The organism is Nosocomiicoccus ampullae, from assembly GCF_001696685.1.
Lineage (GTDB): Bacteria > Bacillota > Bacilli > Staphylococcales > Salinicoccaceae > Nosocomiicoccus > Nosocomiicoccus ampullae_A.
This window is the reverse complement of sequence record NZ_MBFG01000011.1, coordinates 1-57,671: the sequence shown is the minus strand read 5'-3', so window position 1 is coordinate 57,671 and position 57,671 is coordinate 1. Positions and strand designations below refer to the sequence as shown.

The window sequence follows — 57,671 nt, the reverse complement described above, 5'->3', positions numbered from 1 at the left end:
AAACGCGGGTATAGAGTTCTTCAAGGTGACGCACCGATTAAAGAAACTCTTGCTGCAGCGATGTTGCAACTCGCTAACTATACTGGTGAAAACCCGTTAGTTGATCCATTTTCTGGATCTGGAACAATCGCGATTGAAGCGGCGATGATCGCTAAAAACATTGCACCTGGTTCAAATCGAACATTTGACGCAGAAAAATGGGACATTATCCCTGAAGAATTATGGTCAGATATAAGAAATCAATGTGAAAATGACGCTCTTTACGATAAAGATGTCGAAATATATGCGAGTGATATCGACGAACGAATGATTGAAGTATCAAAGCAAAATGCAGATGAAGTCGGATTGTTAGAAGAAATACAATTCAGCGTAAAAGATGTCCATGATATTGACCATTTAAAAAATCATACACAAATCGTCACAAACCCTCCTTACGGTGAACGTATCGGAGAGGCTAAAGCAGTCGAAGATATGTACCGCAAAATCGGACAATTAATGGAGCAAAATGATACGTTAAACGTTTATTTAATGACGTCTAATAAAGAATTTGAAATCATTATTGGAAAACGTGCAACACATAGAAGGAAATTATTTAACGGCTATATTGAAACAACTTATTATCAGTACTGGGGTAAAAAGTAATGGTAAACGATGATACTTTAAATATTTTATATAAGATTCGAAAAGAAATTAGTAAATCTAACAACAAACAACTTTTGTCAGAAATCGATTATACGATTAAAAAAGTTTATGATGACTTATTTGTCGTGTCGTTTATCGGACATTTCTCTGCCGGGAAATCGAGTTTAATTAACTATTTATTAGAAGATGAAGTGTTGCCTTCTTCTCCGATTCCTACGACGAGTAAAACAGTGCAAATAGAAATCTGCGATGAGACACGTGCGCGTGTCTATATTGATAAAAATCACTACGTTAAACTTAATGACTTAAGCGAAGTAAAACAAATTAACAAAAAAGACGTTGAGATTGAATACGTTAAAATTATGCATGATAGTAAAAAATACAATGATACGTTCGTGTTTCAAGATACTCCAGGAGTGGATTCAAAAACATCAGCACACGAAGAAAGTACGCATAAATTTTTACTCAACTCAGACTATGTATTTTTTACAGTAGAGTATAACCATGTCGAAAGTGAATCAAATTTATCATTTTTAGAAGAAATCGCATCTTATAATATTCCGTTTTCTTTAATCGTCAACCAAATCGATAAACACGACGATAGTGAATTATCATATGATACGTTCATTAATCGCTTAAAGTCGACATTATCAAACCATCATATTCATCCAGAACATATATTTACTACGTCGATTTACGGCACACCATACCGTCAAAACGATCAATTAGAATCATTTTTAAAAGAATTAGACGATTCAAGAGCGTCGTTTAAAAAGCTGTATCATGAACGAATCATTCAAAATATCGAGCAAAAGCATATCGAATATTTAGATGATCAGTTAAATAGTTTAGACGTAGATTCAGAAATAGATTCAGATCTAAAAACACATATCCATTATTTACTAGAAGAAAAACAAGCACACGATGCGTCACATATTAAAAGTGATATTCATAAATTAACTGAATACGTCGATGCGCATGCGAAAGATATTGTAAGTAATAGTTACTTATTCCCACATGACGTAAAGGATAGTATACGAGAGTTCTTCAAAATCAGTACTGGGGACGTACAAGTAAAAGGCTTATTTGGGAAAAAGAAAAAGTTACAAGCGATGAAAGAAGATCAAGTAAAGATTGTGCATCAACTGATGCAAGACGTTATTGATCGTCAAATTAATACGCAAATCAATGACTTGTTTTTAGAGCTTAAAATCTCTTCAAACGAATACTTTAAATATGAGTATCACCACGCTTTACTTACAGATTATGAAATCGTTGAAAGTAATGAGAAGGTTTTAGATGTCTATTTAGGAGAATTAAAACAAATGATTTCTAAAGAAGTAAGAAATCTCCTTAAAGTATTTATAAAACAATTAGATATTAAAGTTCATGATGTTAAAGCAGATGATACGGTAGACGAAGAATTAAATCGTTACAAAAAAGCACTTCAACTCGCTGAGTTAAAATCTGTATTTTTATCTGGTAGCTACAAACATTTATATACGCATGTCGAAGATGAATTAAAAGCATTAAATGAGAACATTGAATTGTCACTCGATACGATAAAAGATTTAACAGAGAAAAAAGAAGACGTTGTGAGTTATGACTTTAAATCAACAGCATTAGATACAGAAAAATTTTATAGCATTACCGATTTAATCAAAGAGTCAAATAACTATCGACATATTTATAAATTATTAACGAATAAACTTAACCGTTTAAAGCATAACGAAGCGAATATCAGTGTATTCGGTGGATTTAGCGCAGGGAAAAGCACTTTTATCAACGCTTTATTAAAAGAAAAACTTCTTACGACAAGCCCTAATCCAACAACCGCTTCAATTACTGAGATTAGTAACAGCGATAAAAGTTATATTCAATATAAATCTGAGGAATCAATCGTTGAATTGTTAGAATCCGTAACTGGAAAGAGCAATTTATCGTTAGATGACCAGGTCAAACATTTAAATAAAATGGATGTGCCGAAATTATTTGTACCACTTAAAAATGGTGTGAATGAAAATTTAGAGACGTATCGACCACTATTCGGTCAAAAGATCGAAACGACTCGAGAAGACATTGATTATAAAACGAGTGAAGACAGACATGCGATATTTATCGATAAAGCGTTTATTGGCCATCATGCACCGTTATTAAATCAATTTACGATTATCGACTCACCAGGTATTAACTCGATAAACGAACGTCATACACAAGAAACTCACCAAATAATTGCAAATAGTGACTTAATCATTTACGTATCGTATTTCAACCATGTGTTTACACAGTCTGATGCGCAGTTTTTAAAGTATATTCAATCGATTAAAGGAAAAGAGTTTCCGTTATCGGTCGTTATTAACGCTGTTGACTTAGCAAAAAATGATAAAGAAATTGAAGACGTTGAAGCGTATATGCATCAGTCACTAAACCAATTAAAAATTCAACATCAGATTTATGGTGTTTCAAGTAAATCTGCATTAGAACATGAAGATGCATCATTTGAAGCGGTGAAATTAGCATTTTTAAAAGATGCAAAAAATAAATCAAAAGAATTACTTGCACTATCTCTTGATGAAAACATTAAGCAGTTTATCGAATTACTTAAATCAAATATTAAACAATTCAATGAAGGTGAGTCGTATATAAACACTCTTAAAGAAAACCGTCAAAATACGTCTCATTTGTTAAATGACTTTACAGCACATACGGTCAAAAATGAAACAGTGAATGAAATCGAAAATTTATTTGCATTCATACGAAAGCAACTAGAGCTTAAATTGTATGATTATCTATCATCTAATATTTCGATGAACGACGTTTCTAAAAAAATGTTAAGTGCAAATCGTCAGTTAATTAAAAACGATATTGAGCAGTATGTAACGATTGAAAGTAATACAATTATCAACAACGTGTATAGATTTATCGATGATTTAGTAAATCAACATATCAATGATTTTAATGTTAAACTGAGAGCAAGCAACGTTGTAGACACGCTACAATATCCAAAAGTAGAACAGCATCAAGTAAAAGTTTCAGTAAATGACACACAGGTGAACGCGGAATTAAAACGCTTCGAAAAATCTGTTAAAACGCATAAACAACTGAGAGAGCAATTATTAGAAGTGAGTAAAACGATTGTAGATTCTATTCAATTAGACGCACTAAAAGATAACGTCATTCAAAATGCGACGTATTATTTTAATGATATCGATCATAAGTTGTTAGAAGATAAAACTAGAGTATTACAGATGTTAAATACACCAATCGAAGCACCAGATGAAGTAATGTACAAAGAAAGTATCGATTTATTAAACGAAATACATTCAATTGTAGGTGAAGAAAATGACAATCATTAATGAAAAAGAGCTACTAGAATTAGACCCTTCCACATTATTACTTGTCGACACGAGAAACGTTATGGGGAACGAAGAGAAGACAAAAGAATTAGTACTTAATGATCCGGTTGAGAATACGATTCACATTCAAGAGAATCCATTTATCGTTGAAGCGGATGGCCATAACAATGGGAGAAGCCCTATACCAACAGCAGGTGTCGTGAAAGGATTATATGATGCATTAAGTCAACCAGGTAAAGAAATTGTATTGTTTGCGAACGACAACAGTTTCTTTCATACACGTTTATATGTTGTTTTTAAACTATATGGCTATGAAACGACGCTATATATCGGTAGTTTAGGTGTGCTAAAAGAAGTTGCGAAAAAAGTTGAATATAATGACGTAACACTACCAACTGTATTTGAAGATGTTGATCAATTACCTGATGAATCTTTATATGCGACGTTTGAAAATGTTAAAAACAGCATAAAAGATCCGAAGCATTTATTAATAGATGTACGTGAACGTTCGCGTTATCTCGGTGAGGGAGATAACATGGATAGTAAAAGTGGTCATATTCCGACAGCCGTTAACATTCCAAATACGACACTATTTAAAAACGGTACGATGTCGTTAGACGTCTTACATGATGAATTAAAAGACATTAAAAAGTTTGATTCAGTGACTGTCTCTTGTGGGTCAGGAATGAGTGCAACACCGATGTTTACGTTTTTACATGAAAATGGCATTCCCGTAAAATTATATGGTGGTAGTTTTTCTGAGTGGATTCGTGAAGATGAACCGATTGTCACGAAAGAAACGACGCTAAAGGAACGTGTATTAAATATTGAGTAAATTATTAATTGTCGACGGAATGGCTCTGTTATTCCGTCACTTCTTTGCAACAAGTTTTAGTAATCAATTTTTTTATAACAGCTTAGATCTACCAACAAATGGTGTACAAGGGACAATTCGTCATATTTATAAAGCAATTGAGATCATTCAACCTGAAAAAGTAATCATTACGTGGGATATGGGGAGTGAGACAGTTCGAACAGAATGGTATGAAAATTATAAATCTAATCGACCAGCACCACCAGAAGAACTCGTTCCTCAATTTGATTTAGTGAAAGATGTACTTGCCGAGCTTGATTTTTATCAAGTTGGGTTAAAAGGGTATGAAGCGGACGACCTCATCGGAACGATTACAAATCATTATGATGATACGGTGATTATTTCTGGAGATAAAGACCTTTTACAAGTCATTAATGACGATAACGAGTTATGGCTAACGAAAAAAGGATATACAGAATACGATATATATAATCTAAACCGTTTTACTGAAGAATTTTCAATTACACCACATCAATTTATCGATGTAAAAGCGTTAATGGGAGATAGCGGTGACGGATACTTTGGAGTCACCGGAATTGGTGAAAAGACCGCGTTAAAACTCATCCAAAAACACCAGTCCTTAGACCATTTACTAGAAAATTTAGACACCTTAACAAAACGTCAAAAAGAAAACATTTTAAAAGACTACGACCATTTAATACTCAGCCGACGACTCGCTGAAATTATTACGGATGTTCCGATAAATGTTAACGATGTGATTCAGTATAGTGATTATACATTTAATCTTGACCGTACGTTACAAGTGCTTGATAAATACGATTTAACAATCGCAAAACGATATGTAGAAGGGTTAGATTTATAATGGCAACGGTACACATCGATGCAGCAACGCGTCAACATCCGCACATTTCTGTTGGTGCAGTGATCATCAAAGATGAAACTACACACGAATTTACATCAGTGTTTCATCATATAGATAACAATGAAGCAGAGTGGGCGACGTTAATCTTTGCTCTTGAAAAGTGTATTGAATTGAATATTAAACAAGCAATAATTTATACCGATTCACAAATTGTCGTCGATTCAATTGAAAAACGTTTCGCAAAAGATCCGCGCTTTAAACAATATTTAACAACATACGTCAATTACGAGACTAAATTTAATTTATTATTAGTTTCTTTTATCACACGTGAGCACAATAAACACGCAGATCATCTCGCTAAAACAGAGTTATATAAATATTTAAACAAATAAAATTAAAAAATATCTCTCAAAATAGTATAATGTCTGTAATACGTAAAATAAGGAGAAAGTATATGAATATTATCAAAATCGAACCAACACCAAACCCAAATACGATGAAAGTTGTTTTAGATGAGCAAAAGCCAGATATGAAATCTTCAACACATAGAGAAGTAAGTCCAGAAAATCCGGACTTCATCAACCGTGTACTTGAAATCGATGAAGTGACTAGCGTATTTTACGCTCTAGATTTCATATCTGTAGATAAAGATCCACGTGCAGAGTGGGACGTTGTTATTCCTAAAATTGAAGCTCAATTTGAAGGACAAGATACAAAAAAGTAATTGCGCACGTCGACGAACACTTTGGCGAAGTAAAAGTGGAATTACTAACATTTAAAGAAATTCCTTATCAAATTAAACTTAATGATGGCGAAGTGAGAGAAGCGTTAAACAATGACTTTTTAAACGCTGTAGAAGCTGCCACACTTCCTGAAGAAAATATTATATTTAGTAGAAAATGGGAGTCTATCGGATACTATTATGGTGAGCTTAATGACGTTCTAACTGAAGTAAAAGAAGAAATCGGTGCCCTTTATACAAAAGAGCGTTTAACTCATCTTGTAAAGGCTGCTAAAGAAAATAAACAACCAGAACCAAAACGCTATTTTAAAATTGATTTAGATACTTTCGAGCAAGAAAAAGATTGGAAGAAGAGACTCTATTATTTAAATCACTTTGATACACCGAATGAAGGCGATTATGAATTATTAACGTTTGCGTTAAACGATTCAAAAGTACAAATTCGTCGTATGGCAGTTTCACTTCTAGCAATGATTGAAAAAGAGGAAACTTTAAATTATTTAAAGCAGGCGCTTCAAGATAAATCCGTTACTGTTCGTAGAACAGCAGGAGATGCATACAGTGATCTTGGTCTTAAGTCTGGTTTAAAAGATATGTATCCGTTACTTGATGATAAAAGTCCAATCGTTCGTTGGCGTGCAGCGATGTTTGTATATGAAGTCGGTGACGATTCTAGTCTTCCATTTTTATATCAATATAGAGATGATTCGTCATACGAATGTAAATTGCAAAAAGAACTTGCGATTTCAAGAATTGAAGAAGGCGAAAGAGCACTTGGAAGTGTCTGGAAACAAATGGAAAAGAGGAATCAATAATGAATCCATATGAAGCATATATGAATGAACTTGTTGATGCTTATAGAAAAGACCTAACAAAATACAATTTTGAAGAATTCACAACTAAAGAAGCGGTCAAAGACTTTATGGACAATGTAAATGACGATGAAACGACTTTCGTTGTTATCAATAGTATGTGTGGATGTGCAGCAGGACTGGCACGACCAGCAGCACGTACAGTCGCATTACAAAACCCAAATACACCAGATCATTTAGTGACTGTTTTTGCAGGACAAGATAAAGAAGCAACTGAAGAAATGAGAACGTATATTGGTCAGGAACCTTCGAGCCCATCAATGGCATTATTTAAAGGTAAAGAGTTAAAATACTTCTTACCGAGAATGTTTATTGAGGGCAGAGAAATTGAAGATATTATGATGGATTTAAAAGACGTCTTTGACGAGTATTGTCAATAAAAAAAGGAAAGCACTGATTATGCTTTCCTTTTTAGTCTATTAATTAGTATTATTCAAAAATACACATCGAAATCATGTAAAGTGAAAGTAATACTAATCCAGTAAACATTACTGCTTCCATCCGGAACACTCCTTCGCTTGAAGTATATATGATTACTTATATTATATTAAAAATACCGAGTAAAAGAAAGGAAGATTTTTATGAATACTTTTGATCAAGCGTATCATAACTTATTACAACATGTACTAGATACAGGAACGACTAAAGATGACCGCACAGGAACGGGTACAATTTCAACTTTCGGATATCAAATGCGTTTTGACTTAAGTAAAGGTTTCCCATTATTAACGACAAAACGTACATCGTTTAAACTGATTGCGACAGAACTCATTTGGTTTATGCGTGGAGATACGAATATCAAGTATTTACTTCAGTACAACAACAACATTTGGAACGAATGGGCATTTAAACGTTATGTAGAATCTGATGATTATCACGGTGAAGATATGACAGATTTTGGCCGACGTGCGTTGAAAGACGAAGCGTTTAACGAAGTATATCAACAAGAAATGGAAAAATATAAAGAACGCATTTTAACAGATGATACATTCGCTAAAAAGTATGGTGAACTCGGAAATGTATATGGTAAACAGTGGAGAGATTGGATCGGACCAAATGGAGAGTCTGTCGACCAACTACAGAACTTAATCGATTCGATTAAAAATACTCCATATTCTAGACGACATATCGTCTCAGCATGGAATCCTGCAGAAATTGAAACGATGGCATTACCGCCATGTCATACGCTGTTTCAGTTTTACGTAAACGATGGTAAGTTAAGTCTACAACTTTACCAAAGAAGCGCGGACGTATTTTTAGGTGTTCCATTTAACATCGCGTCATACAGTCTATTATTGCTACTCGTCGCAAGAGAAACAGGACTAGAAGTCGGTGAGTTCATTCATACTTTTGGTGATGTTCATATTTATCAAAATCATATCGAAGCAGTTGAGACTCAACTCTCTAGAGACGGATTCGACGCACCAACTGTTAAAATAAATACAGATAAGTCAATGTTCGATCTAGAATACGAAGACTTTGAGCTCGTCGATTACAAAAGCCATAAAAGCATTAAAGCACCAATTGCGGTCTAAAGGAGATAAATAATGTTATCGTTAATAGTAGCATATGCAAATCAAAACGTTATCGGATTTAAAGGCGATATGCCGTGGCGCTTGCCACATGATTTAAAACGTTTAAAAGAAATTACAACAGGACATACAATCGTAATGGGAAGAACGACTTATGAGTCACTTGGGAGACCACTACCAAATAGAAAAAACGTCGTCTTAACGAGTCAAGATATAGATGATGACGGTATTGAGATTATTCGTAGTCTCGATGAAATCAAATCTTTAGACGGTAAAGTATTTGTATTCGGTGGAAGCAAATTATACGATGCAATGATTGATGAAGTAGAAGAGATGTACGTCACTGAAATTTATGAATCGTTCGTTGGAGATACGTTCTTCCCAGAATATGACAAAAATGATTTTGAATTAGTATCAAGAGAAGATTATGACGTTTCAGAAGAAGTAAATTATCCGTACGCATATTTACATTACGTAAAGAAGGATTCTTATGAATAATATTTGGAAAGTTTTATTTATAATATTATTTTCCATTAACGCTATAGTTATTGGGACAATTGGTTATAAGGTCATAACGTTACCAGATTATGACCAATTAAGTGAGCCTAGCACACAGTCAAAAGATTCGAACTTACAAGTCGTTGCGAACAACGAAACAATTGAAAAAATTATCAATGACAACATAGACGATAATATGTACGTCAATGTTTCAACAAGTGGCATCGAAATTGAAACGTTATATTCTGTTTTAAACATCGATGTTCCAGTAAATGTTTCAATTGAACCACTTGTAAAAGACGATCAGATTATTTTACAATTAAAAGATATTGATATCGCAAGATTTTCAGTCAGCTTAGATTTAATATATGATACACTTAAAAACCATGTAACATTAGATAATGGCATGGAATTTAGTGATGATGCACCAGAGATTATTATCGATTCAAAAGTTTTTAAACAACAACTTGAATACGACGTTACTATCGATGAAATTGATTATAAAAATGATAAGTGGTATTTTTCAGTTGATGGATTATTTTAGAGGAGTGATATGATGGCAAAAGCGACATTAGCAGGTGGTTGTTTTTGGTGTTTAGTTAAACCATTCGACCAATACGATGGTGTAAATTCAGTAACAAGTGGCTACTCAAACGGCCACAAAGAAAATCCGACATATGAAGAGGTTGGATCTGGTACAACAGGTCATACAGAAGCGGTACAAATTGATTTTGATCCAGATGTTATTTCATACCGTGAAATTTTAGAAGTGTTCTTTAAAACATTTGACCCAACAGATAATGATGGACAATTCGGTGACCGTGGATCGATGTATATGCCTGCTGTCTTTTATCATGATGACACTCAAAAAGAAGAAGCAGAGAAATATATCGATGAATTAAACGATTCAAAAGTATTTAACGATCCTGTGATTACACCTGTGTTACCGTATAAGAACTTTTATGCAGCAGAAGATTATCATCAAGATTTTTATAAGAAAAACAGTGCACATTATAATGCGTTTTATAAAGGTTCTGGTCGTAAAGGGTTTATTGAGAAACATTGGAGTGAAAACTAATGAAAAAAGACATTTCTGAACTCACTGAAATGGAATATCACGTCATGAAAGAAAATGGTACTGAACCACCGTTTCAAAATGAGTATGATCAGCACACTGAAGCGGGTATATACGTCGATAAATTATCCGGTCAAGCATTGTTTAGTTCGACGGATAAATATGATGCTGGATGTGGTTGGCCATCATTTACACGTACAATCGATGAATCTGTCTCTGAACATTTTGATGATTCATTTGGAATGCGTCGTATTGAAGTACGTAGCGATACGTCTGATTCACATTTAGGTCATGTATTTAATGATGGCCCTGTCGAATCAGGGGGAATGAGATATTGTATTAACTCTGCTGCATTAACTTTTATTCCAAAAGAAGAGTTAAAAGATACAGATTACGAAAAGTATTTAACATTGTTTGAGTGATACTATGAAAAGTTATTCTTTTTATCAGTTTATGAAAACAAAAGTCGGTGAAAAGAGTGAAAGCGGAGTGTTCGCTACACACGTAGTGAATGATTTAGATTTCCCCAAATTTTCTACTGACTATAATAATATTTCAGACTATCTAGAAAAAACACCATACGACGGTGCGTCATTACACACGTTTGATACTTTATTTGAAGAATATGAAAATTGGTTAAAATATTAGGAGGATGAACATGAGCATTCATATTGGTGCAAAACAAGGCGACATTGCAGAAACTATTTTACTACCAGGAGATCCGTTACGTGCAAAATACATTGCAGAAACATTTTTAGAAGATGTTACACAATTTAATGAAGTAAGAAACATGTTCGGTTTTACTGGAACATATAAAGGAAAAAGAATTTCTGTTATGGGTACAGGAATGGGAATTCCTTCTATCTCTATTTATGTCCATGAGTTAATGCGTGATTACGGAGTTAAAAACTTAATTCGTGTTGGTACTTGTGGTGCGATTAAAGAAGATATTAATGTACGTGATTTAATTATCGCTCAAAGTGCATCGACTGATTCTAGTCAAAACACGAAATTATTTAATAATATCAGTTATGCACCGACTTCAGACTTTGAATTACTCGCGTCCGCTTACAATGAAGCAACGAAACGCGGAACGAACGCGATTGTCGGTAACGTATTTACAGCTGATTCATTTTACGATGAAAAAGGAAACATCGAACAACTTGCAGAATACGGTGTACTTGCGTTAGAGATGGAGTCAAGCGCATTATTTACAATTGCTAAAAAATATAACGCAAGAGCGCTGAGTATTTTAACAGTATCTGACCACGTAATAACAGGTGAGGAAACTTCAGCAATGGAAAGACAGACGACATTTAATGAGATGATTGAAATTGCATTAGATGCTGCTCTTCCATTTGCAGAATCATTGTAATATTAGAAATTAGGTGAAACTGTGAACAACGAAATACCAAAAAGTAGTCATCGTTTAAAAGTCAGTTTAAATATATTCTGGTTTATCGTCATCATACTAACGACGATTTTTCTCTCTGTATTAATTACCGCACTAAGTTTAGGTGGAAAAACGGAACGCGCAGTAAACGTCGGAACTGATACGAGACAAGAGTTCGTTAAATTATATAACGTGTACGACACTCTATCTTCAGAATATTATACAGACGTTGACAAAAAACATTTAATTGAATCTTCGATTAAAGGTATGGTGAATGGTTTAAACGATCCATATAGTGAATACATGCAAGCAGACGAAACAGCTGATTTTGAAGAATCAATTACCGGCGAATTTTACGGTATTGGTGCTGAAATTATGCAAGATGATCAAAACGTTATCGTCTCAAGTCCAATGAAAGGCTCGCCAGCGGAAAAAGCAGGCGTTCAGCCTGGAGATAAAATACTCGCAATTGACGGAGAGTCAATTAAAGGTTGGTCTTCACACGAAGCTGTTCAACTTATTCGTGGTGAAGAGGGTACGGATGTCACGTTAACGATTCAAAGAGGTTCTGACAAACCATTTGACCTCGTTATTACTCGTGAAAAAATTCATATCGATAGTGTAACTTCAGAAATAAAAGATGATACTTCACATATTAGTATAAATCGATTCCAACAAGACACTGCGAAAGAATTAAAGCTTGCACTTGAGGATGCTAAAGAGAAAAAAGTTAAAGACGTCGTACTAGATTTTCGTTCAAACCCAGGTGGTCTATTAAACGAAGCTGTTGAGATGATTAATTTCTTCGTAGATAAAGGCGAACTCGTCTTATATCTCGAGCATAAAAATGGTGACCGTGAAGAGATATATGCTGAAAATGATCGATTAGTAAAAGAAGATGACTTTGACAACATCTATATTTTACTTAATGAAGGTTCAGCAAGTGCGAGTGAAGTATTTGCTGGAGCGATGCGAGATTTAACGAAAGCTGAAATCGTCGGTACGAAATCATTTGGTAAAGGTATCGTACAAAGAACGAGTGAATTCAAAGATCAATCATTAGTTAAATATACGAACACGAAATGGTTAACACCAAATGGCGACTGGATTCACGAAAAAGGTATCGAACCTGACTTTGTAATTAACAATCCAGATTTCTATCGAGTGAAGTTCTTAGATAGAGAAGATGCCTATATTGAAACACAAGAGAACGATGATATTATTACGATTAAAGTGATGTTAGAAGCGTTAGGTTATAACATAGAAACAATGGATAACGTCTTTGACGCTAATTTAACAGACGCTGTTAAAAATTATCAAAAAGACAATAACTTAGATGAAAATGGTATCGTTACAGGGGATACGACAGCTCAATTAATGAAAGATATTCGTGAGCACATCCAAGATAATGACACTCAATACGATTATCTATTAGATTATATTAAAGGCGAAAAGTCTAAAGAAGATATTACAAAAGAAATGAAAGAAGAGTCTAAGTACATTCCTGTCGATGATTCTCGTAAACGTTCAAATCAAGAGGATGAATAATTCATATAAACACCGTGCATATGCATGGTGTTTATCATTATTTAAAGAAAGAGGATACATATGAAATTAAATGATGATGTAGTCGTATTAACAGGTGGAGGAACAATCGGTCACGTCATGTTAAATACGTTAATCGCACCAGAACTGTTAAATGATAACGTAAAGCCATATTATATCGGATCTAAAACAGGTATTGAAAAAGAAATTATCGAAAAATCCGGTATCGAATACTACAGCATTTCAAGTGGTAAGTTACGACGCTATTTATCATTTGAAAATATTAAAGATGTATTTAAGGTGACAAAAGGCATTTTTGATGCGAGACGTATATTAAAAAAGTTACAACCGAAATTCGTCTTTTCAAAAGGTGGTTTTGTGTCAGTACCAGTTGTACTCGCAGCAAAAAGTTTGAATATACCCGTCTATATTCATGAGTCAGATATTTCTCCAGGACTAGCGAATAAAATTGCTGGTAAATTTGCTAAAAAGATATTTGTCACTTTCGAAAAGACGTTAAACTTTGTCGATTCAAATAAATCTGAGTATGTAGGACCTGTCATTCGTGAAGAATTGCTACATGGTAGTAAAGAGATTGCAGAGAACATTACTGGACTAGATCCGAATCAACCGACAATTATGTTTATCGGAGGGAGTTTAGGGGCAAAATCTATAAACGATTTAGTGCATAACCATTTAGATACTTTTGTAGACCAATACCAAGTCATTCATATAACAGGGCCAGATAATATGCGTGAAGATATTAGTCATCCTAACTATCGTCAATACGAATTCGTACAACATGAACTCGCACATTTCTATAAAATTTCTGACGTCGTGATTTCACGTAGTGGAGCAAACGTTATATACGAATTACTACTCCTTAAGCAACCGATGCTTTTAATCCCATTACCGTTATCTCAAAGCCGCGGAGATCAAATCGAAAACGCTGAGTACTTTAAAAGTAAAGGTTATGCTGAAACTCTTGAAGATGAATCCATAACTCCAAAACGAATCATTGACAATATTATGAAAATCGAAAATAATAAACTAAAATACATTAAAAATATGGAGACATTTACAGCGGGGATGACACCAAAACGCTTAACAGAACATCTACTTAAGGAGGAGTAAATATGAGTCGTGCCAAGAAAATATCACTGTTTATCGTATTTACTCTAATATTTGGTGTGATTGCAGTGTTTCACGAATCACGTGTCGGTCGTTTTATCGACCGCGAAGTGTATGAGTTTATCTATGCGTCAGAAAGTTTTTTAACAACTGCATTATTTTTAGGGGTCACTCAACTCGGTGAAGTCATCTCAATGATTATTCTCTCAATCATTGTCATTGCGATTTTACTGTTATACAGAATGAACATTCACGCATTGTTTTTGGTCGTCTCAATGTTAATGTCTAGCATTTTAATTCCTGTTCTGAAACATTCATTCGACAGAGAGCGTCCGGCGTTTTTACGCTTAATTGAAATTGGTGGATTTAGTTTTCCAAGTGGACACAGTCTCGGTTCGACCATATTTTTCGGAAGTTTGATGGTGTTAATAAAACATACGAATTTAAATCATAAAGCTGTACTGTATGCACTTTGTGCTGTCGCAATTTTACTTATTTGCTCGTCACGCGTATATCTCGGCGTCCATTTTCCAACAGACGTTCTCGCAGGCATGGCAATCGGAGCAGCGACAGTTTCTTTAGTATCATGGATATTCCATGGAAAATTTAAAGATATAAAATAATTCATGAAGTAGGTGGATCTATTGATTACTCATTTATATGAATCAATCACTCTTGAGAATGACAGAATTAAATTAATTCCGATGCAGTTGTCCCACGCAAAAGATTTACAAAAGGTAAACCATGAAAGTATATGGACGTATATGTTATATCAAGCTATCACTGAAGAGCAGATGACTGAATGGGTCTCAAGTGCAATAGATTCACGCAATAACATGCAGGCAATTCCGTTTGTCGTCATTTTAAAATCAACAGATGAAGTGCTCGGTAGTACAAGAATTCAGCATATCGACTATGAACGACAAAGTTGTGAAATTGGTGCCAGTTGGTTTGGAACGAGTGCACAACGTACTTTTGTCAACTCTGACTCAAAGTTTTTACTGCTCGAATTTTGTTTTGAAGTAATGGGTATGATGCGTGTTCAAATTCGTGCTGATGAAAGAAATGTGCGTTCAAATAAAGCAATCGAGAGACTCGGATTTACAAAAGAAGGAGTCTTAAGAAAAGAACGTGCACTCCATGGCATACCTAGAAACTTAGTCGTATACTCAATAATTGATGATGAATGGCCAGAAGTGAAAAAGAACTTAATCATACGACAACAAAGCTATAGTAATGATACTCCAGGTAAAGTTTCTGGTGTGTAATAGAACTCCGGTTAAAGTTTTTGCTTTAATCGGAGTATTTTTTATGATAATTTTAGAGATAATATTCAAAATGATATAGTTAACTTGAGGTGAGACGATGCCAAACATTTTAGTTGTCGAAGATGAACAAAATTTAGCACGTTTTCTAGAGCTTGAACTCACTTATGAAGGCTATGACGTAGAAGTAACGTTCGACGGATTAAGTGGGCTAGAACATGCTTTAGACAAAGATTACGACTGTATATTACTCGATTTAATGTTGCCAGAGTTAAACGGATTAGAAGTATGTCGTAAAATTAGAAAAGAAAAAGACACACCAATTATTATGATTACAGCAAAAGATACAACATATGAAAAGGTAATTGGCTTAGATTATGGCGCAGACGATTATATCGTTAAACCATTTGAAATTGAAGAGCTACTCGCACGCATTCGCGTCATTATGAGACGCAGAAAAGTACACGAGTCGAATATATTAGAATCAAACGGTATAACAATTGATTTATCAGCATATAAAGTACTCGTCAATGAAACAGAACTAGACTTAACAAAAACAGAATTCGAATTATTACGATTACTCATTGAAAACGAGAATATTGTATTAAAACGTGAGACGATTCTAGATCAAATTTGGGGATACGATAACGAAGTTGAAACGAACGTCGTTGACGTTTACATTCGTTATTTACGAAATAAGCTCAAACAATATGACCTCGATAAAATTATCGAAACTGTTCGGGGTGTTGGGTATGTGATTCGAGAATGAAAACCTCTCTAAGATCAAGGTGGATGCGGTTAGCAATTTTGATAATCACGGGTTCTTTTATTATGTTCAGTACGTTCTTAATTTATGCAACGAGTATATATTTAAAAGATTTACAGTACCGTGCAGCTGATAGAAGCGCCTCTGAATTATATTCTTTGTATTCAACGACACCGATCAACGCGATTACTGAACGCGAAATTTATACGAGTCTTTATGATAATCAAAAATTTGTACTCTTTACGATGAGCGGTGAAGAAGTGTACCGTTGGCCGAGTAAGGATCAGTCTTATAATGTACCACGTGAACAAATTATTAACCCGGATTTTTATCCGATGGAAATCAATGACAAAAAATATATCGTAAAAACTGTCATGATAGAATCAGAATATTGGAATGGATATATTGCAATCATTCACCCGATGCAAGAGTATTATACAATTTTACAAATGATAATTATTATCGCAACGATTATCGCATTTATGTCGATATCCGTGACATCTGTCATTAGTTACTTTATTTCTGGACAAATGGTACGTCCAATATACCGATTTACAAAGCAACTTCAGTACGTTGAAAATAACGGGTTTTCTGAACGTCTCGATTTACGAACGAATTTATCAGAAATTGATTACATGGTTGTTTCATTTAACAAAATGATGGATACACTTGAAGAGTCATTTAATCAGCAAAAGCAATTTGTAGAAGATGCATCACATGAACTACGTACGCCTCTACAGATCGTTCAAGGGCATTTAAATTTAATAAACCGATGGGGTAAAAATGATAAAGCGGTACTTGAAGAGTCACTTCAAATTTCTATCGATGAGATGGGGCGTATTACTAAATTAATTGAAGAATTGTTAGAGTTAACAAAAAATGAAAACAAACAAAAACTCGTCCTTGAGCCAATTGATTTAAACAATGAAATTTTAAGTCGCGTCAATGCGATGAGGCAACTTCATCCGTCTTATACATTTACTACTGATTTAAAAGATGATTTATATTACGCTATAAGTCAGCATCAGTTTGAACAAATACTCGTTATCTTCCTAGATAATGCCGTAAAATACGATAATAAAAATAAATCAATTCATATCGTATCTAAACAAATGAGTAATAAAATTAAAATTGAAATATCTGACAAAGGAGTCGGGATTCCTAAAGAAGAGGTCAATAAAGTCTTCGACCGTTTTTATAGAGTCGATAAATCAAGAAGTCGTGAACTCGGTGGTAATGGACTTGGATTATCGATTGCTAAAAAAATTATTGAAGCAAACGGTGGAAACGTGTATATCACAAGTAAAATTAATGAAGGAACGACAATTCATATTGAATTTCCTTTAAAGTAAAATTATATCGCTTAAGACAGGTCATTTACTTTAAAGGATAGCTTTAAAATGGTAAACTTATAGCGAGTAACAAATACACAGAAGAGGTGTCTTATATGAAAGAGAAGGCGTATGATCACGCGCCTGTTAGTTTCGGAACAAACCTTGGGTTAATCTTAGAATACTACGATATGTATTTAGAGGACCCGAATAGTGTTTCTGAGGAGATGCAAATTTTATTTGAGTCAATTTTAAACAATGATACTCAATTTAGCGCTCCGAGAACAGGTAGCTCAAGTAGCAAATTAGAGAACATTATTAAGTGGGTAACTGATATTCGTACTTACGGTCATTTAGTGGCTGACGTTTATCCGGTGTATCCTCCTGAAATTAAAAACAAACCTGATTTCAGTTTTGAAAGTTATGGATTTACTGAAGAGGATCTTAAAAACGTTTCTGTTGAAACGATTAGTCCATATTTAGTAGATACTTTTGATAATGCACTCGATGCGATTCATCATTTAAAAGATACGTATACTTCACCATTATCCTTTGAATTCTCACACATTAACAACGAAGAAGAAAGAGAATGGTTCAAAAAGTATACAGAAACAAAAGGGCAACCGAATTATGATAACGATCAAAAAATAGCACTATTTAAAGAATTATCAAAAGTTGAAGGTTTCGAAAAATATTTACAAAAAAACTTCGTAGGAGCAAAACGTTTCTCTATTGAAGGTGTAGACTCTTTAGTACCGATGTTAAATCATCTACTTAAGAAAATGGCCGAAGATAAATTACAACACCTTCAAATTGGGATGGCACACCGTGGACGCCTAAACGTCTTAACTCATGTATTACAAAAACCATACGAAATGATGTTAAGTGAATTCATGTCAACGGACGCTATGAAATTCTTACCAACTGATGAATCTCTAGCAATTACTAACGGTTGGATGGGAGACGTTAAATATCACCTCGGTGGGGTTAAAACATTAAATGATAACGATCTTGAGCAAACAGTTACACTTGCTAATAATCCGTCTCACTTAGAAATCGTTGGACCTGTCGTACAAGGTAAAACACGTGCAGCACAAGAACAAAACGATGTAGCCGGCGAAAGTGTACAAGACAAAAATGCATCATTTGCAGTAGTTGTTCATGGAGACGCTGCGTTTCCAGCTCAAGGTGTAAACCCTGAAGCAATGAACATGAGTGACCTAAATGGTTACACTGTCGGTGGTTCTATTCACATCATTACGAATAACCGTATCGGATTCACAACAGAAGAATGGGACGGTCGTTCAACGCTTTACTCAAGTGATATCGCAAAAGGATTTGATATCCCTGTATTACACGTTAACAACGACAAACCAGAATATGTATTAAAAGCAATTGAACTAGCATTTGAATACCGTCAAACATTCAACCGTGATATCGTTATCGACCTCATCGGATACCGTCGAATGGGGCATAACGAAATGGATGAACCAATGACAACGAACCCAATGCTTTACAATGAAATTAAAAACTATCCAACAATTGAACACTTATATGGTGATCAATTAGTTGAGGAATCAGTAATTTCTAAAGACCAAAAATCAGAAATTATTGATAATGTTGAAAAAGAAATTCGTTCAGCACACGATAAAATCGATAAAAACGATACGATTGTAAGTGGTGAAATCGAACATCCTGAATTCGTGTTCGGTAAACAGAAAAACGAAGCTGACGAAACGATTACGAAAGAACGTTTAGAAAAAATTACTGAAGAATTATTAACTTATAACGGTGATTTTGAGGTATTCAAACGACTTTCTAAAGTTTTAGAAAGAAGAAAGTTAGCATTTGAAGATGACTCAGCTGGTATCGACTGGGGTCACGCTGAAGCACTTGCGTTTGCTACATTACTTCAAGACGGTACACCAATTCGCTTTACAGGTGAAGATGCAGAACGTGGTACGTTCGCACACCGTAACGCTGTGTTACATGATCCTGAAAGCGGAGAAAAATATACACCGTTAAAAAATATTAGTGACGCGAAAGCATCATTTGATATTTATAACTCACCGTTATCAGAACTTGCAGCATTAGCATATGAATATGGTTATAACGTTCAAAATAAAGACGTCTTAACAATTTGGGAAGCACAATACGGTGACTTCGTAAACATGGCACAGCCAATCATTGATACGTTTATTTCTGCAGCGCATTCTAAATGGGGAGAAACGACAGGCTTAACGATGTTACTTCCTCATGCACAAGAAGGACAAGGTCCTGAACACTCAAGTGCAAGAATTGAAAGATTCTTACAGTTATGTGCAGAAAACAACATGATCGTGGCGAACTTATCATCAAGTGCGAACTACTTCCATCTATTAAGACGACAAGCACAAAACTTAAACACTGATTTAATGCGTCCATTAGTACTTACTTCACCGAAAAGTTTACTAAGAAACCAAACAGCATCTAGACCAGTTTCAGAGTTTGTAAATGGTACATTTAAAGAAATCATTTATAATAACGAAAAGCCTAAATCAGTTAAAACGGTTTTAATCGCTAGTGGTAAAGTAGCAGTTGAACTAGAAGAAAATCTTAAAAAAGAAGAAGACACTTCTAAGTTATTAATTAAATTAGAGCAACTATATCCATTCCCAGAGAAAGAAATTAAAGAAGTTCTAAGTACTCTACCAAAATTAGAAGAAGTTAGATTTGTACAAGAGGAGCCTAAAAACCAAGGTTCATATCGTTTCGTAGAACCGTACTTACGCGATCTACTCGATGACAAAATCGCTTTAAGCTATGTTGGAAGAAACGAAAGTGCATCTCCTGCAGAAGGAAACGCAGGTATTTATAAATTAATTCAAGATAGAATCATTAAAGAAGCATTGAAATAAGAGGAGAAGATAGAGAATGAGTGAAATTATCGTTCCAGAGCTCGCAGAATCGATTACAGAAGGTACGATTGCGACTTGGTTTAAAAAAGTTGGAGACAGTGTTGAAAAAGGGGAAGCTGTTTTAGAACTTGAAACTGACAAAGTCAACGTTGAAATTGTCAGTGAAGAAGATGGTGTAATTTCTGAAGTGAAAGCTGAAGAAGGAGACACTGTTGAAGTCGGACAAGTTGTTGCTGTAGTTGGTGAAGGCAGTGGTGCACCTAAAAGAGAAGAGACTAAAGCAGAAGAAGCTAAAGAAGAGAAAAAAGAAGAAGTTAAAGAAGAAACAGTAGTTGAATCTAAAGAAGATTCACAAATCGTTGCAACGCCTTCAGCGCGTAAATTAGCACGTGAAAAAGGCATCGACTTAGCTGACATTAACGCTGCAGATCCAAGAGGTCTAGTACGTTCACATGACGTTAATAATCATGTCAACGCGCCTAAAGAAGCACCTAAGGCAGAACAAGCAAAACCAGAAGTTAAAGAACAAGCTACTTTTGAAAAACCTGTAGTGCGTGAACAGATGTCACGTCGTCGTCAAACGATTGCAAATCGTCTATTAGAAGTTTCTCAATCTACAGCAATGTTAACGACGTTTAACGAAATCGACATGTCTGCTGTTATGGATTTACGTAAACGTAAAAAAGATCAGTTTATGGAAAGAAATGACGGAACGAAACTTGGCTTCATGTCATTCTTTACAAAAGCTGTAGTCGCTGCACTTAAAAAATATCCAGCAGTTAACGCTGAAATCGACGGTAAAGATTTAGTTTACAAACAGTTCTATGATATTGCGATTGCAGTATCAACTGATGAGGGACTACTTGTACCAGTAATTAGAGATTGTGACCGTAAAAACTTTGCTGAAATTGAAAATGATATTATCGATGTTGCGACACGTGCACGCGATAAGAAATTAACGCTTGATGAAATGACAGGTGGATCATTCACAATTACAAATGGTGGAGTATTCGGTTCATTAATGTCTACGCCGATTATTAACGGCACTCAAGCTGCAATCTTAGGTATGCACACGATTCAACAACGTCCAGTAGCAGTAGATGGTAAAGTAGAAATTCGTCCAATGATGTATGTCGCATTAAGTTACGACCACCGTATCATTGATGGTGCTGAGTCTGTTGGATTCTTAAAAACAATTAAAGAATTAATTGAAAACCCTGAAGACTTACTATTAGAAGGTTAATAGAAGAGGTGCAATATGCACCTCTTTCTTTTTAAGGAGAGAATATATGTTACACGAAACTTGGAAAGATAATCATATTAAAGATGTCAAAGTCGTTCATACAGATGCAAAAAAGTTTAAAGTATCTGATATGTTAACAGTTGGTAAAACGTATAAAGTCGTTAATGAAACTGAAGAATATTTGTTTGTCATCGATAATTCTAATAAAGTCGGCGGCTATTATAAAGAATATTTTGAAGAAGTTTAAGATGTGCGTTAAGCACATCTTAATTTTTTAAAAAAAGTTTTCTGATAATTCGAAAAACATATAGACATAATGAATTAAGTCATGTAATATGTTGTTTATGCAAAAAGATAAATTAATTTTTTGGAGGTTTAGAAATGAATACTAAATATGTATTTGTCGTAGGATTCATGCTGTTCGCGATGTTCTTCGGGGCCGGAAACTTAATTTTCCCACCGTCAATCGGACATGAAAGCGGCGATCACTTTTGGATTGGAACATTAGGATTTGTAATTACTGGAGTAGGGTTACCACTCATTGCAGTCATTGCAGGTGCCATTTCAAAAGGTGGGTACGATGAGTCACTTAATCATATAAGTAAGTGGTTCTCAGTCGTATTTATGGTCGCTATCTTTTTAACAATTGGACCATTCTTTGCGATTCCGAGAACGGCAACAACTGCGTATGAAATGTCAGTATTACCATACTTAAGTGGTACAAGCTCATTAAGTTTACTCATCTTCTCGGTGTTATATTTTGTTATTGTTTTCTTAATTGTTTTAAAGCCAGGATATCTGGTAGATACTATTGGTAAGGCATTAACACCTATTTTATTAATTACTATTATTTTATTAGTCGTTATGGGTATTGTGAGCTACTTAGGTTTAACGCCAAATCCAACGGCTGGTGCATTTTTAGAAAAGAACGCCTTTTCAGTAGGATTTACAGAAGGTTATTTAACGATGGATGCAATTGCAGCACTTGTATTTAGTTTAATCGTTATAAATGCAATACGTGGACTCGGATTCACAGATAAAAAAGATTTACTTAATGGAACAATTAAATCTGCACTCATTGCCGCATCATTACTTGGAGTGATTTATGTATCACTCGCATGGATTGGTAACAGAGTTGCTTTACCTGGAGCATTACCTGAAGGTCAAAACTTAGGAACTTATATTTTAACGTTTGTAGCTGAAGATGTTCTTGGAGGATTTGGAGTATTTATACTAGCAACGATTGTATTCCTTGCTTGTTTAACAACTTGTGTCGGATTAATCGTAGCAGTTGCAGAGTATTTCAATAAATTAATCCCTAAATTAAGTTATAAAGCATGGGCAGCAATTTGGACACTCGTATCATTAGTACTTGCTAACCAAGGTTTAAGTACAATTATCCAAGGGTCAGTTCCAGTACTTATGATCTTATATCCAATCGCAATGACTGTCGTAGCGTTAGTAATTATCACGTATTTTGTACCATCACCAAAGCTTTCAATGCAAGTTCCAGTATACCTAATTTCGGTTGTTTCAATTCTTGCAGTCGTGTATCGATCAGAATATTTTGGAGTAGCAGCATTAGAAAAGCTACCGCTTCAAGTATTAGAAAGTTTACCATTATTCTCTACACAGTTTGAATGGATTCCATTATTAGTTATCGGTTATATCATCGGATATATACTCGGTTCAAAACAAGAAAAAATTGTATATGAATAGAAAAAAGGAAAGGAGGGGACTCCTTTCCTTTTATTTGTATCTATCTTTTATATCTAATAGGCGAGTTTTAAGTTCTTCTTCCATTTGAAGTAATTCTTTTTCAGCAGCTTGACGTTTTGCTTTACCTTCTGTTTGAATGCGTAACGTTTCTTCAATCGTCTCAAGTAGGTTTTCTTGCGTGTATTTAAGCGTTTCGATATCTACGATACCGCGTTCGTTTTCTTCTGCTGTCATGAGTGCGTTTTGTTTTAACATCTCACTATTTTTACTTAACAATTCATTCGTCGTGTCCGTTACAGCTTTTTGTGCTTTTGACGCCGATTCTTGGTTTAGTAATGTTAACGCAATCGCCAATTGGTTTTTCCACAGTGGGATAGATGTTAAAATCGAACTTTGAATTTTTTCAGCGAGTGACTGGTTAATATTTTGAATCATACGAATTTGTGGCGCAGATTGTAACGTAATTTGTCGAGATAATTTAAGATCGTGAATACGTTTATCTAATCGATTCATGTACTGAATCATATCGTTTACATCTTGCGTTGCCATTTGATTGTTAGACACTGTTGCGCGCTGTCTTAACTCAGGTAGTGTTTCTGTCTCAATTTCATTCTTTTTAAGCTCTGCAGCACGTATATAAATGTTTAGCGCTTCAAAATACGCTTTATTTTCTTCATAGAGATTGTCTAATAATTGAACATCTCTAACGAGTAAATCTTTTGAGTTTTCCAGTTGTACACTAATTCTATCTACTTGACTCGCAACACCTTTATGTTTAGCGAGTAATTCATTTACTGATCGATTGACTTTACCAAACATACGCTGAAATACATTCTTATTTTGCTTCGTTAATTGTTCTGGATCAATTTCTTTTAATTTACTCATCAACTGTTTTAAAGAGTCTCCAACAGGTCCTATCTCTTTAGATTGTACTTGATTTAACATATCGTGAGAAAACTGTGACAGTTGGGATTGAGCGTTCGCACCATATGAAATGAGTGCATCGTTGTCGAGTGGTTGTATTTGATTTTTGATCGTTTCTATCTGTTTTAATTCTTCTGCTGTAAATTCATCATCTTTAAATGTTGTTGTCACATTTTGTGAGTGTTCTTCTTTTTGTAACTCCGTAACGGGTTGAAAAGGGTTGTTTAATAATTCATCTTTTTTATTACTTTCTGTCAATATATTCACCTGCTTTTTCTTTCTCTTGAATCACTTTTGAAAAGTCAGGAAGGCGTTCATCTTCCTTCATTTCTAACTGTCTTTTTCTATTATTTCCTTCGGTGCGTTTTAATACATCACGCTCTATTTTAAGCCGCTCATAATCTCGTTTGTTTATTTCTGATAAATCGAGTTCTAAATTTCGTTTTAAATCGAGTAGGCGTAACCTTGCCGTATTGAGTTCAATTTTTTCTTCTTTCGTTTTACCTGGTAAACGATATAAATCTAAATATATTTCGACCATGTTTACCGCTGAATCTAAATTAGAGTGAAAGAATTGTAAACCATTATAAAATAGTTTAGGTTCGTTTTCTACACGTTTCATAATCGCGCGTACGACTCTATTTATATCAAAGATAAGTTTAATATCATTTAAATTTCTAATCTTTTTAAAGGTATTTAAAAGCCGCTTCTGTTTTCCCTTAGCGACCTTTAACTCTTGTTTTATATATTTATATTCACTGCGTGCAAGCTCGTGTTCGTTTAAATACTTTTGTAACGTAAATTGCTGTGTTGTAACATACGTTAAGAGTGCAGCAACACTCGTTGCGATCGCTGACGTTAAAGTCGCTAAATCGAACACCATTAACGACATTAGCCACGTAATAAGCGCAACAGGACTCGCAATCAACACGCCGTACAAATGTGTCAGGTAATCCTTCATAAAACTTCTCCATTCATTTATCTCTTACTATAATTATAAGTCTTTGTCCTTGAATTTGCGAATAATAGGACTATAATAAACTCACTAGAACATTGACTTAAAATGGGGTGTTCATATGTATGAAATAGTCATAATTACAGCCGATTATGAAGGTTGGTGGTTATTTGAAGAGTGGAGGGATGATGTTACAGAGTCGTTCATATTTAATGATTATCCAACGATGAAAATCAAATATGATGAAATCTATCAATTATTACAGGACAAATATACATCCGTAAAAATCGGAAAGTATCATATCCCAGCATTTTTTAATTGTTGTGAGATTCAATACTGCGAAGATTGTGATGATGATGTACAAATATATCACTCTTTAATCGCGTTAGAAAATGATACGATATTAGAAATGAAATAAATGTTACACTTTTTAAGTAGGTCTTTACACAAACGCTTTCATTGATATATAATATGACTGTCGATATTTATTTGAATATTGAACATATTTTTGGAGGATTTTTTAAATGAAACAAGGTAACGTAAAATGGTTCAACGCTGAAAAAGGTTTTGGCTTTATCGAAATCGAAGGAGAAGATGACGTATTCGTACACTTCTCAGCAATTCAAGAGGAAGGTTACAAATCTCTTGAAGAAGGCCAAGCAGTTGAATTCGAAATCGTTGAAGGCGACCGTGGTCCACAAGCGACAAACGTAGTTAAATTATAATACTAATAGCTTTCAATATAAATTGAACCTCTACCAACTGGTAGAGGTTCTTTTGTTTAATATTTGTTTAAAATACCTTTGTCAATTAAGTATTCTTCGTAAGATGTTTCTTTAGTCATTGCTCCGACTTCGTTTAGTTCAATGACTCGGTTTGCGATCGTGTTGATGAATTCAAAGTCATGTGATGTAAATAAAATCGATCCTTTAAACTTAATGAGACCATCGTTCACCGCTTGAATACTTTCTAAGTCTAAGTGGTTTGTCGGTTCATCGAGTAGTAAAACGTTCGCTTTAGATAACATCATTTTAGACAGCATTGCTCGTACTTTTTCTCCACCTGAAAGAACGTGTGCGTGTTTTTTTGCTTCTTCACCGCTAAATAACATACGTCCTAAGAAACCACGTAAAAACGTTTCTGTTTGTTCGTCTTCAGGTGCGTATTGTCTTAGCCAGTCAACGAGTGATAATTCTACGCCTTCAAAGTACTCACTATTATCTTTAGGCATATACGTCTGTGTCGTCGTTACACCCCAAATGACTTCACCTTCGTCAGGTTCAATGACGCCTGCTAAAATGTCGAGTAGAACTGTCTTTTGAATTTCACTATCTCCAACGATAACCGCTTTGTCGTTCGGGTTAATTGTAAAGTTTACATCTTTTAAAATTTCAGTTCCATCAATAGAGTGTGATAAATTTTTAACTTGTAAAAGATCGTTCCCAATTTCTCTTTCTGGCGTGAATCCAACGTATGGATAACGTCTGCTTGACGGTTTAATATCATCGAGTTCAATTTTTTCGAGCATCTTTTTACGACTCGTCGCTTGTTTCGATTTTGCAGCGTTTGCACTAAATCTCGCAATAAACTCTTTTAACTCAGCGATACGTTCTTCTTTTTTCTTGTTTTGTTCTTGCATTAACTCTTTAGCCAGTTTACTTGACTGATACCAGAAGTCATAGTTCCCAACGTAAATTTGAATTTTACCGTAATCTAAGTCTGCGATATGTGTACAGACGTTATTTAAGAAGTTACGGTCGTGTGATACGACGATTACAGTGTTTTCAAAGTTGATTAAAAACTCTTCTAACCACTGGATCGCTTTAATATCTAAACCGTTCGTCGGCTCGTCGAGTAGTAACACGTCTGGGTTACCAAATAAACTTTGTGCGAGTAATACTTTTACTTTTTGGCTGTTTTCTAGTTCAGACATCTTTTTATTAACGAGATCCTGATCAATACCTAAACCGTGCAATAAGTTTTCAGCATCACTATCTGCAGTATATCCACCTTTTTCACCATATAACGCTTCGAGCTCAGCTGCGCGCATACCATCTTCATCATTAAAGTCTGGTTTCATGTATATCGCATTTTTCTCTTCTGCAATTTGCCATAACTCTTCGTGTCCCATTAATACAACGTCTAAAACTGTCTCATCCTCGTACTGATAATGGTCTTGTTTTAAAAACGCCATACGTTCATTTGGTCCCATCGTTACATGACCCGTTTGAGAATCGATTTCTCCAGATAAGATCTTTAAAAACGTCGATTTACCTGCACCGTTTGCACCAATAAGTCCATAACAGTTACCCGGTGTAAATTTTATGTTTACATCTTCAAATAATTTTCTATCTCCAAATTGTAAACTCACATCACTAACTTGTAACATGTGCATTCTCCTTAATTATTATTACACGTAATTATACTATACATATGCTATGATTAATATATTATAACGACGATTAGGAGATTTTATGAAGAGATTATCAGGAACGACTCAATTTTTAACGTTAGATAGAGTAGAGGGGTCAACGTTATACTTTAAAACTGAAGACGATGAAGTAATTCGTATGAACAAATCATTACAACAAGAGGAGTATGAAGTCGGACAGGACGTTGCGGTATTCATATATCCAAATACGCGTGGAGAGTTATTCGCTTCTCCAGTCATTCCAAAAATTACTCGAGACAAATTTGATTTCGTACCAGTGAGTGAAGTGACGTATGACGGTGTGTACATCGATATCGACGCACCGAAAGATTTTTTAATCCCTTATGAAGATTTACCAAAACTTAAAAAAGTTTGGCCAAAACCTGGCGATAAAGTGATGGCAACTTTACGTGTAGAAAGTGACAACCAAATATACGGTCGATTAATTACAGAGACAGAAGCAAGAGAGATGTCACAACCGTTTGATGAAGAAGCGTTTAAAACGCACCGTAACACATGGTTAAACGCAAGACCTTACCGCTTATTAAAGGTTGGTACATTCTTATTAGCTGACGATGGATACAAAGTATTCGTCCATGAATCAGAACGAAAAGAAGAGCCAAGACTCGGTGAAGCTGTAAAAGTAAGAGTCATTGGATTTAATGAGCATAACGAAGTGAACGGTTCATTTATCGAAAAAGCTTACAAAAAGATAGATACCGATGCTGATGAAATTTACGAGTATTTACTTCTTAATGGCGGATCGATGGTCTATAACGATAAATCATCGCCAGAAGATATTAAATCGATATTTAACATGTCTAAAGCGAGCTTTAAGCGCGCATTAGGTAGCTTAATGAAAGATGGTAGAATTACTCAAGATAAAAAAGGCACATACATTAAAAAAGAGCGCGAATAAGCGCTCTTTTTGTTTACACCAATAATATTATGTTAACTTTTATAAGAATAAGTCATATCGAATATGATCATCTTGATTTTCTGTTTCAAAAAAGTCATGTTTTTCTAATACGCTCTCGTAATTAGCTTCTTTAGGCACATTGACATATAAGTGGTTCGCATAGTCATCATATGCATATGATATAACATTTTTTAAAATTGCATTTAACGCATCTTCCTTCAGTAAATTTTCAGAAAGTATCAATTCAGCCATCCATTCATCGTGTTTTTTATAGAGTAGGGTAGCACCATCACTCGTTTGCCACACTTTATCCTCTTTATCAAACGATTTTATATCATTATCTATTTTCTTCTTTTCTACTGACTCTACATTTAATGCTTCTTTGTTATAAATTTTAATGACTTTTAATAATGCATCATTGAATAATTCTTTTTCCTCTTCGGATAGATGTTTGAACGTTTCAGTAAATGACTGTTCTTGTTCTATTTCAATTTGTTTTCTCTTTACATCTCCATCTTTAGTTAGCTTTAAAACAAAACTTCGCTTATCGTGTTTTGACTGCAAACGATCGATTAACTGTTTATTAACAAGACTTTTGATTGTTCGACTTAAAAATCCTCTATCTATATGCAGTGCTTTCTCGATTTGACGTGCAGTGACTTGCTCATTTTGACCGACATAGTCAATTACATCTACTTCAGCTTTTGTTAAACCAATTTTAGTAGGGTTCTGACTGTGATTAAGGATTTCATAAAACTGTAAAAAATCATTAATCGTCTCTTTTAATTTATTATCCATAACATCACCTAATATAATTGAGTAGGTCAATTATATTAAAATTAGTTGATGAAATCAAATACCCCTTTAGTTTGTCTAAAGGGGTAGTGTAATTATGATAATTTTTCTAATTCGTCGATGAGTTCACCGATATAATTAATTGTATTATCAAGTGGTTCACTTGTTGTAATATCAACACCTGCATGTTTTGCAAGTTCTACTGCATTTTTCTTACCACCGAGTTTTAATACTTCTAACCAGTCATCCACTGCTGGTTGTCCTTCGTTTAAAATTCGCTTAGATACTTCTGTTGAGATCGTAAGTCCTGCAGAATACGTGTATGGATATAATCCCATATAGTAGTGTGGTTGTCTCATCCATGTAAGTTCAGCACCTTCAGTGATTTCTACATCATCACCCCAGAATTCCTCTAGTACTTCACGTTTAATTCGATTTAAATCTGCAGCGGTTACTGTTTCGTAGTTATCGACCATTTTGTACACTTCACGCTGATATGCGGCTTCAAGTAAGTGTGTCACAAAGTTATGGTAATACGTTCTAGAAATAATAGAACTAATGACCCAGCGCTTAAATTTATCGTTATCACTTGTTTTTAATAAGTGATTTGCCATTAACATTTCGTTTAATGTTGATGGTGCTTCTATAAAGTATAGAGAAGGGCGTGTATCGAAAATATTGTTTTCTCTATTTGCATTATAGAAGTGCCCTGCGTGACCAAGTTCATGTGCAAGAACGAATACTTCTTCCATAAGTGACGTCCACGTAATTAAAATATACGGGTGTACACCATATGGGCTCGAACAAAATGCACCTGTTGATTTACCTTTATTCGATACAAAATCAATCCAGCGTTCATCGTATGAACGGTTGATCATGTTTATATAGTCTTCTCCCATAACGCTTAAGCCGTCGAGTATATATTTACGAGACTCATCAATTGTAATTTCTGGTTCTGAATCTGGATCAAGTGAAATTTTTAAGTCTTCAAATTTCATATGTTCGATATTGTTTTCTTTTTGTAAAAGTTTAGCATAGCGTCTCATATGTGGCGCAAGATCTTTCATAATCGTGTCAATTTGACGGTCATATAACTCACGTGGCACTTCTTGATCATGGAGTAGGTAGTCGATGACTGAATCGAATCCACGTAAGTCTGCTTCTGCTTTTTCTTTTTTCAAATGTAAATCATATGTCGCAGCCGTCGTATGCTCATATTTTCTTAGTACGTCGCTAAATTGTCTAAATGCTGTACGACGAACTTCTTCGTCACGGTGTGATTCTAATTCACCTTCAAATGATAAATAAGAAAGTGGGTACTCTTTACCGTCCACAGTAAACGAACCGAAGTCTAAATCGAGTAATTTCGTTTTTAAATACAGTTCGTATGGTCCACTAAAGACATTACTAAAACTAGCGAGTGCTTTTTCAACTTTTGGATCGAGTTGATACGGTTTAAAACGTAGTAAGTGATCGATATAACCTGTATATTCTTCTTTATTCTCTTTTATTTGAGTTAAAAATTCTTCATCTTTACTTAGTAAATCACTCGTTAAAAATGATGTCTCTGTTGAAAATAGAGTAGACGTCGTACCGACAACGCTAGAAAGTTTTTGTGCTTCAGCATCGCTTTGGTCACTCGATAGTTTTAAACTCGAATATGTACTAACAACTACGAGTTGCTCTAATAGTGAACGATACGCATCAATTGCATCGACTGCAGTGTCAACGTCGTTTAAGTTGCCTTCAAACTTTGAGTTAAATGCTTGAATTTCTTCTTTTAAAGCAACACATTTCTCTTTTGCTTCGTCGTCATTTTTACATAAATCCGTTAAGTCCCATGTGTAATTCACATCTACTTCGCTTCTTAAAGGTAATGCCATATATTTTATCTTCCTTTCGGTTTTCGAATTATATTCTTATTATACATTGTTTTTCTGGAAAATACAGAAAATTTAATCTTCTATCATATTGCTTATTCATATTGTTTATATTAAAATTAAGTTCATGCAATTGAACATTTAAATATTATATAAATAAAGCGAAAAGCTTTGCTATTTGTTGGCCCTTTATATACCTATATAAGGGGTTTTAAAGTGGACAAATTTAATAATGGATGGTGAAGTGATTGAATGAAAGACGTGGCATTTTAACTGCGATTTTAGCATATACGTTATGGGGGTTAACACCACTATATTGGGCGTTAGTAGAAGGTATTCATCCAATTGAAGTTGTGTTGATTCGAACGATTATGTCGTTTTTATTTATGATTTTAATCATACCAATTTTTAATCATACGTCTCAATTTAAGAAGGATTTAAAATATTTAAAAGAAAATAAAAGTAAGATTTTTACGGTAATACTCGCTGGTTTCGTTATCTCAATTAACTGGGGAATGTACGTATACGGAGTAAATTCTGGCCACGCAGTTGAAGTGAGTATCGGATTTTACTTAACACCGTTAATTACGATAATATTAGCATTTTTATTTTTAAGAGATCGTTATAAGTTAGTAGAGTGGGTAGCCATTGGAATTACAGTGATTGGCATTATGTATATGATCATAAAACTCGGTACTGTACCATATATTGCGTTTATTATTGGATTATCATTTGCATTTTACAGTTTAATAAAATCATCATTAAGCATACATGCACTTAGCAGTATTACGCTAGAAACACTTGCGTTATTACCATTTGCAATTGGTGGGTTAATTTATATGCATGTGAATTATGGTTTAACAATAGGTATGAACCCGTCAACGTACTGGTTACTATTATCAGGAGCTGTGACAAGCGTGCCACTCGTATTATTCAGTGCGAGTGCAAAACAAGTGCCGTTATCATTAATGGCATTTTTACTCTATATCGATCCGACATTAATATTTATTTTAGGTATATTTGTTTTTAAAGAACCGTTTAGTATAGATGAATTTATTGGGTTCATATTCATATGGATTGCGATGATACTGTACATTTACACGAAATACAATGAAGGTAAAATCGCACAACGTGCATATGATTCTGGTCAATATAAGCGTCGAAAAGAAGAACTATATGACTAACATGAGATATGTATCATATCATTTAAAAGATGAAGAGCTTCGGAAGCTCGAGGTTTTTCATCTTTTTATTGTATTATAGAACGGTAAATGCTGATATTTGTGTTAATTTTACGCAAATTGAATTTGTGTAAACGACTGAGTTATTATGTGAACGATTAGAAGATTTGCGTTAAAGAAACGATAACGGTGTTTACACAAAAGAGCATTATATTAAATTAAATAATTTATATGAACGATAAAGCAATTTGCATAAACGAATTTTCGATACGTTAACGTAAAAAGGATAGTGAGTACTTGTTCTTATCCTACAATACATATAACTTCCTATAATATATGTTATGTAAACTTTATATGTAAAAACAAATACGTATCCAAATATAGCTTATATAAGGATACGTATTGTCGTGTTCATTGATTTAAGTATTCCATGACTTGGTCCATATCTTTATCGCCACGTCCGGATATTGTTACGACGAGTATTTCGTCTTGATTCATCGTTGGTGCTAGTTTTAATGCATGTGCGACGGCATGTGAGCTTTCTAAAGCAGGAATAATTCCTTCTGTTTTAGATAGTACTTGGAGTGCGTTTAATGCTTCTTCATCTGTTGCGTATTCGTATGAAACACGTCCAATGTCATGATAATAACAATGTTCAGGTCCAGCTCCTGGATAATCTAATCCAGCGGATATACTGTATGCATCATCATCAGTTAAATACATTTTAGTACCATGTAATATATTTACTTTTCCTTTATTTATGGCCATTGAGTGTTGATTCGTTTCAAATCCCTTACCAGCAGCTTCTACACCATATAATTTTACCGTTTCATCTAGGATAAATGGATGCATCGTACCAATTGCGTTTGATCCGCCACCGATACATGCAACAATCGCATTTGGTAGTCGGTTTTCTTTTTCTAATATTTGAGTTTTAATTTCACGACCGATAACGCTTTGGAAGTCTCTGACAATTGTTGGGAATGGATCTGGACCTAATGCACTTCCGAGTAAGTAATGTGTGTCATCGACGTTTTTTACGTAATATTCAAGTGCAGCGTCTACTGCTTCAGTTAACGTACGATTCCCCTCTTCAACAGCGACAACTTTTGCACCAAGAAGTTCCATTCTAAAGACGTTTAATCGTTGTCTACGCATATCTTCAGCACCCATAAAGATTACGATTTCCATATCGAACATCGCTGCGACAGTTGCACTTGCAACACCGTGCTGTCCAGCACCTGTTTCGGCAACGAGTCGTTTTTTACCCATGCGTTGTGCAATTAACGCTTGCCCAATTGCATTATTAATTTTATGTGCACCTGTATGGTTTAAATCTTCACGTTTTAAATAAATTTTAGCACCGCCAAGTTTTCTCGTTAGATTTTCAGCGTATGTCAGTGGTGTTTCACGGCCTGAGTATTCTTTTAAATAATAATTAAATTCCTCTTGGAATGATTCATCGTGTTTTAATTCATTGTACACTTCTTTCAATTCCGTCATAGCTGCTTTTAATTCTTCAGGTACAAATACACCACCATATTCTCCGAAAAATCCATTGTTATCTGCTTCAGTTTGAATTTTATTTATTGTATTCATATTCATTATTATAATCTCCTTATTTTTAATATTATTTAGATTTATCACGATGACGCCATCGTTTAAATTTAAACTCACAATAATTATTTAATAACACTGTCATCACTCTCCTTATAAAAAAACGCGCACTTTGTATCCTAAAAAGGACGCAAAATGCGCGGTGCCACCTATATTAACAGTAAATACTGTTCACTCATTCAATCAAAAAAGCACCACGTAATAATATTCGTAAGGACGATATTATTTCGCGGTGCCACCTTAATTGCTTCTCTTATCAATATTTAGTTAAACATTATTCGCCCAATTCAAAATAGCATTGTACATGTTCGCATCTACCACATGTTTTCTGACTGCTACAACAACTACTTTTACTTTTACGAATAAGTAGTTATTATATTAAACGCTCTATTTTAAATTGTCAACATTTTTTCATCTTTTTATATTTATAAGACAAAATGTAAAAAGTATAGTATACTTCGGTTGTAATCAAATATTAAGCACATGGGGAGCTTCGGCTGAGAAAGGTAAGACCTGACCCACAACCTGATCTAGGTAATGCTAGCGTAGGTATTGTGTATATGCATGCTTATTTTGCATGTGTTTATTTCACAAGCCTCCTCTAACGGAGCTTTTTTTGTGCAAATAAAAGGAGAATTATTTTATGAAGTTTAGTGAGAAAGCTCGCGAATTATCAAAGAAATTCTGGGATGGTAGCCACACGCACCCGTTCGTTACAGGGTTAGCTGACGGTACGTTAAGTGAAGAATCATTTAGATATTATCTAATACAAGATGGCTATTACTTAATCCACTTCTCTCGCCTATTTGGTGAAATTGCAGACCGCGCAGAAGATAAAGAAATTAAAGATATTATGACGCGTAACAGAGAAGATTTAGAAGCAGGAGAAATCGCTGTTCGTGAAGATTTCTTTAAAGATCAAAATATTTCGGATGAAGAATTTGACAACACAGAAGTTGCGCCGACAGCTGATCACTACATCGCTCATATGTATAGACAAATTGTAGAGTCAGAAGACTACATCGGGGTTGCGGTTGCGGGGATGTTACCTTGCCCTTGGTTATATCAAGATATTGGCGCAGAGCTAGTTAAGCATAAGTCTCCAGTACCGATCTACCAAAGCTGGATCGATACGTACGTGACTGACGAGTTTAACAACTTAACTGAAAGACATATCGAGCTTTGCGACAAATTATACGATAAAGCAACTGAAGACCAAAAAGAAAGAATGTTAAACGCATTTTACATGAGTGTTAGATTCGAGTACTTATTCTTCGATATGTCATATAAACAAGAAGAATGGGTGCAAATTTAATTGTCGACAAAGAAACTTACAATCATTTCAATATGTATAGCATTAAACACTGTCTTATCTTCAGTGATTAGAATCGAAGGTATGGCACCTATGTCAACGGTGTTTAACATTATATTTGCAACATTTGGTACATTTTATGTCACACTAATCGCCCTCGTCACAGCAATATTAAGAATGTTTATCTTTAACATTCCACCGCTTGCTATAACAGGCGCTTTATTTGGTGCGATTTTAGCCGGATTATGTTACAAATTCACAAAATCCATATTTGGAGCATGGTTCGGGGAATTCGTTGGAACAGGAATCATCGGATCGATTGTATCCGTACCTATTATGCAATTCTTTATGGACCTAGACTCAAATGCAGTTTGGTTCTTATATACGCCGAGATTCGTCGGCGCGACAATCATTGGTGGAATTATCGCAGTACTTATCTACTCTAGACTTAAACACTCAAGAGTATTTAAGGACATACAACAGTTATTCGATAAAGAATCAACCACATCGAAATGAATATAAAAGAGAAGCACATCAGATTATTATTAACATCTGTGCTTCTCTTTTTCATTATTTTCTAACTTTATCGATTAATTTTTGAGCATTTAAAACGATCGGTTTAAATACTTTTGTAAATGTGCCAGGTAGTTCTTCGATATAAGCATTGTAACCTTGTTTAAACTTAAATACACCGTAATCACTTGCGCCTTCATGGAAGTTTCCTGTGATTCCGAACATATTAAAGCGCTCAAGTTCGAGTTCTTTTGCTTTTTTGATCATTTCCCACGTCACAAAGTTCGTGCCTAGATACTGTGAGTGCTCTGGATAACTACCACTATATAGATATACCATCTCATTATTATTGTAATAATACATACCGACAGATAAATCGATTAAACCACCATATTTATCACGATGTGTGATTGCTTCATTTAATCGTTTTTCTCTACTTTTCACTAGGTTTTTCTTTTCATTTAAGCGGCGTTTTTCACCATTTGATTTATTCTCTTTATTTTCTAATGCTTCAATCTCTTGAGATAATTCATCAAACTCTTTCTCTAGAGACTCTATATATTCGTTTAAATCAATTTGAGACATGACGATATATGATTTATCTTTTAAATTTCTCAACTGTGCTTTTATACGATGTTCTGGGATTGGATCCCCCACCGATACAAGCAACAACTGCGTCTGGAAGTCTATTTTCTTTCTCTAAGATTTGTGCTTTAATTTCCTTACCAATGACACTTTGGAAATCTCTTACTATTGTTGGGAATGGATCTGGTCCAAGCGCACTGCCAAGTAAGTAATGCGTGTCATCGACGTTTTCGATGTAATATTCTAGTGCTTGGTTCACAGCTTCTGTTAAAGTCTGTTTCCCCTCTCCTACACTGACTACTTTTGCACCAAGTAATTCCATTCTAGATACATTTAATTTTTGACGTCTCACGTATTCTGCACCCATAAATACGATGAGTTCCATTCCAAACATTGCTGCAACTGTTGCGCTCGCAACACCGTGTTGCCCTGCCCCAGTTTCAGCTACGAGTTTTTTCTTACCCATACGTTTAGCCAACAGTGTTTGCCCAATGGCATTATTGATTTTATGTGCACCGGTATGGTTTAAGTCTTCTCTTTTTAAATAAATTTTAGGTCCACCAAGATGTTCTGTTAAGTTTTCTGCGAATGTTAACGGTGTTGTACGTCCACCATATTCTTTTAAGTAATACGCAAGTTCTTCTTGAAATTTAGGATCATTTTTAGCTTCTAGATATGTTTCCTTTAATTCATTCATTACTACTTTCAGTTCATCTGGTATAAATGCACCACCATGACTTCCAAAGAATCCTTGTTCATCAGCTTCCGTTTGAATTGTCGTTTTTGTATTTGTGTTAATTGTAAATGTCATTTAAATCTTCTCCCTTGTTTTGTTTGTTTTTAAAACGAGTAAAATGATGAATCGACTGCATAGATACAGTGACGCCATCGTTTCACAAGGAACGTTAATTTATTTGTTTGTACATTCATAGCGATCACTCCTATATAAAAAAGCGCGTCTAAAATCCTTAATAAATAAGGACGCTAGACGCGCGGTACCACCTAAATTAACAACTATCGTTGTTCACTCTAAATATTAAGTTGATAGATAAATAATCCCAATTCATAACTGAATTGTGTTAGTTTTCATCAGCCACTAACTTTCTGCTTTTACAAATTCAGTCATTACTACCATTATTTCTAGATAAAAAAACACCACAATATAATCATCGTAAGGACGATTATACCGTGGTGCCACCTTAATTGCTTTTCAAATAGTATGAATTTTTAACTACAACTCAGATGCCCAATTCAAACTAACGAAGTGCATGTTTTCATCACCCACATGCTTTCTATTTGCTACACAAGCTAGTTTTACTCTTCATCAAGTTATTTAATATCTTATATCCTTTAAATTAAAATGTCAACAGTAATTGCCGAAAGTTATTAGAATTGTTCTTTAAATTCTCTTTAATGCCTTACCAAGTTTATACACAACCGGATGATATACTTTACTAAACGTACCTGGTAACTCTTCAATTTCCGCTCCAAATCCACGTTTAAATTGGAATACTCCGTAGTCTGCAGCATCACTTTCAAAGTTTCCAGTAATTCCATACATGTTAAAGCGTTTAAGTCCTTTTTTCTGTGCATCTTCAATCATTTTAATCGTCACAAAGTTTGTTGCTAAAAACTTGCTGTGTTCTCTTAAGCTACCGCTATATAGATAAACCATTTCATTGTTGTTAAAATAATACATTGCCGAAGAAAGTGGAATTACCGTACCATATTTTTCAATGCGTTCTTCTGCATCCTTAATCTGGTTTTTAGTCTGTTCAATTTTAATTTCAGTATCTTTATGAACATTTCTCACTTTGCGTGATGCTTTTTCTAAATCATGTTCTTCTAAAAGTTTTTTATTTTGATCTTCTAGTTGTAACTTTTCTTTTTCTAACGTTTCTAAGAGCTCTTCTAAATTCAGTTCTGCTAGGACAACATAGATTTTTTTATCTAGAATTCTAAGTTGGTCTAGTATTCGTTCACTCGGTACTTTATCGAAGCCGAGTCGTTCTTCAGTATCCTTATAAATGTGTAAGAATTCGTTATATTCATCAGGCGTTAAATGTCTGATTTTAATCGGTTGTTTTAACGCACGTCTCGTATCAGAACGCGTTTTTGTCTCCATTCTCTTGAAGACATCTTCCATCGTGCCAGTGATATCTACGACTGACTGGAATCTGAGATGCTCACTAAATACAAGTTGTCTTGTAAAACCATGGTGCTTGAATCCAAGTCTCTCAAATACACCCATGATTTCTCTATTGTTTCTCTTATCATCTTCAATCACATTTCCATCTCTATCTCTCACTTGATAGATTTGGTTAGGTGCAATCGTTACTTCTAGACCGTTATGCGCTTTAATAAACGCATCGATTTCTTTTAAGAAAAACTCAAAGTCTTCGTTATTAAACTCTGTTAATAACGGTCCAAAGTGTGTTGAGAACCCCCTGTATTTACGCATCATTGGGTAAGCACTTAAAAATGCAACACCTACAATTTTATCATCTTTAAAAAGACCTAATAAGAATGTTTCAAGTACAGTTTTCACATGGTCATAATAAATTTCATCGTGGATAAAGTGACAGAGACCATCATAGTGTTTCATGTAATCATAAAATTCTTGTTCTGTTATTTGTTTGACTAACACGTCTATACCTCCTGTGAAAAAAGACCTAACTCTTTTAGAGCTAGATCCTAACTTCAATTATCTTTTTCCCAGCTTCTCTTCTACTTTAACTTTCACTTTAAACACGTTGTGTACAAATGGATTGATGACTTTCACGAAATCTCCTACGAGTTCTTCAATTTCAGCATTAAATCCACGCTTGAATCTAAATACACCGTAATCTTCTCCTTCTGGAGTAAAGTCTCCAGAAACACCGTAGAAGTTGTATCGTGCTATATCATGTTCCATCGCATATTTCATCATTTCTAAGTGCATGATATATGGACCAACGAACATGTTGAACTCCTCAGATGATGCACCTGAGTTGTACACTAGTTCGTATGGTGTTTCGAAGTAAACACCTGCGCCAAGATTTAACACATTACCATGTTTCTCTCTAAATGTTTTCGCATGGTTTAAATCCTCTTCTGTACCTTGAATATTTCTCTTGAGTTCAGCAATTTTGTTGATTGTTTTTTGGTTTTGATTTTCTTTACTTTCTTGCTGTTCAAGTTGTTTATTTAGTTTTTCAAGTTCTTTTTCTGTAGATGAAATAAATGGATCTAGTTCAACATACGCTAACGGTACAAGTACTTTATCTCCATATGTTTCTTTAAAATCTTTAAAGTATTGATGTGGATTCACCGTTATAAAGAAGTTCTGTCTTTCGGCAGTTTCTAAGAATAAATCAACAAAAATATCCATTTCATCGCTTTCTAAGAAACGTACTTTAACTCCAAACTTCTGTGCTTTTTTGATGTTTCTGCGGCGTAAGCTATCAAATGATTTTACAAGATCTTTTTCATCTTTAAATTTACTAACGTCTAATACACTCATCCAACGTGCTTGTGATGTTTTTGAATATCCTCTAGTAAATCCTTGGTGCACATACCCCATAGATTCTAATAAATCAATGACTTCTTGTCTTGGTTTGTAATCTGTATATTGTTCAACATCTTTGTTATATTTTTTGTAAATCCAGTTTGGATCCACTTTAACGTATGAACAGTCGTTTTCTTTTAAATATTCTGTGAGACCGCTGAAATATGCACGAACAAGATCGATGTCGTCGTAATTGATTACAGGACCTCTGTTACTGTAGTAAAAATATTTGCCTAGAACAGTGGGTTGTTTTGTGAATAAACCAGCTGCTCTTATTGTTCCATCATTTTCTTTTAATCCAAGTAGAACAACTTTCCACTCACCATGTAATTCTCTATTTTTCTTGTTTTCGATCATTTGGAAGAAGGCACTTTCTTCTCCACTTGTCTCTATAAATTGTTGATATTCAGAATCCGTTAATTCTGTAAACTTCATAGTTTCCATCACTCTCTATTTCTTTAGTAATTGGTATGCTTTAAATGCGAGTTTATTCACCGGTTTTACAAAGTCACCAATATATTCGTTAACTGTTGCATTAAAGCCTTTCTTAAATTGAATGACGCCGTAATCTTCAGCATCTTCTGTAAACTTCCCACTAATTCCGTAGAAATTATATATATCTACGCCATGTTCTATAGCGTATTTAATCATTTCCCATTGGATACTATAGCTTCCTGCAAAATGTCTAAATTCATTTGCAGTACCTCCAGCTAAATATGCAACTTCATGTGGTGTATTGATATAATAACTCGCTGCAACCGGCAACTCTTCACCGTGAGTTTCACGAAATTTTAGACCTTCCTCTAATTTCTTTTCAATGTTAGCAAGTTGTTCTTTAAAGTTCTTTACTTTGTTTTGTGCTTTCTTATTATCTGGATGACGTTCTAACTGTTTTTCTGCTTTGTTTAAATCTCTTTGCATTTTTTGGACGTCAGACTGTAACGTATCCACATACTCGTTTAAATCAACATACGCGAGTGGAATCATAACGTTGTCACCGAAATATTGTTTACGTGACTTGTAAAACTTCGGTCCACGGTCAAAGAATTCTTTCATCTCACTTGTATCTTCCATAAAGTCAGTAAATATATCGATGTCATCTAAATCGAGATATTTAACTTTAATTCCATCTTTTTCAGCTTTTTTAATATTACGTTTACGTAGTTGATCAAAGTCATTAAATATTTCTTTTTCAGTCTTATCTTTTAAATCTAATGTTGAATGCCATCTAATTTGAGTGTCTGGGCTAAAGCCAACTGTAAATCCGTCATGGTCATACCCGAGATTTTTAAACGTATCAAATAATTGATGACTATCTTTTTCTTCTAGAATATTTCCGTCGTGATCACGTATATTTAGTACGACATATGGATCTACACGAAGATACACGACTTTTTTATTTTTTAAAAATGATTCTAGACCTCTAAAAAATGCTTTAACGATTTTTTCGTCACTGTAATCTAACACTGGACCACGGTTCGTATAAGCAAAGTTAAAGAATTTCATTACACGACCGAGCGTAACTAAACACGCTGCTTTTACTTCACCATCATGTTTTAAACCGACGAGATAACTCTCTGTGCCTTCATCTTGCTTTAAACGATAGTTATCTAACGTCTGTGTAAAATGACTAAAGTTTTCTTTCGTATATTGTCCAAATTCTTCTTGTGTAAGTTCTACAAACTCCATTCGTTTCAATCCTTTATCGTATACTCGTTTCATCGCTTAAAGTATAGCATTATTTAACGATAGTATTCTATTCATACCATTTTCATGCATAACTTAATATCAATCTATTATTATAGCATAATTTATAACGCTTTTTTAGCGTTTATGACCCGCAATTAACCCTTCTCTTAGTTTTAACGTCGAGGCTTCTGTCATACTTAACGCACGCATCACACTAAGTGTTCCGTATTTCACTTTTAATTCGTCAATTGTCTTTAACAGTTGATCTCGTTTATACTCTTTTTCATTATCTTTAAATAAATTACCTTGTATATAATCATTACGAATTAAATTCGTTAAGCTAACACTAATCGTACGATACAGTGCGTCTGTATCAGCAATTTTTGTCAGTCGCATCCAAATGCCAAACATCACTTCGTTTTCGTCATGTGTCCCTTCATCAATTGTAAATTGTTTACCGTACGATTTCCCGAATTTTGTCGACACTTGAAAATGTATCGTTCGTGCGCGCTTATTCATTAAACGAAGTCGATGGATGACCTCATCCACGTGCTCGAGTAAGACGACATATAATTCGTGAAATTGATAATCTCTCATTAGTATTTGACTTTTTGCGATTGTCGGGCTTTTCGCATTGTGTTTTTCACTTAATTTACTAAAATCAATACCGTTTGCGTGCATATGCCAGTCGATTCCAATCACGCCAAAATCTCTTTTTAAATATTCTACCGGATAAAGTGCTAAGTCTTTAACAGTAAATATACCCCGCTGATTCAATTTCTTTTCTGAACGTTTATTAATACCAAAAAAATCTCTTAACGGTGTAATCGGCCACAGTTTTGCAGGAATGTCATGATAGCGCCACTCTGTAATACCGCTCGGCATTTTCTTTGCTTCAATATCTAAAGATACTTTACTTAACAACACGTTATCTCCAATCCCAATCGCACAGTCAATTTTCGTTTCTCTATAAATATGTGCTTTTAACATTTCAGCTAACGCATACGGTGTTTCAGCAAATAAATGATAACTATCTGTCACATCCATAAAAAATTCGTCAATCGAATATTGATGAAAATCTTCAGGTGCAACGTATTGTAAAGCAATTTCTGTAATACGCTTTGAATACGTTAAATAGGTTTTCATCGAAGGATTAATAACTTTAATATGTTCGCCTTTTGGTATTTCAAAATGTCTCGATCCTGTTTTAATACCGAGTTCTTTCATCTTTGGTGTTGCTGCTAATACGACAGACCCCATCGAATCAACATCACCAACGACCGCGAGGTACGTCGTATTCGGATCCCATCCATTCATAATACAAGATACACTCGCAAAGAAACTTTTCTGATCGATACAAAATATATCTCTCTTTGGACATAAATGATAATTGTACATACGCTACCTCCTAATACGAACATATGTTCTATATTAGAATAACATATTTTTACGAAGCGTAAATACCTTATCTTTTGTATAACGACAATGAATATAGTATCCTTAAAACAAATTTAGAAGTAAGAGAGGTATGTTTATATATGAAAAAGTGGATAGCAGTAATCGCATCGCTTTTATTAACGATTACACTCGCAACACCAGCTCTCGCTGCAAGCGCATGGAAAGAAAGCGTCACAATTTATGGTGCTGGTCTTAAAGATTCACCCCAAAAAGAGCAAATAGCAAAATTATTAGGAACTAAAGATGATGACATCGTCGATTACGTATATGGTAACGACACTGAAAAATATATTAACTATCGATATGACGACAGTATTTTATTCTCTAGTATTCGCATTATGGAGAAGAACTCTGGCGGACTAAAAATTGATATCGACGAAACGTACGGTAAAATCACTCAAATTAGTCCACAAACTTATCAAAACGCACTGATTACAGCAGGTGTGACTAATGCAGATGTCGTAATCGCTGCACCACACGACGTTACAGGAGAATCAGCGTTAACAGGAATTTATAAAGCGTATGAAGTCCAAGGGGATAGTTTAAATCCTGAATATACGAAAAACGCTCAAGATGAATTAAACACAATCTCAGACATCACGTCTGAAAACGAAGGTAAAGACGGCTTTAGTGAAGCACAATTAAACAAAGCAATTACCGAAATCAAAATTACGATCATTAACCAAATTAACAACGGTGCAAACCTCACAGAAGACGACATCCGTCAAATTGTCGATGAAAAAATTAAAGACAACGGACTCGATGGCATCGTGACTGAAGAACAAAAAACTCAAATCATTAACATTATTATCCAAATTAAAAACTCAGGATTTTTCAATGAAGAATCTGCAACAAAAATCTTAGAAAGTTCTAAAAACTTACTTAACCAAATTAAAGATAGTGATGCTTTTAAAGACGCAAAAGATAAAGCGAAAAACTTAGGTAACGATATTAAAGACTTCGCTGAAAGTGAAGAAGGACAAGGGATCATCGAGTCTATTAAATCATTCTTTAGATCACTATTTGAATCCATTAAAAACTTATTTAACTAAGCAAAATGCCGATGGGATATCCCATCGGCTTTTATTTTACATATTTTTCATTTTTTTAATCGATTTTAATATATTAGAATCGTTCATTAACACGTTTCGTTTGTACACTGTCGTCGTTAAGAACAGCAATAATATGACTGAAATCGCGAGAATTGCGATACCGATATATATGACGCTCATCGGTGTATCTAAGTTAAGAAGACGTACAGGCATTGTATACGGTGTAAAGAACGGGACATAACTACTTATCTTGAGTAAAGTTCCGTCACTATTCATGATGTTAAATAGACCGATATAAAATCCACCGATTGAAATAAACGTGAGAGGCATGAGTCCTTGCTGTAAGTCTTCCATACGCGATATAAACGATCCAAGTAATGCTGCAAATATTAAATATAGTAATAATCCGAGCACTAAAAATACAACAGAGTAAACGATAATTGGTACAGTGTGTTCATTTGAAACTAATTCAAATTCTGATAACGTCTCTTGTAAAGAAGACGTTTTAAATGCAATTAGCCCTAGACCAATCACAATCAATATCTGTGTGAAAGATACGAGTATAATCGCACTTACTTTCGCTAATACGTGCTGCGTTGGAGATATACTTGATACGATCATTTCAATGACTCGTGATGATTTTTCTTGAGCAATTTCCGTTGCGATTTGACTCGTATATCCAATGATGATAAAGAACATAAGCATAATGACGGCATAAATAATAACTAAATTCAGTAAGTTCTCACTTTCGAAAACTCCGCCTTCTTCTACTTCCCCTTCACCGTCAGAGTCACTACTTTTGACAGTTAAATCTACACGTGAATCAAGTAACGCTAAATCCTCTTCAGAGATATCAATCGCATTTGTCACGTAGATTTTATTTAACTCATCAAGAGCAAACTCTATCGCTTGACGGTTATCGTTAGATAATTCGCCGTCAGAAGTTAGCGTTGCTTTGATTGGTAGCTCTTCAGAATCGATTTCTAATACGTTCTTAGCATCTGGCTCTATTAGAATCGTATCGTCGAACGACGTAATAACATCCGTAACGACTTTTTTATCTTCTTCTGTCGCTTCTATCGTTATTACTGTTTTTTCATCTTCACTATCAAATAGATTTAAAATTTTGTCGAAGTTCATACCTGCAAATACGAACAGAACGAGTAATAGCGTCGTAATTATAAACGATTTCGCTTTAATTTTTTGTATATACGTCGACAATAACGTCGCTAAAAATTTATTCATCGTGCTCACCCACTTTACTTATAAATATTTCGTTTAACGTCGGATCTTTTACGCTAAACTCACTAAAATAACCAAGTGGTGTTACGCGATCGTAAATCGGTTGAGCAAATGTTTCATCTTCAATTTTTAGTGTTACTAAATCATTCTTTTTATTGTAAGATAAAACACCTAGATGATCTTTTAAGAAAGATACGTCATGCGTACCACGAATGAATATCGTTTTTTGCTTAAAGTCATCTTTAATAGATTTAATAGAGCCTTCTGCGACTTGTTTCCCACGTTTTAAAATACAAATTGATTCACATAACTCTTCAACGTGTTCCATACGATGTGTACTAAAAATAATCGTCGCACCATTTTTGTTTAACTCTTTGACCGCTTCTTTTAATAATTCTACGTTAACCGGGTCTAATCCAGAAAACGGCTCGTCGAGTATGAGTAACTTTGGATTATGGATAATACTCGCAATGAGTTGAATTTTTTGCTAGTTCCCTTTAGATAACGCTCCGATTTTTTTCTTCATGTTTTCAGATACTTTAAAGCGCTCTAGCCAATATTCTAATTGCTTTTTAGCGTCTTGTTTAGACATGTTTTTAAGTTGCGCCAGATAAAGCACTTGCTCTTCAACAGTTAGTTTTGGATGTAATCCACGCTCTTCAGGCAAATATCCAATGTAGTCTGTAAAGTTGTAATCGATTTTTTTATCGTTAAACGTTACAGAACCACTCGTTGGTTTTAATATATTTAAGATCATACGAAACGTTGTCGTTTTACCTGCGCCATTTCCACCAAGTAAGCCATACATATCCCCTTCTTGGACATAAAGTTTAAATTGTCAACAGCTGTAAAATCGCCGAACTGTTTTGATAGATGATTAATATTTAGTCCCATAAGTGCCTCCTATATTCGTTATGTGTATAATACTACATTATGAAAACTGTGTTTTTCAACATATATATAGTAAGTGAGAAATAAAAGTGCCACCGAGAAGCTCAGTGGCACTGTGTTATTTATCCTTTAATTTTTTGTTAATTTCTCTACTATCAAGAATTGCCATGATTATATATACACTTTGGATGATTAAAATAATGACGATGATTGAAGCGGCGTATAATAATATGTCCGATAAAGTAGCTGATATCCATCCGTTCATCACCGCAACAATTGTAAAAGCGACTGTACCGACAATGAGTTGAATGAGTCTAGCAAGATGTGGTGGCATTTTTGTTAAATGTGCACACGTTGCGAGTCCGATAAGTGAAGAGGCAATCCATACTGACATAATCTCCTTAGAAGGGTCTAAAATCATAAGTGAAACTAAATAGATAAAGCTCCCGATTAGTACAGATTGAACCATAAACTTTAATGCATTTCCTAACATTTAAATCCCCAGCCTTTCTTTTAAAATTGATACAAATCGTCTTGAAATATTCACCTTTTGGCCATTCGACATGACTGCAATTAAATTCCCAGAAAAAGACGGCTCAACTTTTTTAATCATCTGGATATTCAATAACTCAGACTTAGATACTTGCATAAACGTATTCGAGTTCAATTAATCTAAAAACATCGTGAGACTTTTATACGTTTGTATAGATTCTTTACTCGTATAAATCGTCAGAATTTTGTTATGGACTTCCGCACAAACGATATCCATCTTTTTAATGACGGTGAATTCATCATCAGATTTCACAGTGATGTTTTCTTTGTCTTTCGTAAAATGGTCAACGTACGACAACACTCGTGCGCCAACAGTAGCATTATGTGCGTGCACTTTCACTTCATCTTCATTTAAACTACTATCGATAATAAGATTAATCTTCACTTTCGACCCCTCCCTCACTTGCTAAATTCAGTATACAATTATATTTAAAATTACAGTTAAAAAATTCGTAAGTGGTAAAAATATCGGTATAACCGGTAAAAAAGCACTTCTCTAATAGTGAGAAGTGCTTATATTTTACATATTCATTGCTTTTAGTATGATATTTGTTAAATAAACAGTTTTATTTAACATTTTTAGTTATTTACATTCGATTTTGTTAGATAAAATGATATATTTAACAAAAATCAGTCCATTCATCCAATCAATATAGATGAATTATCTAAACAATTTCCACGTCTAGACATACTCTGCTTGATATTATTCTGCTCTAGTAATTGTGTCCAGTTACCATGCTGATATTTGAATCCTTGATTCGTATGAATCATGAGATTATTTGCTTAGGCAGCTTTTCAATAGCTTTCTCTAAGGAAATACAAACAAATCGAACAGTTGGCGATGTAGAGATACTAAATGACACAATCTAACTATTATATAAGTCCATAATAGGTGAGAGATACACTTTTATTTAATATTCTTATAACCTCTCTTTGTTCCCGTAAAAATGCTACCATGCTTGTAATATCAATTGGATATGGATTTGATGCACGAAGGAGTTTCTCATTGCAATAATCATTCCGTGTCTGGCTCATCTATAAAGTTGTACAAACCGAGCCAATATCCCCACAGCTTGTAAAATTCACTAAACCAGATTCTATCTGAGTAAGATCTTTCATTCCACTTCTCACCGTCTTCACTGAGAGCTGCGATATATTTCAAATCGTACTGCCCGTCGCTAACTCTGTCGTAAATCAATTTGGACCGCTTCAGGTGATAGTCGCTGGTGACAACTAAGGCACTGTCAAAGCTGTATTCATCCATAATCTTGAATGATTCAACTGCGTTAGTATAAGTACTCGTTGCTTCATATTCTTTTATAATGGCATCTTCGGGTATACCCAGCTCCACAGCAAATTCTGTACTCTGTGGGTAGATATCTTTACTCTCTGGTGTAATAATGACATAGTCCGCGTAACCTTCATGATACAGTTCCGCTGCTTTTTCCATGCGACCCTTATCTCCACCGCCGAGCATAATAATGACATCTACTTTTTCTGGTATGTCTGTCTCATTATGATTAAAGCTGTCTATGACTGATGTCACCATTAGCATTAAAACAATACATATGATGATGATTGCTATTCTTAATTTCAAAGTTTTCTCCCAATTGTCTTAATTCGTTAAAGCATATAATAGCACATATAACTAAATTGGAAAGTACAGTCCGATGAGGATTTAATAGGTTATTTCAAATAAAATAAGTGAAAATCATCATTCTTAAAAATTAAGATTATATTTTATTTAAGAAAAATACTTTTATGTAAGGACAATTATAAAATAAAGGGATGGGGTTAAAGTATTCCCCATCCCTTTCCATTTATTTCACTAGATAATTACAGTTATTTTAAACGTGTCGGTTTTATTTTCACTTTGTCATTCGGTACAGCTGGAATGTCGTTGTATTCAAAGCTGAAATCTTGGTCCGGTACTTCAAATTCCAAATGATTGACAAGAAAGTCGAGTGTTGTCCGCATAACGACTATCGTAATAAACTCCCCTGCACAGCGGTGACCAAAGTCATAAGAACCTCCACCTTGCGGAATAAAGTTAAACGGTGTCTGCTGCCAGCCTTTAAAACGCTCCGGCGAGAACTCTTCTGGACGAGACCAATCGTCAGGATGACGGTTGGTACCATATAAGTCCAAGAGCGTTAAAGTGCCTTCCTTAAACTCGTAACCTTGCCATTCGAAATCAAGGGCTACACGTGCCACTGCGACTGGGAAGAAAGGATAATAGCGTCTGACTTCCTGAATGAACCATTCGAGCTGTTCAAGACTAGCACCCTTCAGTTTACCCGCCTCCTCTTTATGTTCATGGAGTGCGAGACCCATCATAGCGACCCAGACACTAATCGCATTAATCGGACGAATCAGATTTAAAATCTCTACTGTCGCAATCTGAGCATCTAATAGTTTTCCATCTAGATCTTTGTGCATAGCGAATTGATAGAGCGCTCTGTCTTTATCAGCTTCAATCTCACCATTACGTACACCTTCAATAAGTTCTTGAATCCAATCCTCAACCAGAGAGCGGGATTTACGCCCTTTCCAGTGCTGTACTCCGAGTTCTGCAGGCGACTCATATAAATCAGAAATCTGCTTCGCACGAGTCTCGAGATCCTCATCTTCCAAAGAAACACCCACCCAGTCGCAGGCAACCTGCAGGAACACTATCTTCGCTGCTTCGTATAACTCTATAGTCTCAAACTCATTGATATCCGCAAAAAATTCGTGCCAGTATCTCTCTGTGAGACTCTCAATCTCATCCATGGCTTTGTTGTCCATTAAAGACATGAACATCGCTTTACGATTTTTGTGCGCGTCACCATCGAGACCCTGTACGCCCCCTTCACCGAAAAGCGTCTTTTTCACTCTAGCCGGTGCAGCATCACTTCTTCTGAAGCGAGTGTTGTCATAAAACAACTCAGCCTGTTTACTGCCAGTAAGACAAATCGTCTTTTCACCGAGAATACGCGTTTCAAAAATGTTTGTATCAAGCTCTCTGTCACGATTCATGACGAACTCATAACCCTCTTTAAGAAGACTTAGAGTCTTATCAAGACCTGAATCTTTTGGCATATTTGAATTCATTTAAACACTCCTAATTAAGTATGTTAGTAAATTTTACCCTGGAGATGAATTCGTTAAACAAATCGAGAGAGAAATTCACTTACAAACTACCTTACATGAATAGCATTTCCTCCCCTTTTTATACCTCAACATATAGAAAAAACCACATAATAAATGATGTGGTTTAACTTAGTATATCTTTAATTTCATTAATAACAAATTCTTGCTGCTCAACTGTCATCTTCGTATCTGATGGTAAACAAATACCATTCTCATATAAGTACTTAGAGTTATCTTTTTCTTCACTGAAATAATCACATTTCTCAAACAGTGGCTGCATATGCATTGGTTTCCATACTGGTCTTGCCTCAATATTATTTTTCGCAAGGTGTTCGATGATTTCTAAAACACTTACTCCAAATTTTTCAGAATCTATAATCATCGTAGATAACCAGCGGTTATGATATGTATTTTCCAATTCTGGCATCATTTCGATTCCATCAATAGCACCTAATGCTTCTTCGTAACGGTTAAATATCTCACGTTTTTCATTAATTCGTTGCTCAAGGACTTCCATTTGACCACGACCAATACCAGCGCTTATATTACTCAATCTATAGTTATAGCCCACTTCGCTGTGCTGATAATGTACAGCTTGATCTCTCGCTTGAGTTGCTTTTTTCAATGCTTTTTGAATCATTTCCTCATCATCAGAAACTATCATACCGCCACCTGATGTTGTTATAATCTTATTTCCATTAAATGAAAAAACACCAAACTTACCGAAAGTTCCACTCATTTTACCTTTGTATAATGCACCAAGTGATTCGGCAGCATCTTCTACTACAGGAACATTATAATTATCACATATAGCCATCAGTTCATCCATCTTAGCTGATTGACCATATAAGTTAACAATCACAACTGCTTTAGGCAATTTGCCTTTTTCTTCATATGCCTTAAATGCTTTCTCTAAAGCAATTGGAGACATATTCCAGCTTTCCAAATCCGAGTCTATGAATACAGGTTTAGCACCTAAATAGAGAATAGGATTAGCACTTGCAATAAATGTTAATGAAGAACAGAACACCACATCACCCTGTTGAACTCCTAGTAAATCAAGGGCAATATGTATACCTGCAGTACCACTAGATAAAGCACATGCAGCGTTAGATCCCGTAAACTTTTTAACTTGATTCTCAAATTCAATTACATTTTTTCCTAAAGGTGCAATCCAATTCGTATCAAATGCTTCCTGTACATATTTCACTTCGGTCCCTCCCATATGTGGGGAAGATAATAAGATTTTTGACTCTCCCATTAGATCATCTCCTTTTAACAATTTTTGCAGGAACACCCACTGCTAGTGATTTTTCTTCTATATCATTTGTCACAACCGCACCAGCACCAATAATCGAATGTTGATATATTGTAGTATTTGGTATAACAGTTGCACCAGATCCTATATGAACAAAATCTTTAACAGTTACAGTTCCTGCTAGTGTGGCATTAGGAGATATATGAACAAAATCTCCTAGAGTATTATCATGTTCTACTACAGCACTTGTATTCACAATTGAATGTTTTCCTATAATACTTCCAGGGTTAATAACAACACCAGGCATTACGACTGTACCTACACCTATGGAAACATCTGGAGAAATGATAGCATTAACATCAATAATAGAAGTAAAATTATCATCCCTTAAATTATTTCTCTTGATAATAGCATTGCGAACTGAATTATCACCTATAGCAACGAGAAAGAAAAAATCATTTGTATAATTTGAAATATTATTTAGGTTATCATAAAAAACAGATTCTTTTTCATAAAAACCTTCTATAACCTCATCAAGTATACCTACTAATTCATAGCCTTCTGTTCTATGTATTATTGCTTGAATTACTTTGCTGTGACCACCATTTCCAATCAGAATTATTTTCTTCATATAATTTCAGCCTTTGACGATCCAGTGAATTTCTCCATTGTTGCTTGCCCCGGATGACTGACACCTTCCCGCTTAACAACTTTCTGCAGTGTCATATAAAGTATCTTCATATCAAGCATAAATGTTTGATTCTCAACGTACCACACATCTAATTCTAACCTTTCTTCCCACGAAAGATTATTACGTCCGTTCACTTGAGCCCAACCAGTTATGCCTGGTTTTACGTCTAAACGCTTTATTTGTCTATCATCATAAAGTTCAACATACTCCATAAGTAACGGACGTGGGCCAACAAGACTCATATCACCTTTAATAACATTAATAAGTTGTGGTAGCTCATCTACACTTAGCTTGCGTAATATTTTACCTGTTTTTGTTAAACGCACTGAATCAGGAAGAAGTTCTCCATTATCATCTAACTCATCGGTCATCGTTCTAAATTTATATAACTCAAAGGGCTTCCCATTTTTCCCAGGCCTTGTTTGTTTGAAAATCACAGGTGAACCTAATTTCTTTTTTACGACTAGTGCTGTTCCAATAATTACTGGAGAAACAATAACTAGACCAATTACTGAAGAACTAAAATCGAACAAACGTTTCATAGACTTACCTTCTTTCAAGAATCTGATTAAAGACTTTCAGTTGTTTATCCACAACAAGTTCTTCATCATACTCTGCCAATGTTTTCTTATATCCTGATTCTTTCATTGATTCTATTTTATCTGGGTGATGAGTTAAGTATCTCATTGTTTCTAACAATTCTGTTATATTTTGTACTTCAACTAAATATCCATTATCTTTATGAGAAACCTCTTCCCTTGATCCTCTAATATCTGTAGCTATAATTGCATTTCTCATTGCCATTGCTTCTATTATAGATCTGGGCATTCCTTCTCTGTATGATGGTAGAACGAAAACATCCGAAAGTGCATAGTATTTTTCAGGCGAAGAAACCTGCCCTAAGAATGTAATTTGATTGTTATCGTAGTTTTTCAATAATTCGCCGACGGAACCATCTCTTTCAGAGTCCGGCATACTCCCCATACAGAGTAGCTTAACATTTTGATTTTCAGACGAAAGAATATTAAATGCTTCAAGTAATTCTATAATGCCTTTTTCTTTTACCATTCTTCCTAAAAAGGTAAAAACAATATCCTCGTCTTTGATATTCAATTTTTTTCTTAACGTTTCTATTTCTTTTTTATTAATGTTATTAAAATTAAACTGATTTTTTAAATCAATTCCATTGGAAATATGTAAGTAGTTATTATTATTCAAGAATTTATTTTGAACTGCTAAGTCATAGTCTTCTTTACTTTGTGTAAAAATATGGTCCGTAAAAATTCTACCGATAAACTTTTCGATTGTAAAAAATAATTTATACTTTGTCCTGCTCATACCTTCATGAAAATAAAAACCATGAGCTGTATATATAACGTGTGGAACACCTGCAATTTTAGCAGCTATTCTTCCTAGAACAGCTGCTACAGGTGTGTGAACGTGTACAATTTCTGGTTTAATTTTTTTGAAAACCTTAACCATTTTAATAATAGACTTTAAATTGCCTATTGGGTTTATAGCCCGATCTATTTTCACATCATGAAAAGTAATTTTATCTTTTGACAGCAGATTAGTATATTCATCGGCAGTACAAACAGCATGAACCTCAAAACCATTTTCTACCAAAGTAGTATTTAGTTTTGAAAGCAATTTCACTTGAGACATTCCTATGGCTGTAACTTGTACAATCTTTGGTTTCATTTAAAGCCTCCAGATGGACTGTTTTTCTTTTAAATCATTATCTTCAATAATTCCTTTTATATCGAAAATAAGACCATCATCTGAAACTAATTCTAGATACTTTTCTTTATTTATTAAATAATCATCATGTGGAACTGTTAATACTAATACATCTTCCGTATTAAGTTCATCGGTATTCCTCAAATCTAAATCATAAAACTTTTTAGCTTCTTTAGGGTCTGCTTCTACATCATTAACAATAACGTTTAAACCAAAATCTTGAAGCTCTTTTATTACATCAATAACTTTAGTGTTTCTTAAATCAGGAGTGTTTTCTTTAAAAGTAAGCCCTAAAACATTAATATTAGCTCCTATAACAGGAAAACCTTTTTTTAACATTTTTTTTATAATTGAAGATGCTATATGTTTGGCCATTCCATCATTAATTCGGCGTCCTGCTAATATAACTTCAGGATGGTGTCCTAATTCTTGTGCTTTATGAGTTAAGTAGTACGGATCTACTCCGATACAATGTCCTCCTACCAACCCAGGACTAAATTTAAGAAAATTCCATTTTGTTCCTGCAGCTTTTAGTACATCTTTTGTGCTTACATTCATTTTGTCGAAAATTACTGCTAGTTCATTCATTAATGCGATATTGACATCACGTTGAGTATTCTCGATGACTTTAGCTGCTTCAGCTACTTTTATAGTTTCAGCTTTATGTACACCTGCCTTAACAACTGAGGAATAAACATCAGCTACTATGTTTAAAACTTCAGGAGTTTGCCCGCTTACAACTTTAGTTATTGTTTCGAATGTATGTACTTTATCACCTGGATTGATTCTTTCAGGTGAATAGCCTACGAAGAAATCTTCCCCTGATTTAAGACCTGAGAATTTTTCTAGCACAGGAACACAATCTTCTTCAGTAGCACCAGGATATACAGTTGATTCATATACAACTATTGTACCTTCATTCATAACCGAACCAACAGTTTCGCTTGCCTTTAAAAGTGGATTTAAATCAGGTTGATTATGTTTATTGATAGGCGTCGGAACTGCTACTATAATAAAATCTGCTTTTTTTAGTTCATTTTTATCTGCAGTGAAAATAATATTTGTATCTAATAAGTCTTTTTCATCTACTTCATTTGTACGATCGTAACCTTCTTTTAACTCTTTGATACGTTGCTCATTAATATCAAAACCAATTACTTCATGTTGCTTACCAAAAGATACTGCTACAGGCAAGCCTACATACCCAAGACCAACTACAGCAATTTTACGATTCATATTCTGCCTTCTCTCTACAAATTGTTTTAATAAATTTTTCTCTTTCTCTTTGAATATTACTGCTTAAATAGTTGTTAGCAGTAATTAAATTTTGTTGAGACATTTCATTACTTAATGATTCATTAGATATCACTAACGAAATATGTTTGGCTAATTTTTTATAATCCTTAGCATGATGAATATAAGTGGATGGTAATAATTCGGGTATTCCTCCTACATCAGATCCTAAACAAGGAAGTCCATTGGACATAGCTTCTACTAATGCCCTTGGTAATCCTTCTGTATAACTTGGCTGAATGTATAAGTCTAATGTCGAAAACCAATTCTCTATTTCTTTTCCGCTTTTAAGAGTGCCTTTTAAAGTTACTCTGTTGCTCAGGTTTAATTTACGAATTTTCTTATTCCATATTTCTTGTGGACCGTTACCTACTATTTCTAACTTTATATTTTCATTTAATAAAGTCATACTTCTAAGTGCAGTGTCGATACCTTTATATTTTGTATCAAGACTGCCTATTAATCCCACTTTTTTATATGATGATTTATTGGTTTTATAATTATTTTCCACTTTATTAATAAGTACATTAGATGCATTATAAGTATTGTTCTTTGAAGGATATCTTTTCTGTAAATAATGCTTAGTTACATAAATAGTATTATTAGAATTTTTTACGTATTTTTTAACTTTATACTTATTTATAAAGGCCATCATTTTCCCTATAACAGAACCATGATACCATAGCGAATCCCACGGGTCTCCAACTAATTCAATACCGTATGGAATATTTTTATTTTTCAAATAACTTGCTGCAATATATCCGATTTCACTCGGCATACGTATTATAACAATATCTTCAGGATGAATATTCTCTTTTAAAAATTGATATATTTTTTTCCTTTTAGTTATAAAGTCTGCTTTCGATCTAAGAAATTTAATAGGGTTTACTACAATATTATTGCTTGAAACTTTTGATAAACTCTGTGGTGTATTTTTATTAGTTTCCTGTCTACCAATAAACTGTATATTATCAATTGGTCCTACAAGATATCTTTCCATAATACTTTTAGAAAACTTACCCGAAGAATAATAAATATCATTTTCATAAATAAACTTATGATCGTGTATGAAAGTTAATCTCAATTAGAATCACATACTTTATAATAATCTAGATACCAATCTACAAAATTGTTTACTCCATCTTGTATTTTAGTTTCTGGTTTAAAATTAATACTATTAAATAAGTCTTCTACGTTGGCGTATGTTTCTGGGACATCTCCTGGTTGTAAATTCATAAAATTCTTTTTAGCAGTTTTACCAACTTTATTTTCAATAGCTTCTACAAACTCCATTAAACGTACTGGTGAATTATTACCAATATTGTAGATTTTATACGGAGCATAACTTGAACTAGGATCTGGATTATCTCCAGACCACTCTGGATTAGGTTGTGCTGGTTTTTCAACTAACCTAGAAATAGCTTCAACAATATCATCAACATAAGTAAAATCTCTCATCATATTTCCATGATTATATACATCAATAGGTTCGTCATTAACAATGGCTTTTGTAAATTTAAATAATGCCATGTCTGGCCTTCCCCATGGGCCATAAACCGTGAAGAAACGTAAACCTGTTGTAGGTAAATCATATAGATGACTATACGTATGAGCCATTAATTCATTTGACTTTTTAGTTGCCGCATACAGACTTAATGGATGATCGATATTATCTGAAGTTGAGAATGGTTTAGTAGTATTTGCTCCATATACTGAGCTAGATGATGCGTATATAAGGTGTTTTACATTACTATGCCTGCAGCCTTCCAAGATGTTAACAAAACCATTCACATTACTCGTTATATAGGTATGAGGATTTTCTAAGCTATATCTAACACCTGCTTGAGCAGCTAAGTTTATTACTACATCTGGTTTTTCTACTTCAAATACATTTAAAACATCGCTTGTATCTTCTAAATTTATTTTGTAATTTCTAAAATTTGAATCTAAGAATATATTGAGTCGATCCTGCTTTAGATTTACAGAATAGTAGTCATTCAAATTATCTATTCCAATTACTTCATAACCTTGTTGATTCAGTTTTTTTGCCAAATGCGATCCAATGAAACCCGCTAATCCTGTAATTAATATTTTTTTCATTTTAGAATTCTCCTAGTTTAATAATGATAATTTAAGTTAATATTGACATACTTGAGGTTTTAGGTCTTTTCTTTTACTTTCTTCTTAAATATTAATTTCAACGTGATTATATGAATCACTAATTGAGCTACGCTAGTTATAATCATTACATAACTAGCACCATAAATACCCCAAATTGGAATTAGCATATAAGCTGCTATTAAAGTAATT

56 protein-coding genes, 2 pseudogenes and 1 riboswitch (1 of these 59 running past the window's edge) are annotated in these 57,671 nt (G+C 34.4%); of the genes and pseudogenes, 32 read left to right on the top strand and 26 right to left on the bottom strand.

Going from position 1 to position 57,671, the window contains the following annotated elements:
* From BBS29_RS05960 to brnQ, 25 genes are all read left to right on the top strand, one after another.
* On the top strand, positions 1-642 hold the 3' portion of the coding sequence (locus tag BBS29_RS05960; RefSeq protein ID WP_068130110.1) for a THUMP domain-containing class I SAM-dependent RNA methyltransferase. It extends 480 nt beyond the left edge of the window; only the last 642 of its 1,122 coding nucleotides appear in the window; the start codon falls outside the window, past its left edge; it ends in the stop codon at positions 640-642.
* Positions 642-3,998, top strand: coding sequence for a dynamin family protein (locus tag BBS29_RS05955; protein WP_068130107.1), 3,357 nt, complete (start codon positions 642-644; stop codon positions 3,996-3,998). Before BBS29_RS05960 ends, BBS29_RS05955 begins: the two co-directional genes overlap by 1 nt.
* Positions 3,985-4,833, top strand: a complete 849-nt coding sequence (locus BBS29_RS05950; RefSeq protein WP_068130105.1) for a sulfurtransferase — start codon at positions 3,985-3,987, stop codon at positions 4,831-4,833. Before BBS29_RS05955 ends, BBS29_RS05950 begins: the two co-directional genes overlap by 14 nt.
* Complete coding sequence (locus tag BBS29_RS05945; protein WP_068130102.1) at positions 4,823-5,695, top strand: 5'-3' exonuclease; 873 nt, start codon at positions 4,823-4,825, stop codon at positions 5,693-5,695. Before BBS29_RS05950 ends, BBS29_RS05945 begins: the two co-directional genes overlap by 11 nt.
* A complete protein-coding gene (locus tag BBS29_RS05940) occupies positions 5,695-6,087 on the top strand; it encodes a ribonuclease HI family protein (RefSeq protein WP_068130099.1) in 393 nt (130 codons plus the stop codon). Before BBS29_RS05945 ends, BBS29_RS05940 begins: the two co-directional genes overlap by 1 nt.
* 62 nt (positions 6,088-6,149) lie before the next feature.
* Complete coding sequence (locus BBS29_RS08525) at positions 6,150-6,419, top strand: NifU N-terminal domain-containing protein (RefSeq protein ID WP_246827345.1); 270 nt, start codon at positions 6,150-6,152, stop codon at positions 6,417-6,419.
* 35 nt (positions 6,420-6,454) lie between these two features.
* Positions 6,455-7,252, top strand: coding sequence for a virulence factor (locus BBS29_RS05935; protein ID WP_257009092.1), 798 nt, complete (start codon positions 6,455-6,457; stop codon positions 7,250-7,252).
* Positions 7,252-7,689, top strand: a complete 438-nt coding sequence (locus BBS29_RS05930) for a BrxA/BrxB family bacilliredoxin (RefSeq protein WP_068130097.1) — start codon at positions 7,252-7,254, stop codon at positions 7,687-7,689. Before BBS29_RS05935 ends, BBS29_RS05930 begins: the two co-directional genes overlap by 1 nt.
* Before the next feature lie 201 nt (positions 7,690-7,890).
* On the top strand, positions 7,891-8,844 hold the full coding sequence (locus BBS29_RS05925) for a thymidylate synthase (protein WP_068130094.1): 954 nt from the start codon (positions 7,891-7,893) through the stop codon (positions 8,842-8,844).
* Between the two features lie 12 nt (positions 8,845-8,856).
* The gene (locus tag BBS29_RS05920; protein WP_068130091.1) at positions 8,857-9,339 is read left to right on the top strand and encodes a dihydrofolate reductase; all 483 of its coding nucleotides are present in this window, start codon (positions 8,857-8,859) and stop codon (positions 9,337-9,339) included.
* On the top strand, positions 9,332-9,883 hold the full coding sequence (locus BBS29_RS05915) for a DUF2140 family protein (protein ID WP_068130088.1): 552 nt from the start codon (positions 9,332-9,334) through the stop codon (positions 9,881-9,883). The genes BBS29_RS05920 and BBS29_RS05915 overlap by 8 nt, the downstream gene beginning before the upstream one ends.
* Positions 9,884-9,895: 12 nt before the next feature.
* Positions 9,896-10,417, top strand: coding sequence for a peptide-methionine (S)-S-oxide reductase MsrA (gene msrA, locus BBS29_RS05910; protein ID WP_068130086.1), 522 nt, complete (start codon positions 9,896-9,898; stop codon positions 10,415-10,417).
* Entirely contained in the window at positions 10,417-10,836 is a 420-nt protein-coding gene (msrB, locus tag BBS29_RS05905) for a peptide-methionine (R)-S-oxide reductase MsrB (protein WP_068130080.1), read from the top strand. The genes msrA and msrB overlap by 1 nt, the downstream gene beginning before the upstream one ends.
* A gap of 4 nt (positions 10,837-10,840) precedes the next feature.
* Complete coding sequence (locus BBS29_RS05900; RefSeq protein WP_068130076.1) at positions 10,841-11,062, top strand: YozE family protein; 222 nt, start codon at positions 10,841-10,843, stop codon at positions 11,060-11,062.
* Between the two features lie 10 nt (positions 11,063-11,072).
* Entirely contained in the window at positions 11,073-11,789 is a 717-nt protein-coding gene (deoD, locus tag BBS29_RS05895) for a purine-nucleoside phosphorylase (protein WP_068130073.1), read from the top strand.
* 21 nt (positions 11,790-11,810) lie between these two features.
* Positions 11,811-13,355 carry a S41 family peptidase gene (locus BBS29_RS05890; RefSeq protein WP_068130069.1) on the top strand — a complete coding sequence of 515 codons (1,545 nt, stop codon included), beginning with the start codon at positions 11,811-11,813 and terminating at the stop codon, positions 13,353-13,355.
* A 60-nt stretch (positions 13,356-13,415) separates the two neighbouring features.
* Positions 13,416-14,486: an undecaprenyldiphospho-muramoylpentapeptide beta-N-acetylglucosaminyltransferase gene (locus BBS29_RS05885; protein ID WP_068130066.1), complete on the top strand. Its 1,071-nt coding sequence runs from the start codon at positions 13,416-13,418 to the stop codon at positions 14,484-14,486.
* A 2-nt stretch (positions 14,487-14,488) separates the two neighbouring features.
* Positions 14,489-15,106 (top strand): phosphatase PAP2 family protein, encoded by a 618-nt coding sequence (locus BBS29_RS05880; protein ID WP_040928105.1) that lies wholly within the window; start codon positions 14,489-14,491, stop codon positions 15,104-15,106.
* A gap of 21 nt (positions 15,107-15,127) precedes the next feature.
* Positions 15,128-15,751, top strand: a complete 624-nt coding sequence (locus tag BBS29_RS05875; protein WP_083286822.1) for a GNAT family N-acetyltransferase — start codon at positions 15,128-15,130, stop codon at positions 15,749-15,751.
* A 97-nt stretch (positions 15,752-15,848) separates the two neighbouring features.
* Positions 15,849-16,517: a response regulator transcription factor gene (locus BBS29_RS05870; RefSeq protein WP_068130063.1), complete on the top strand. Its 669-nt coding sequence runs from the start codon at positions 15,849-15,851 to the stop codon at positions 16,515-16,517.
* Between the two features lie 23 nt (positions 16,518-16,540).
* On the top strand, positions 16,541-17,866 hold the full coding sequence (locus BBS29_RS05865) for a sensor histidine kinase (RefSeq protein WP_257009091.1): 1,326 nt from the start codon (positions 16,541-16,543) through the stop codon (positions 17,864-17,866).
* Positions 17,867-17,961: 95 nt separating this feature from the next.
* The gene (locus BBS29_RS05860; protein ID WP_068130057.1) at positions 17,962-20,742 is read left to right on the top strand and encodes a 2-oxoglutarate dehydrogenase E1 component; all 2,781 of its coding nucleotides are present in this window, start codon (positions 17,962-17,964) and stop codon (positions 20,740-20,742) included.
* 16 nt (positions 20,743-20,758) lie between these two features.
* Entirely contained in the window at positions 20,759-21,985 is a 1,227-nt protein-coding gene (gene odhB, locus BBS29_RS05855; RefSeq protein WP_068130053.1) for a 2-oxoglutarate dehydrogenase complex dihydrolipoyllysine-residue succinyltransferase, read from the top strand.
* 46 nt (positions 21,986-22,031) lie between these two features.
* Positions 22,032-22,232: a DUF6501 family protein gene (locus BBS29_RS05850; protein ID WP_040928100.1), complete on the top strand. Its 201-nt coding sequence runs from the start codon at positions 22,032-22,034 to the stop codon at positions 22,230-22,232.
* A 134-nt stretch (positions 22,233-22,366) separates the two neighbouring features.
* On the top strand, positions 22,367-23,704 hold the full coding sequence (gene brnQ / locus BBS29_RS05845) for a branched-chain amino acid transport system II carrier protein (RefSeq protein ID WP_068130051.1): 1,338 nt from the start codon (positions 22,367-22,369) through the stop codon (positions 23,702-23,704).
* A gap of 30 nt (positions 23,705-23,734) precedes the next feature.
* On the opposite strand, the gene BBS29_RS05840 is transcribed toward brnQ, so the two are convergent.
* Both BBS29_RS05840 and BBS29_RS05835 read right to left on the bottom strand, forming a co-directional pair.
* Positions 23,735-24,886, bottom strand: a complete 1,152-nt coding sequence (locus tag BBS29_RS05840) for a toxic anion resistance protein (protein ID WP_068130049.1) — start codon at positions 24,884-24,886, stop codon at positions 23,735-23,737.
* A complete protein-coding gene (locus BBS29_RS05835; protein WP_068130046.1) occupies positions 24,873-25,589 on the bottom strand; it encodes a 5-bromo-4-chloroindolyl phosphate hydrolysis family protein in 717 nt (238 codons plus the stop codon). The genes BBS29_RS05840 and BBS29_RS05835 overlap by 14 nt, the downstream gene beginning before the upstream one ends.
* Before the next feature lie 115 nt (positions 25,590-25,704).
* Between BBS29_RS05835 and BBS29_RS05830 the strand changes: the two genes are divergently transcribed.
* The gene (locus BBS29_RS05830; RefSeq protein WP_068130041.1) at positions 25,705-26,001 is read left to right on the top strand and encodes a DUF1033 family protein; all 297 of its coding nucleotides are present in this window, start codon (positions 25,705-25,707) and stop codon (positions 25,999-26,001) included.
* Positions 26,002-26,107: 106 nt separating this feature from the next.
* Positions 26,108-26,308: a cold-shock protein gene (locus tag BBS29_RS05825; RefSeq protein WP_040928095.1), complete on the top strand. Its 201-nt coding sequence runs from the start codon at positions 26,108-26,110 to the stop codon at positions 26,306-26,308.
* A 56-nt stretch (positions 26,309-26,364) separates the two neighbouring features.
* Here the strand turns inward: BBS29_RS05825 and BBS29_RS05820 are convergent, their stop codons facing one another.
* Positions 26,365-27,972 (bottom strand): ABC-F family ATP-binding cassette domain-containing protein, encoded by a 1,608-nt coding sequence (locus BBS29_RS05820; protein ID WP_040928094.1) that lies wholly within the window; start codon positions 27,970-27,972, stop codon positions 26,365-26,367.
* 85 nt (positions 27,973-28,057) lie between these two features.
* Here BBS29_RS05820 and BBS29_RS05815 point away from each other — a divergent pair, with 85 nt between their 5' ends.
* The gene (locus BBS29_RS05815; protein WP_068130040.1) at positions 28,058-28,933 is read left to right on the top strand and encodes a CvfB family protein; all 876 of its coding nucleotides are present in this window, start codon (positions 28,058-28,060) and stop codon (positions 28,931-28,933) included.
* 39 nt (positions 28,934-28,972) lie between these two features.
* On the opposite strand, the gene BBS29_RS05810 is transcribed toward BBS29_RS05815, so the two are convergent.
* Both BBS29_RS05810 and pepF read right to left on the bottom strand, forming a co-directional pair.
* Positions 28,973-29,731 (bottom strand): MarR family winged helix-turn-helix transcriptional regulator, encoded by a 759-nt coding sequence (locus BBS29_RS05810; protein ID WP_068130038.1) that lies wholly within the window; start codon positions 29,729-29,731, stop codon positions 28,973-28,975.
* 92 nt (positions 29,732-29,823) lie between these two features.
* Entirely contained in the window at positions 29,824-31,611 is a 1,788-nt protein-coding gene (gene pepF / locus BBS29_RS05805) for an oligoendopeptidase F (RefSeq protein WP_068130035.1), read from the bottom strand.
* Between the two features lie 245 nt (positions 31,612-31,856).
* On the opposite strand from pepF, the gene rarD reads away from it, so the two are divergent.
* Entirely contained in the window at positions 31,857-32,792 is a 936-nt protein-coding gene (gene rarD, locus BBS29_RS05800; RefSeq protein ID WP_068130032.1) for an EamA family transporter RarD, read from the top strand.
* Between the two features lie 408 nt (positions 32,793-33,200).
* On the opposite strand, the gene trpB is transcribed toward rarD, so the two are convergent.
* Entirely contained in the window at positions 33,201-34,379 is a 1,179-nt protein-coding gene (gene trpB, locus BBS29_RS05795; protein ID WP_143861267.1) for a tryptophan synthase subunit beta, read from the bottom strand.
* Between the two features lie 501 nt (positions 34,380-34,880).
* Positions 34,881-34,976, top strand: a riboswitch (TPP riboswitch).
* A 73-nt stretch (positions 34,977-35,049) separates the two neighbouring features.
* Here trpB and tenA point away from each other — a divergent pair.
* Positions 35,050-35,721, top strand: a complete 672-nt coding sequence (gene tenA / locus BBS29_RS05790) for a thiaminase II (protein ID WP_068130028.1) — start codon at positions 35,050-35,052, stop codon at positions 35,719-35,721.
* Positions 35,722-36,234 carry an energy coupling factor transporter S component ThiW gene (gene thiW, locus BBS29_RS05785; RefSeq protein WP_068130025.1) on the top strand — a complete coding sequence of 171 codons (513 nt, stop codon included), beginning with the start codon at positions 35,722-35,724 and terminating at the stop codon, positions 36,232-36,234.
* A gap of 54 nt (positions 36,235-36,288) precedes the next feature.
* Here thiW and BBS29_RS05780 read toward each other — a convergent pair whose 3' ends face one another.
* From BBS29_RS05780 to BBS29_RS05755, 6 genes and pseudogenes are all read right to left on the bottom strand, one after another.
* Complete coding sequence (locus BBS29_RS05780; RefSeq protein WP_068130023.1) at positions 36,289-36,849, bottom strand: peptidoglycan bridge formation glycyltransferase FemA/FemB family protein; 561 nt, start codon at positions 36,847-36,849, stop codon at positions 36,289-36,291.
* Positions 36,850-36,874: 25 nt separating this feature from the next.
* Positions 36,875-37,627: pseudogene (locus BBS29_RS05775) on the bottom strand (pyridoxal-phosphate dependent enzyme); the annotation flags it as partial.
* A 588-nt stretch (positions 37,628-38,215) separates the two neighbouring features.
* Positions 38,216-39,463: a peptidoglycan bridge formation glycyltransferase FemA/FemB family protein gene (locus BBS29_RS05770; RefSeq protein ID WP_084778883.1), complete on the bottom strand. Its 1,248-nt coding sequence runs from the start codon at positions 39,461-39,463 to the stop codon at positions 38,216-38,218.
* Between the two features lie 57 nt (positions 39,464-39,520).
* Positions 39,521-40,798 carry a peptidoglycan bridge formation glycyltransferase FemA/FemB family protein gene (locus tag BBS29_RS05765; RefSeq protein ID WP_068130021.1) on the bottom strand — a complete coding sequence of 426 codons (1,278 nt, stop codon included), beginning with the start codon at positions 40,796-40,798 and terminating at the stop codon, positions 39,521-39,523.
* A 15-nt stretch (positions 40,799-40,813) separates the two neighbouring features.
* Entirely contained in the window at positions 40,814-42,052 is a 1,239-nt protein-coding gene (locus tag BBS29_RS05760; protein ID WP_068130018.1) for an aminoacyltransferase, read from the bottom strand.
* 135 nt (positions 42,053-42,187) lie between these two features.
* Positions 42,188-43,450: a Y-family DNA polymerase gene (locus BBS29_RS05755; RefSeq protein WP_068130016.1), complete on the bottom strand. Its 1,263-nt coding sequence runs from the start codon at positions 43,448-43,450 to the stop codon at positions 42,188-42,190.
* Between the two features lie 140 nt (positions 43,451-43,590).
* On the opposite strand from BBS29_RS05755, the gene BBS29_RS05750 reads away from it, so the two are divergent.
* Positions 43,591-44,562: a DUF1002 domain-containing protein gene (locus BBS29_RS05750; protein ID WP_068130013.1), complete on the top strand. Its 972-nt coding sequence runs from the start codon at positions 43,591-43,593 to the stop codon at positions 44,560-44,562.
* A gap of 36 nt (positions 44,563-44,598) precedes the next feature.
* Here BBS29_RS05750 and BBS29_RS05745 read toward each other — a convergent pair whose 3' ends face one another.
* The 14 genes and pseudogenes from BBS29_RS05745 to BBS29_RS05685 all read right to left on the bottom strand — a co-directional run bounded on the left by BBS29_RS05745 (position 44,599) and on the right by BBS29_RS05685 (position 57,461).
* Entirely contained in the window at positions 44,599-45,807 is a 1,209-nt protein-coding gene (locus BBS29_RS05745) for an ABC transporter permease (protein WP_068130011.1), read from the bottom strand.
* Positions 45,800-46,698 (bottom strand): annotated as a pseudogene (locus BBS29_RS05740) (ABC transporter ATP-binding protein). The gene BBS29_RS05745 and the pseudogene BBS29_RS05740 overlap by 8 nt, the downstream one beginning before the upstream one ends.
* A 115-nt stretch (positions 46,699-46,813) precedes the next feature.
* Positions 46,814-47,188 (bottom strand): DUF3021 family protein, encoded by a 375-nt coding sequence (locus BBS29_RS05735; protein ID WP_068130006.1) that lies wholly within the window; start codon positions 47,186-47,188, stop codon positions 46,814-46,816.
* Positions 47,189-47,362 carry a LytTR family DNA-binding domain-containing protein gene (locus BBS29_RS08620; protein ID WP_373554037.1) on the bottom strand — a complete coding sequence of 58 codons (174 nt, stop codon included), beginning with the start codon at positions 47,360-47,362 and terminating at the stop codon, positions 47,189-47,191.
* The gene (locus tag BBS29_RS05730) at positions 47,363-47,632 is read right to left on the bottom strand and encodes a hypothetical protein (protein ID WP_068130003.1); all 270 of its coding nucleotides are present in this window, start codon (positions 47,630-47,632) and stop codon (positions 47,363-47,365) included.
* A gap of 630 nt (positions 47,633-48,262) precedes the next feature.
* Positions 48,263-48,844 (bottom strand): YdcF family protein, encoded by a 582-nt coding sequence (locus BBS29_RS05725; protein ID WP_068130001.1) that lies wholly within the window; start codon positions 48,842-48,844, stop codon positions 48,263-48,265.
* A gap of 245 nt (positions 48,845-49,089) precedes the next feature.
* Positions 49,090-50,340 (bottom strand): cytochrome P450, encoded by a 1,251-nt coding sequence (locus BBS29_RS05720; protein ID WP_068129996.1) that lies wholly within the window; start codon positions 50,338-50,340, stop codon positions 49,090-49,092.
* A gap of 163 nt (positions 50,341-50,503) precedes the next feature.
* Positions 50,504-51,640, bottom strand: coding sequence for an aminotransferase class I/II-fold pyridoxal phosphate-dependent enzyme (locus BBS29_RS05715; RefSeq protein ID WP_068129992.1), 1,137 nt, complete (start codon positions 51,638-51,640; stop codon positions 50,504-50,506).
* 4 nt (positions 51,641-51,644) lie between these two features.
* Positions 51,645-52,268, bottom strand: coding sequence for an acetyltransferase (locus BBS29_RS05710; protein WP_068129989.1), 624 nt, complete (start codon positions 52,266-52,268; stop codon positions 51,645-51,647).
* On the bottom strand, positions 52,265-52,870 hold the full coding sequence (locus BBS29_RS05705) for a sugar transferase (protein ID WP_068129986.1): 606 nt from the start codon (positions 52,868-52,870) through the stop codon (positions 52,265-52,267). The genes BBS29_RS05710 and BBS29_RS05705 overlap by 4 nt, the downstream gene beginning before the upstream one ends.
* Positions 52,871-52,874: 4 nt before the next feature.
* The gene (locus tag BBS29_RS05700) at positions 52,875-54,029 is read right to left on the bottom strand and encodes a glycosyltransferase family 4 protein (protein ID WP_068129984.1); all 1,155 of its coding nucleotides are present in this window, start codon (positions 54,027-54,029) and stop codon (positions 52,875-52,877) included.
* Complete coding sequence (locus tag BBS29_RS05695; protein WP_068129981.1) at positions 54,030-55,304, bottom strand: nucleotide sugar dehydrogenase; 1,275 nt, start codon at positions 55,302-55,304, stop codon at positions 54,030-54,032.
* Complete coding sequence (locus tag BBS29_RS05690; RefSeq protein ID WP_218836841.1) at positions 55,294-56,361, bottom strand: glycosyltransferase; 1,068 nt, start codon at positions 56,359-56,361, stop codon at positions 55,294-55,296. Before BBS29_RS05690 ends, BBS29_RS05695 begins: the two co-directional genes overlap by 11 nt.
* An 80-nt stretch (positions 56,362-56,441) precedes the next feature.
* Positions 56,442-57,461, bottom strand: a complete 1,020-nt coding sequence (locus BBS29_RS05685) for an NAD-dependent epimerase (protein WP_068129975.1) — start codon at positions 57,459-57,461, stop codon at positions 56,442-56,444.
* Positions 57,462-57,671: the final 210 nt, after the last annotated feature.

Bases quoted from the DNA above. Each gene is read 5' to 3' on its own strand.
- BBS29_RS05955 (WP_068130107.1), top strand. From the start codon at position 642: ATGGTAAACGATGATACTTTAAATATTTTATATAAGATTCGAAAAGAA.
- BBS29_RS05950 (WP_068130105.1), top strand. From the start codon at position 3,985: ATGACAATCATTAATGAAAAAGAGCTACTAGAATTAGACCCTTCCACA.
- BBS29_RS05940 (WP_068130099.1), top strand. From the start codon at position 5,695: ATGGCAACGGTACACATCGATGCAGCAACGCGTCAACATCCGCACATT.
- BBS29_RS08525 (WP_246827345.1), top strand. From the start codon at position 6,150: ATGAATATTATCAAAATCGAACCAACACCAAACCCAAATACGATGAAA.
- BBS29_RS05930 (WP_068130097.1), top strand. From the start codon at position 7,252: ATGAATCCATATGAAGCATATATGAATGAACTTGTTGATGCTTATAGA.
- BBS29_RS05925 (WP_068130094.1), top strand. From the start codon at position 7,891: ATGAATACTTTTGATCAAGCGTATCATAACTTATTACAACATGTACTA.
- BBS29_RS05920 (WP_068130091.1), top strand. From the start codon at position 8,857: ATGTTATCGTTAATAGTAGCATATGCAAATCAAAACGTTATCGGATTT.
- BBS29_RS05915 (WP_068130088.1), top strand. From the start codon at position 9,332: ATGAATAATATTTGGAAAGTTTTATTTATAATATTATTTTCCATTAAC.
- msrA (WP_068130086.1), top strand. From the start codon at position 9,896: ATGGCAAAAGCGACATTAGCAGGTGGTTGTTTTTGGTGTTTAGTTAAA.
- msrB (WP_068130080.1), top strand. From the start codon at position 10,417: ATGAAAAAAGACATTTCTGAACTCACTGAAATGGAATATCACGTCATG.
- BBS29_RS05900 (WP_068130076.1), top strand. From the start codon at position 10,841: ATGAAAAGTTATTCTTTTTATCAGTTTATGAAAACAAAAGTCGGTGAA.
- deoD (WP_068130073.1), top strand. From the start codon at position 11,073: ATGAGCATTCATATTGGTGCAAAACAAGGCGACATTGCAGAAACTATT.
- BBS29_RS05885 (WP_068130066.1), top strand. From the start codon at position 13,416: ATGAAATTAAATGATGATGTAGTCGTATTAACAGGTGGAGGAACAATC.
- BBS29_RS05880 (WP_040928105.1), top strand. From the start codon at position 14,489: ATGAGTCGTGCCAAGAAAATATCACTGTTTATCGTATTTACTCTAATA.
- BBS29_RS05870 (WP_068130063.1), top strand. From the start codon at position 15,849: ATGCCAAACATTTTAGTTGTCGAAGATGAACAAAATTTAGCACGTTTT.
- BBS29_RS05865 (WP_257009091.1), top strand. From the start codon at position 16,541: ATGCGGTTAGCAATTTTGATAATCACGGGTTCTTTTATTATGTTCAGT.
- BBS29_RS05860 (WP_068130057.1), top strand. From the start codon at position 17,962: ATGAAAGAGAAGGCGTATGATCACGCGCCTGTTAGTTTCGGAACAAAC.
- odhB (WP_068130053.1), top strand. From the start codon at position 20,759: ATGAGTGAAATTATCGTTCCAGAGCTCGCAGAATCGATTACAGAAGGT.
- BBS29_RS05850 (WP_040928100.1), top strand. From the start codon at position 22,032: ATGTTACACGAAACTTGGAAAGATAATCATATTAAAGATGTCAAAGTC.
- brnQ (WP_068130051.1), top strand. From the start codon at position 22,367: ATGAATACTAAATATGTATTTGTCGTAGGATTCATGCTGTTCGCGATG.
- BBS29_RS05835 (WP_068130046.1), bottom strand. From the start codon at position 25,589: ATGAAGGATTACCTGACACATTTGTACGGCGTGTTGATTGCGAGTCCT.
- BBS29_RS05830 (WP_068130041.1), top strand. From the start codon at position 25,705: ATGTATGAAATAGTCATAATTACAGCCGATTATGAAGGTTGGTGGTTA.
- BBS29_RS05825 (WP_040928095.1), top strand. From the start codon at position 26,108: ATGAAACAAGGTAACGTAAAATGGTTCAACGCTGAAAAAGGTTTTGGC.
- BBS29_RS05820 (WP_040928094.1), bottom strand. From the start codon at position 27,972: ATGTTACAAGTTAGTGATGTGAGTTTACAATTTGGAGATAGAAAATTA.
- BBS29_RS05815 (WP_068130040.1), top strand. From the start codon at position 28,058: ATGAAGAGATTATCAGGAACGACTCAATTTTTAACGTTAGATAGAGTA.
- BBS29_RS05810 (WP_068130038.1), bottom strand. From the start codon at position 29,731: ATGGATAATAAATTAAAAGAGACGATTAATGATTTTTTACAGTTTTAT.
- pepF (WP_068130035.1), bottom strand. From the start codon at position 31,611: ATGGCATTACCTTTAAGAAGCGAAGTAGATGTGAATTACACATGGGAC.
- tenA (WP_068130028.1), top strand. From the start codon at position 35,050: ATGAAGTTTAGTGAGAAAGCTCGCGAATTATCAAAGAAATTCTGGGAT.
- BBS29_RS05765 (WP_068130021.1), bottom strand. From the start codon at position 40,798: ATGAAGTTTACAGAATTAACGGATTCTGAATATCAACAATTTATAGAG.
- BBS29_RS05760 (WP_068130018.1), bottom strand. From the start codon at position 42,052: ATGGAGTTTGTAGAACTTACACAAGAAGAATTTGGACAATATACGAAA.
- BBS29_RS05755 (WP_068130016.1), bottom strand. From the start codon at position 43,450: ATGTACAATTATCATTTATGTCCAAAGAGAGATATATTTTGTATCGAT.
- BBS29_RS05750 (WP_068130013.1), top strand. From the start codon at position 43,591: ATGAAAAAGTGGATAGCAGTAATCGCATCGCTTTTATTAACGATTACA.
- BBS29_RS05745 (WP_068130011.1), bottom strand. From the start codon at position 45,807: ATGAATAAATTTTTAGCGACGTTATTGTCGACGTATATACAAAAAATT.
- BBS29_RS05735 (WP_068130006.1), bottom strand. From the start codon at position 47,188: ATGTTAGGAAATGCATTAAAGTTTATGGTTCAATCTGTACTAATCGGG.
- BBS29_RS05720 (WP_068129996.1), bottom strand. From the start codon at position 50,340: ATGAATTCAAATATGCCAAAAGATTCAGGTCTTGATAAGACTCTAAGT.
- BBS29_RS05715 (WP_068129992.1), bottom strand. From the start codon at position 51,640: ATGGGAGAGTCAAAAATCTTATTATCTTCCCCACATATGGGAGGGACC.
- BBS29_RS05710 (WP_068129989.1), bottom strand. From the start codon at position 52,268: ATGAAGAAAATAATTCTGATTGGAAATGGTGGTCACAGCAAAGTAATT.
- BBS29_RS05705 (WP_068129986.1), bottom strand. From the start codon at position 52,870: ATGAAACGTTTGTTCGATTTTAGTTCTTCAGTAATTGGTCTAGTTATT.
- BBS29_RS05700 (WP_068129984.1), bottom strand. From the start codon at position 54,029: ATGAAACCAAAGATTGTACAAGTTACAGCCATAGGAATGTCTCAAGTG.
- BBS29_RS05695 (WP_068129981.1), bottom strand. From the start codon at position 55,304: ATGAATCGTAAAATTGCTGTAGTTGGTCTTGGGTATGTAGGCTTGCCT.
- BBS29_RS05690 (WP_218836841.1), bottom strand. From the start codon at position 56,361: ATGGAAAGATATCTTGTAGGACCAATTGATAATATACAGTTTATTGGT.
- BBS29_RS05685 (WP_068129975.1), bottom strand. From the start codon at position 57,461: ATGAAAAAAATATTAATTACAGGATTAGCGGGTTTCATTGGATCGCAT.